The organism is Azospirillum rugosum (genome assembly GCF_017876155.1).
Taxonomy (GTDB): Bacteria; Pseudomonadota; Alphaproteobacteria; order Azospirillales; family Azospirillaceae; genus Azospirillum; species Azospirillum rugosum.
Map to the genome: position 1 here is coordinate 1 of NZ_JAGINP010000020.1, position 55482 is coordinate 55482.

At 67.0% G+C, this 55482-nt stretch carries 51 protein-coding genes and 3 pseudogenes (1 of these 54 only partly in view); 17 read left to right on the forward strand and 37 right to left on the reverse strand.

Annotation, left to right across the window (positions count from 1 at the left end):
* Window positions 1-149: 149 nt before the first annotated feature.
* Window positions 150-970, forward strand: a pseudogene (locus tag J2851_RS24220) (IS5 family transposase).
* Here J2851_RS24220 and J2851_RS24225 read toward each other — a convergent pair.
* From J2851_RS24225 to J2851_RS24250, 6 genes and pseudogenes are all read right to left on the reverse strand, one after another.
* Window positions 925-1833, reverse strand: a complete 909-nt coding sequence (locus J2851_RS24225) for a hypothetical protein (RefSeq protein ID WP_209769485.1) — start codon at window positions 1831-1833, stop codon at window positions 925-927. The pseudogene J2851_RS24220 and the gene J2851_RS24225 sit on opposite strands and share 46 nt — an antisense overlap.
* 30 nt (window positions 1834-1863) lie before the next feature.
* Window positions 1864-2037, reverse strand: a complete 174-nt coding sequence (locus tag J2851_RS24230) for a hypothetical protein (RefSeq protein WP_209769486.1) — start codon at window positions 2035-2037, stop codon at window positions 1864-1866.
* An 11-nt stretch (window positions 2038-2048) separates the two neighbouring features.
* Window positions 2049-3637, reverse strand: a pseudogene (gene tnpC, locus J2851_RS36385) (IS66 family transposase).
* 76 nt (window positions 3638-3713) lie between these two features.
* Complete coding sequence (locus J2851_RS24240) at window positions 3714-4811, reverse strand: nucleotide kinase domain-containing protein (protein WP_209769487.1); 1098 nt, start codon at window positions 4809-4811, stop codon at window positions 3714-3716.
* Window positions 4812-4815: 4 nt separating this feature from the next.
* Window positions 4816-5787: a TylF/MycF/NovP-related O-methyltransferase gene (locus tag J2851_RS24245; protein ID WP_209769488.1), complete on the reverse strand. Its 972-nt coding sequence runs from the start codon at window positions 5785-5787 to the stop codon at window positions 4816-4818.
* A gap of 29 nt (window positions 5788-5816) precedes the next feature.
* Complete coding sequence (locus tag J2851_RS24250) at window positions 5817-7451, reverse strand: thymidylate synthase (protein WP_209769490.1); 1635 nt, start codon at window positions 7449-7451, stop codon at window positions 5817-5819.
* A 124-nt stretch (window positions 7452-7575) separates the two neighbouring features.
* Here J2851_RS24250 and J2851_RS24255 point away from each other — a divergent pair, with 124 nt between their 5' ends.
* Window positions 7576-8010: a hypothetical protein gene (locus tag J2851_RS24255; protein ID WP_209769491.1), complete on the forward strand. Its 435-nt coding sequence runs from the start codon at window positions 7576-7578 to the stop codon at window positions 8008-8010.
* Between the two features lie 8 nt (window positions 8011-8018).
* Complete coding sequence (locus J2851_RS36755) at window positions 8019-8624, forward strand: Nmad2 family putative nucleotide modification protein (protein ID WP_209769492.1); 606 nt, start codon at window positions 8019-8021, stop codon at window positions 8622-8624.
* Here the strand turns inward: J2851_RS36755 and J2851_RS24265 are convergent.
* From J2851_RS24265 to J2851_RS24285, 5 genes and pseudogenes are all read right to left on the reverse strand, one after another.
* Window positions 8622-9041: pseudogene (locus J2851_RS24265) on the reverse strand (transposase); the annotation flags it as partial. The gene J2851_RS36755 and the pseudogene J2851_RS24265 overlap by 3 nt on opposite strands.
* A 258-nt stretch (window positions 9042-9299) precedes the next feature.
* On the reverse strand, window positions 9300-10358 hold the full coding sequence (locus tag J2851_RS24270; protein ID WP_209769493.1) for an IS630 family transposase: 1059 nt from the start codon (window positions 10356-10358) through the stop codon (window positions 9300-9302).
* A 195-nt stretch (window positions 10359-10553) separates the two neighbouring features.
* Window positions 10554-13367 carry an SNF2-related protein gene (locus J2851_RS24275; protein ID WP_209769494.1) on the reverse strand — a complete coding sequence of 938 codons (2814 nt, stop codon included), beginning with the start codon at window positions 13365-13367 and terminating at the stop codon, window positions 10554-10556.
* Between the two features lie 1241 nt (window positions 13368-14608).
* Window positions 14609-15136, reverse strand: coding sequence for a metallophosphoesterase family protein (locus tag J2851_RS24280; protein ID WP_209769495.1), 528 nt, complete (start codon window positions 15134-15136; stop codon window positions 14609-14611).
* 95 nt (window positions 15137-15231) lie between these two features.
* Window positions 15232-15474 (reverse strand): DUF4170 domain-containing protein, encoded by a 243-nt coding sequence (locus tag J2851_RS24285; protein ID WP_209769496.1) that lies wholly within the window; start codon window positions 15472-15474, stop codon window positions 15232-15234.
* Window positions 15475-15662: 188 nt separating this feature from the next.
* Here J2851_RS24285 and J2851_RS24290 point away from each other — a divergent pair, with 188 nt between their 5' ends.
* Complete coding sequence (locus J2851_RS24290) at window positions 15663-16370, forward strand: cytochrome b/b6 domain-containing protein (RefSeq protein WP_209769497.1); 708 nt, start codon at window positions 15663-15665, stop codon at window positions 16368-16370.
* A gap of 126 nt (window positions 16371-16496) precedes the next feature.
* Here the strand turns inward: J2851_RS24290 and J2851_RS24295 are convergent, their stop codons facing one another.
* Entirely contained in the window at window positions 16497-16940 is a 444-nt protein-coding gene (locus J2851_RS24295; RefSeq protein WP_209769498.1) for a c-type cytochrome, read from the reverse strand.
* Window positions 16941-17207: 267 nt separating this feature from the next.
* On the opposite strand from J2851_RS24295, the gene J2851_RS24300 reads away from it, so the two are divergent.
* Complete coding sequence (locus J2851_RS24300) at window positions 17208-18413, forward strand: aspartate transaminase (RefSeq protein WP_209769499.1); 1206 nt, start codon at window positions 17208-17210, stop codon at window positions 18411-18413.
* A gap of 103 nt (window positions 18414-18516) precedes the next feature.
* On the opposite strand, the gene J2851_RS24305 is transcribed toward J2851_RS24300, so the two are convergent.
* Window positions 18517-20556, reverse strand: a complete 2040-nt coding sequence (locus J2851_RS24305; RefSeq protein WP_209769500.1) for an elongation factor G — start codon at window positions 20554-20556, stop codon at window positions 18517-18519.
* A 164-nt stretch (window positions 20557-20720) separates the two neighbouring features.
* The gene (locus J2851_RS24310; protein WP_209769501.1) at window positions 20721-21680 is read right to left on the reverse strand and encodes a ketopantoate reductase family protein; all 960 of its coding nucleotides are present in this window, start codon (window positions 21678-21680) and stop codon (window positions 20721-20723) included.
* Between the two features lie 371 nt (window positions 21681-22051).
* Here J2851_RS24310 and J2851_RS24315 point away from each other — a divergent pair, with 371 nt between their 5' ends.
* The 3 genes from J2851_RS24315 (at window position 22052) to J2851_RS24325 (ending at window position 23889) form a co-directional block, all read left to right on the forward strand.
* Window positions 22052-22588: a cache domain-containing protein gene (locus tag J2851_RS24315; protein WP_209769502.1), complete on the forward strand. Its 537-nt coding sequence runs from the start codon at window positions 22052-22054 to the stop codon at window positions 22586-22588.
* A 202-nt stretch (window positions 22589-22790) separates the two neighbouring features.
* Window positions 22791-23258, forward strand: coding sequence for a Dps family protein (locus J2851_RS24320; protein ID WP_209769503.1), 468 nt, complete (start codon window positions 22791-22793; stop codon window positions 23256-23258).
* Window positions 23259-23400: 142 nt separating this feature from the next.
* The gene (locus J2851_RS24325; RefSeq protein WP_209769505.1) at window positions 23401-23889 is read left to right on the forward strand and encodes a DoxX family protein; all 489 of its coding nucleotides are present in this window, start codon (window positions 23401-23403) and stop codon (window positions 23887-23889) included.
* A 105-nt stretch (window positions 23890-23994) separates the two neighbouring features.
* Here the strand turns inward: J2851_RS24325 and trxB are convergent, their stop codons facing one another.
* The 7 genes from trxB to J2851_RS24360 all read right to left on the reverse strand — a co-directional run bounded on the left by trxB (window position 23995) and on the right by J2851_RS24360 (window position 30276).
* Complete coding sequence (gene trxB / locus J2851_RS24330) at window positions 23995-24999, reverse strand: thioredoxin-disulfide reductase (protein WP_209769506.1); 1005 nt, start codon at window positions 24997-24999, stop codon at window positions 23995-23997.
* A 25-nt stretch (window positions 25000-25024) separates the two neighbouring features.
* Complete coding sequence (locus tag J2851_RS24335; protein ID WP_209769507.1) at window positions 25025-26959, reverse strand: hypothetical protein; 1935 nt, start codon at window positions 26957-26959, stop codon at window positions 25025-25027.
* Window positions 26960-27127: 168 nt separating this feature from the next.
* Entirely contained in the window at window positions 27128-27442 is a 315-nt protein-coding gene (locus tag J2851_RS24340; RefSeq protein WP_209769508.1) for a CcdB family protein, read from the reverse strand.
* Window positions 27442-27726, reverse strand: a complete 285-nt coding sequence (locus tag J2851_RS24345) for a type II toxin-antitoxin system CcdA family antitoxin (protein WP_209769509.1) — start codon at window positions 27724-27726, stop codon at window positions 27442-27444. Before J2851_RS24345 ends, J2851_RS24340 begins: the two co-directional genes overlap by 1 nt.
* Before the next feature lie 142 nt (window positions 27727-27868).
* Window positions 27869-28501 carry a 2OG-Fe(II) oxygenase gene (locus J2851_RS24350; protein WP_209769510.1) on the reverse strand — a complete coding sequence of 211 codons (633 nt, stop codon included), beginning with the start codon at window positions 28499-28501 and terminating at the stop codon, window positions 27869-27871.
* A 24-nt stretch (window positions 28502-28525) separates the two neighbouring features.
* Window positions 28526-29182 carry a 2OG-Fe(II) oxygenase gene (locus J2851_RS24355; protein ID WP_209769511.1) on the reverse strand — a complete coding sequence of 219 codons (657 nt, stop codon included), beginning with the start codon at window positions 29180-29182 and terminating at the stop codon, window positions 28526-28528.
* A 164-nt stretch (window positions 29183-29346) separates the two neighbouring features.
* Window positions 29347-30276, reverse strand: a complete 930-nt coding sequence (locus J2851_RS24360) for a mitochondrial fission ELM1 family protein (protein ID WP_370881318.1) — start codon at window positions 30274-30276, stop codon at window positions 29347-29349.
* A gap of 286 nt (window positions 30277-30562) precedes the next feature.
* On the opposite strand from J2851_RS24360, the gene J2851_RS24365 reads away from it, so the two are divergent.
* Both J2851_RS24365 and J2851_RS24370 read left to right on the forward strand, forming a co-directional pair.
* Complete coding sequence (locus J2851_RS24365; RefSeq protein ID WP_209769515.1) at window positions 30563-31117, forward strand: Lrp/AsnC family transcriptional regulator; 555 nt, start codon at window positions 30563-30565, stop codon at window positions 31115-31117.
* A 251-nt stretch (window positions 31118-31368) separates the two neighbouring features.
* Window positions 31369-32301: a dienelactone hydrolase family protein gene (locus J2851_RS24370; protein WP_209769517.1), complete on the forward strand. Its 933-nt coding sequence runs from the start codon at window positions 31369-31371 to the stop codon at window positions 32299-32301.
* A gap of 12 nt (window positions 32302-32313) precedes the next feature.
* Here J2851_RS24370 and J2851_RS24375 read toward each other — a convergent pair whose 3' ends face one another.
* The 3 genes from J2851_RS24375 to carB form a co-directional block, all read right to left on the reverse strand.
* Window positions 32314-32964 (reverse strand): hypothetical protein, encoded by a 651-nt coding sequence (locus J2851_RS24375; RefSeq protein WP_209769518.1) that lies wholly within the window; start codon window positions 32962-32964, stop codon window positions 32314-32316.
* A gap of 237 nt (window positions 32965-33201) precedes the next feature.
* Window positions 33202-33675, reverse strand: a complete 474-nt coding sequence (gene greA, locus J2851_RS24380; protein WP_209769519.1) for a transcription elongation factor GreA — start codon at window positions 33673-33675, stop codon at window positions 33202-33204.
* Between the two features lie 82 nt (window positions 33676-33757).
* Complete coding sequence (gene carB, locus J2851_RS24385) at window positions 33758-37009, reverse strand: carbamoyl-phosphate synthase large subunit (protein ID WP_209769520.1); 3252 nt, start codon at window positions 37007-37009, stop codon at window positions 33758-33760.
* 328 nt (window positions 37010-37337) lie between these two features.
* On the opposite strand from carB, the gene J2851_RS24390 reads away from it, so the two are divergent.
* The 3 genes from J2851_RS24390 to J2851_RS24400 all read left to right on the forward strand — a co-directional run bounded on the left by J2851_RS24390 (window position 37338) and on the right by J2851_RS24400 (window position 39396).
* The gene (locus J2851_RS24390) at window positions 37338-38192 is read left to right on the forward strand and encodes a PAS domain-containing protein (RefSeq protein ID WP_209769521.1); all 855 of its coding nucleotides are present in this window, start codon (window positions 37338-37340) and stop codon (window positions 38190-38192) included.
* An 11-nt stretch (window positions 38193-38203) separates the two neighbouring features.
* Window positions 38204-38584: a hypothetical protein gene (locus J2851_RS24395; RefSeq protein ID WP_209769522.1), complete on the forward strand. Its 381-nt coding sequence runs from the start codon at window positions 38204-38206 to the stop codon at window positions 38582-38584.
* Window positions 38585-38661: 77 nt separating this feature from the next.
* On the forward strand, window positions 38662-39396 hold the full coding sequence (locus J2851_RS24400) for an MgtC/SapB family protein (RefSeq protein WP_209769523.1): 735 nt from the start codon (window positions 38662-38664) through the stop codon (window positions 39394-39396).
* A 135-nt stretch (window positions 39397-39531) separates the two neighbouring features.
* Here J2851_RS24400 and J2851_RS24405 read toward each other — a convergent pair whose 3' ends face one another.
* The 3 genes from J2851_RS24405 to msrA all read right to left on the reverse strand — a co-directional run bounded on the left by J2851_RS24405 (window position 39532) and on the right by msrA (window position 43229).
* Window positions 39532-41559, reverse strand: coding sequence for a DNA translocase FtsK (locus J2851_RS24405; protein WP_209769524.1), 2028 nt, complete (start codon window positions 41557-41559; stop codon window positions 39532-39534).
* A complete protein-coding gene (locus J2851_RS24410; protein WP_209769526.1) occupies window positions 41556-42389 on the reverse strand; it encodes a PAS domain-containing protein in 834 nt (277 codons plus the stop codon). The genes J2851_RS24405 and J2851_RS24410 overlap by 4 nt, the downstream gene beginning before the upstream one ends.
* 198 nt (window positions 42390-42587) lie before the next feature.
* Window positions 42588-43229 (reverse strand): peptide-methionine (S)-S-oxide reductase MsrA, encoded by a 642-nt coding sequence (msrA, locus tag J2851_RS24415; protein ID WP_209769528.1) that lies wholly within the window; start codon window positions 43227-43229, stop codon window positions 42588-42590.
* 133 nt (window positions 43230-43362) lie between these two features.
* On the opposite strand from msrA, the gene J2851_RS24420 reads away from it, so the two are divergent.
* Window positions 43363-44382 (forward strand): ribonuclease Z, encoded by a 1020-nt coding sequence (locus tag J2851_RS24420; protein ID WP_209769529.1) that lies wholly within the window; start codon window positions 43363-43365, stop codon window positions 44380-44382.
* 60 nt (window positions 44383-44442) lie between these two features.
* The gene (locus tag J2851_RS24425) at window positions 44443-44895 is read left to right on the forward strand and encodes a hypothetical protein (RefSeq protein WP_209769532.1); all 453 of its coding nucleotides are present in this window, start codon (window positions 44443-44445) and stop codon (window positions 44893-44895) included.
* 114 nt (window positions 44896-45009) lie between these two features.
* Here J2851_RS24425 and J2851_RS24430 read toward each other — a convergent pair whose 3' ends face one another.
* The 10 genes from J2851_RS24430 to J2851_RS24475 all read right to left on the reverse strand — a co-directional run bounded on the left by J2851_RS24430 (window position 45010) and on the right by J2851_RS24475 (window position 53160).
* A complete protein-coding gene (locus J2851_RS24430) occupies window positions 45010-45858 on the reverse strand; it encodes a TrmH family RNA methyltransferase (RefSeq protein ID WP_209769534.1) in 849 nt (282 codons plus the stop codon).
* Between the two features lie 67 nt (window positions 45859-45925).
* Window positions 45926-46921 (reverse strand): SDR family oxidoreductase, encoded by a 996-nt coding sequence (locus J2851_RS24435; protein ID WP_209769535.1) that lies wholly within the window; start codon window positions 46919-46921, stop codon window positions 45926-45928.
* Between the two features lie 169 nt (window positions 46922-47090).
* A complete protein-coding gene (locus tag J2851_RS24440) occupies window positions 47091-47669 on the reverse strand; it encodes a YqaA family protein (RefSeq protein ID WP_209769537.1) in 579 nt (192 codons plus the stop codon).
* A 97-nt stretch (window positions 47670-47766) separates the two neighbouring features.
* Window positions 47767-48027, reverse strand: a complete 261-nt coding sequence (locus J2851_RS24445) for a hypothetical protein (protein ID WP_209769539.1) — start codon at window positions 48025-48027, stop codon at window positions 47767-47769.
* A gap of 80 nt (window positions 48028-48107) precedes the next feature.
* Window positions 48108-48389 (reverse strand): hypothetical protein, encoded by a 282-nt coding sequence (locus J2851_RS24450; protein ID WP_209769540.1) that lies wholly within the window; start codon window positions 48387-48389, stop codon window positions 48108-48110.
* A gap of 10 nt (window positions 48390-48399) precedes the next feature.
* Window positions 48400-48651, reverse strand: coding sequence for a MoaD/ThiS family protein (locus tag J2851_RS24455; protein ID WP_209769544.1), 252 nt, complete (start codon window positions 48649-48651; stop codon window positions 48400-48402).
* 23 nt (window positions 48652-48674) lie between these two features.
* Entirely contained in the window at window positions 48675-49979 is a 1305-nt protein-coding gene (locus J2851_RS24460) for an NAD(P)/FAD-dependent oxidoreductase (RefSeq protein WP_209769546.1), read from the reverse strand.
* Between the two features lie 174 nt (window positions 49980-50153).
* Window positions 50154-52001: an aldehyde ferredoxin oxidoreductase family protein gene (locus tag J2851_RS24465; RefSeq protein ID WP_209769548.1), complete on the reverse strand. Its 1848-nt coding sequence runs from the start codon at window positions 51999-52001 to the stop codon at window positions 50154-50156.
* 13 nt (window positions 52002-52014) lie between these two features.
* On the reverse strand, window positions 52015-52491 hold the full coding sequence (locus J2851_RS24470; protein WP_209769550.1) for a 4Fe-4S dicluster domain-containing protein: 477 nt from the start codon (window positions 52489-52491) through the stop codon (window positions 52015-52017).
* A gap of 309 nt (window positions 52492-52800) precedes the next feature.
* Window positions 52801-53160, reverse strand: a complete 360-nt coding sequence (locus J2851_RS24475; RefSeq protein ID WP_209769552.1) for a winged helix-turn-helix domain-containing protein — start codon at window positions 53158-53160, stop codon at window positions 52801-52803.
* A 256-nt stretch (window positions 53161-53416) separates the two neighbouring features.
* Here J2851_RS24475 and adh point away from each other — a divergent pair, with 256 nt between their 5' ends.
* A complete protein-coding gene (adh, locus tag J2851_RS24480) occupies window positions 53417-54937 on the forward strand; it encodes an aldehyde dehydrogenase (RefSeq protein ID WP_209769554.1) in 1521 nt (506 codons plus the stop codon).
* A 204-nt stretch (window positions 54938-55141) separates the two neighbouring features.
* On the forward strand, window positions 55142-55482 hold the 5' portion of the coding sequence (locus J2851_RS24485) for a DUF779 domain-containing protein (RefSeq protein ID WP_209769555.1). The gene runs 43 nt beyond the window's last position; 341 of the gene's 384 nt are visible here — the first part of the coding sequence; the start codon lies at window positions 55142-55144; the stop codon falls past the right edge of the window.

The following is a 55482-nucleotide window of genomic DNA, read 5'->3' on the forward strand; positions in this document are numbered from 1 at the left end:
GCCTGGTCACTCTGGCGAAGACGCCATCAGCAGCGGGCGCGACGCTCCCACTGGGCGCGCCGTACCCAAGCCGATAAAGTCCGGCTGTAGTACTAGGGTGCGTTGGCAAAGGGGTGGCGGGTTGAAGAAGCGTTCCCCATTTGTACTGAATGGGACGCTATGAACTGACCGATGCTCAATGGGAGCGGCTGGAGCCGCTGCTTCCTCCTGAAAAGCCGCGCACAGGCCGCCCGAACCACTCTCACCGGCGGATGATCAACGGCATGCTGTGGATCGCCCGCAGCGGAGCGCCATGGCGGGATTTGCCGGAGCGTTATGGAGCGTTCGGCACAGTGGCGAGCCGGTTCTACCGCTGGCGCCGCGCCGGACTCTGGCAGCGCATCCTGGAAGCCCTGCAGGCCCGCGCCGACCGCCAGGGTCGGGTGGACTGGAGCCTGCATTTCGTGGACAGCACCATCGTTCGCGCTCATCAGCACGCGGCTGGCGCCCGGAAGGCCAGCGGCGAAAAAGGGGGATCGACGGCGAGGCGCTGGGCCGCTCGCGCGGCGGTTTCTCGACCAAGATCCACATCCGCGCCGAGGGCCAAGGTAAGCCGGTAACCTTCACTTTGACCGGTGGCGAAGTCCACGACAGCAAGGCGTTCGCCACGCTGATGGGGACCGGCTGGATCAAGCGGGTGGGCCGCGGGCGACCGCGCCTCAAGCCCGACCGGCTGGCCGCCGACAAGGCTTACAGCAGCGGCGTCATCCGCTCCGCCCTGCGACGACGGAGCATCACGCCGGTGATCCCGACCAAGAGCAATGAACGGCCCGACCCGACGTTCGACCGCGACGCCTATCGGGAACGCAATCGCGTCGAGCGCCTGATCAATCGGTTGAAACAGTTCCGCCGGATCGCCACCCGGTATGAGAAGCGCGCCGCCAACTATCTCGCCATGATCACCATCGCAGCGATCCTTCTATGGCTCTGACCTTTGCCAACACGGCCTAGAGCGGCGAGGTACTCGGCGGAGGCGCCGTCGTAGTGAACGGTCCGGGCGATGGTGTCGCGGACTAGTTTAGCTTTGCGCAGCAGGCAGCGCCGGTTGCCCGGATAGGCCAAGGCGCGGTCGAGGGCGGCGAAGAGCCGGAACCAGAGGGTGCCGTCGCTCACCGCGTGGTCGAAGACATCGGCACTGGGGCGAGCGGCGGCGTAGCGCGTGCGGACATGGTCGACAAGACCGGAGTGTGCAGGAGTGTCCAGCCAGCGGTGGCGCAGCAGGGTGCTGAGGACCGACTCGGCCACCGAGGCAACGCAGCCGGGCGGATACCAGCCATTTCTAGCGCCGACGATGGTGAGCGCCAACGGAAAGGAGCAAGCGGCGACGAGCTGGGAGGCGGTGCAGGAATCGCGAAAGTTCAGCTTGCGGATTCTGTCGCGCATCTCGCCGACGATGGCTTCGAAGTGCTCGCGCTCGCGCCGTTCGGGGAGGCTTCGGGGAGGCGGTCGGCGGCTCCGACCGGTCGGGGCGGAGCGCCCGCTAGCAGGGGCGAGCGGCGGGGCCTCCGTCCGCGCGAACCCGTCCTCGTCGGCTCGGAGCGTTTCCAGCGCGGGGCCGCCGTTGGGAGTGTCGAGCAGCATGCCGAGCACGCCGTCGAGTGCGCCGCCAGCGCTGGAGGGGCGCAGCGCGCGAACGGCGCGAGTCCGCCTTGCCTCGGCGACGTTGCGCAGAAGGTCGCCGGGATCCGCCGCGGAGGCGCAGGCCCCATCCGGGCGCCGCGCCTGGGGACCGACCCGGACCTCATCGGGAAACTCGCTCCGCCTTCCGGGGAGCAGCGCCACGATGGTGCGCATGGCGTAAGCGGCCGGGAAACACCCCTGAAGCTACGCGGGGCGGTTGTTCTTGAGTAATTTCCTTTCGCTGGATTTTGGCTTTGGCGGATCAGGCTCGATGGCTTTGGCCTGTTGGATCGTTTCCTGTGCGGCGACACGGGCCAGCAACCTAACGATCTGGAATAGCTTTTCCTGCACATGCGGAGGCAATTCGCTGGTGGTCATGGCATTCCCCTTCAGGGAAGATTGGGCTCCAGCGGCATGCTCCAGGGCAAGAGGGCATTGTAGTCGGTGAGGTCGCGATCGCGGCCGATGGTCTCCAGGGCGCGGGTCAGCCAGAGACGCGGGTTATGGCCGTTGCTCTTGGCGGTCTCGAGGAGCGTTTAGAAGACCGCCGCGGCCTCGCCGCCGCCGTCTGGGCCAGCGAACAACCAATTCTTCCGGCCCACAACCACGGCGCGCATTGGCGCGCTCGGCAATGTTGTTATCGATCTCCAGCCGGTCATCGGCGAGATAGCGCGTCAATGCCGGCCAGCGGGACAGTGCATAGCGGATTGCCGAGGCCAAGGCAAATTTGCCCGAAACCCGGCCGAGCACCTGCTCCAGGTGCGAGCGCAACGCGGCAATCTCCGGCGCCGCCTCGGCCTGACGCGCCGCGGCGCGCCGGGCCGCCGGTTGGCCACGCACGCGCTCTTCCACCGCGTTCAGCCGGCCGGTGCGCTCCAGTATCTCCTTGGCCGCCGGTCCCTTGGGCTTGGTGGACGTCGAAGAATTTTCGTCGCGTAGCTATCGGCCTGCAGCGCCCCCGTCCAGCTGGTCAGTTGACGCTGCGGATGCTCGCCCTTGCGGTCGGGTGTGTAGCGGTAGAGCACCGCCGTGGGTGTGAGGTCGGCGCAGGCGCGGTCGTCGCGCACATAGACCCACAGCCGTCCCGTGCGCGCCTTCCCGGTGCCCGGAGCGAGCACGGGTACGGGGCGTATCGTCGGCGTGCAGCTTGCTCGCGGCGAACGCGTGGGCGGCGATGCGCTCGGCCAACGGCGCCAGCAGCGCCGCGGTGCGGCCGAGTCAGTCGGTGAGCGTCGAGCGTGGCAGATCCAGGCCCTCGCGGGCAAAGCGCTCGGCCTGGCGGTAGGCCGGTAGGTGGTCGTCGTACTTGGCCAGCACGATATCGGCCAGCAGGCTGGCGCCAGCGTTGCTTTTGGACAATGGCACGGGAGCTGGTGGCGCCTGGCTGATGTCGCCGCAGCACCGGTAGGCCATCACCGGGCGGACGTAGCGGCGCACGCGCATTCGGGCCGGCACGACCTCCGGCACTTCCGAGACGTCCTCGCTGAGGCGCCGCAACGCTCCGCCACAGCCCGGGCAGGCGGCATCGGAGCGCGGGACAAAACCTCGGTTTCCTAGTCCCAAGCCATTGATTTAGCTTGGCCCAAGCGAGGTTTTGATCGGCACTCTAAGGCGGCGCCAACTCTTTGGTCTCGCGCGGTAGATAGGCGGGCAGCGGCTTGCAGATCGGGTGAACGCGCGCAACGGGCGGCGTCGCCAGCTTCGGACCGGCGGTCAGGGCAGCCTGTTCCGCCTGTTGCTGCTCCAGGTCCTCGATCTGCAGTTCGAGCTGGTCGGCTGCCCAGGCCAGCTTCTCCGAACTCTGACCGAAGATGCGCCGACGTAGAGCCGCCAGTTGCCCCTTCAGCGTCTCGATGATGCGGTCGCGTGCCGTCACCGCCCGGTCCCGCACGATCAACTGTGCCGACAGGTCGCCCACCAACGCTTGAAGCGCCGCCACGTCGTCGGGGAGCGGATTGCCGGTGGACGGGGTGAGCATGGCGCCAGTGTACCCGCCGGAAGCACAACGATGCGGATAATGGCCGGTCGGCAACGCACTCGCAACCATCGCAATGTTACTGAAGATCGCTTTGTTGTCGCGCTACTTGGGTTTCGTCGTGATCATCCATGAACAAATCATATTGGATAGGTTTGTTTTTCTGGTAACTGCGCGATTGCTGAACCGACAGAATGTTGTTGGGCAATGACAGGGCCCACTTTGGTGGGAAGAACAAAGGCAGAGATTTTCGAGATGGGCTAAATCTAGCCTTGATCCGGCTGCGGTTGCTAATCAGCTCCGGAGCGGCCTCGCGACAATACTTGTCGAGTTCACAGAAAAGCCCTTGGCAGTCAATCGCATGCAATGGACGACCGAAGAGCCCATTGAATGGTAGCCCCAAGGCTTCAAATTCTATCTCTTGGCGATCCGTCATCCATAGGATAGCGTCCGCCGGAGAGTAATCGCCAAGATCACTGAAGGCTTTCTTCAGTCCACGCAATGCTCCGGGGCCGGCTTGTGTGTAATCGTTCTCACTAAAGTTGATAAGCTCTGAATAATTAATATCTATTGCTGTTTGATAGGCCATGAATGGCCCCATTAGTGGAAAACTTTGCAGAGAATGTACAACCTGTTCTAGGGAATTTGCGCCAGATATTGAGCGGTCGAGGCGCTCATTGATAAACATATATCTGAAAAGTGCCGTGTGATTTTTATGTTTCTCGTCGAATCCGAAAGCTTTGTTTGCACAAAGAATGAAGGCCCCGGTGTACAGTCCGCCATTGTGCATTTTTACATTATCTAGCGCCCGCTCGAATGCACCGGTTGCGAGGTCGGTCAAGCGTGGGGCGCGGCCCAACTCTTTGCGTACGCCTTCCCAAGTCGCAATATTGCTGAAAGTGCGGAAAGCAACTATCTGGAAGAGGCGATCAGCGATGTCGCCAGCATCAGCTGCGTAAGCAACATCGGAAATCATATACTGTGAAACGCGGTCTGCGGCCCTATAGACATTACAGAACTTAAACGTCTGGAGGATGGGGTCATCAGTCCAGGGCGAGGCAGCGCCGCTCAGCCGCCGTTCAAACGCCGCCTGCCGTCGAGAAGCAAAGGTCCAGTAAAGCTCATAAATTCCGTGCCTAGGCGTGGGCTTGGCCGAACGGGTGAATATGCGGGGCATGGGCTTACCTCAACCGAAGAAAGACGCCGGTGTCGTGGAGGTTGAAGTAACGAGAGTCGTCCAGAAGGCGCTTGGCCGCAAGCCTCTCTCCGAGGGTATAGAGGAAACGGTCTCGCCCCGTAAAATGATCAAATACAATAGCGCCGCCGACAACCACACGGTTAGTGATCACGTCTAATATACAATGGGCCGAAGTGTAATTGTCTGTGTCAATAAAGGCAAGAACAATATCCTCTTCGGATAGTATCTGTGCAGTATCCACTAGGTCGCCCGGCACGATTTCAACGTTGCGGCCTTCGAAGAAGCGCCGGACAGTGGCGAGGTCAAGGTAGACGCAGTCAGGGTGGGCGTACATGTCGAGTGGGCTGCGCGGGTCTGGAAAACCGTCGAAGGTGTCGAACCCATAAACTTTCCAATCGCAGCCAAGCGCCTCGATGAAGCGCGATATCAACATTGTTGTACCACCTTTAAACATGCCGAATTCCGCGACGGAACCTTTCAGGTCCATACGCGCAGCGCTCTTCAAGCACTGATAAATGTGAATTAGGCTGTTAGGATAGCCATTGGCGAAAGATGGGGCAAAGGTATTTCCCGTCTCACGCTCGAAAAGCTCGTCGCGAAAACGGAAATGCTGAAATCCACCAATCAGTATTTTTGATTTTGGAGTAATGTGGGGTAATGCGGACGCGATTAACCTTTCTTTGTCCTCATCGGAGGCGATTAGGATAAGGTCAGGCGCGTCCTTCGCTAGCTGTGAAAGCGGACGGGGATCGATATAAGGGCTGTCTGGGTCAGCAGTTCCATTCTCTGCATAAACGCCTAGCAATTGGTGTTGAATTCCCAGATCAATAAAGGCGCCGACGAGGTCAACTGCAGTTGACGTCCGCCCAATGATGGCTGCGCGTGCAGATGGCGGCAGACGCATTACTTCTTCTTTTAACCTACCGATGATTTGAGAGAGAGCAACCTGGTCCATCGGGCATCCTGAGGTGTGACAGTGACGGCTTAGGAATTTTGTACGTTACGGAGAAAGTCGCTGGTGCAACGCGGATCGGCTGCAACGACAAGACCGACGAGTTGCTCAGCTGCAGCGGTAAGTTCGGCAGCACTGCGTTGACGGTCGACCAAACCTGCTCCCGCAGCATCTACCGCCTGCCAAAGATCCTCGAACATCTTTGTGATGGTTCTAATTTGGACGAGGAGATCACCTTGTGGATCACCGCTAAAGTCGGCAATGTCCACCAGAGCATCAAAGTTCTTGTCATGATCACTGAGTGGCTGGGGCGCATCCGGTCCAAGTGGGGACATTTCCACCTCCGACAGCTCTGCCAAAAAGAGGCGGTATTTGGCTGCATAAACATAAAGGTCAATGGCGGTGTCTAGGACGGTTTCACCTTTTAACGTCTTTCCTTCGTCTGCAAACGCCTGCAACCGGTCCACTTTGCGAGCAATGTTGGGCAATACGCTCACACGCTCACCGCGGCGTTTCCACGCGCCGGCATAGATCGCGTTCTTGCGCGTATGCAAGTGTTTGATCGCAGCTTTCAATTCAGTGTCGGAGCTTCCCCCCTTGGCAGCTTGACATGCGCAAAAAAAGGCGGCGATTTTGGGTTGAGTAATGTTTGCCAGGAGCTCTGGCCGATCACGTCCGAAGAACTCATATGCAGCGGTGGCAAAGTCATCTTCAGGAAGGTTGGCGAGTTCGGAAGCTAGTTGTTTAACGGACCACTTTTTAGCACCCCATTTCAAGCGCAATAATCGGAGAGTACTGGATAAAAATGGATCGCTGGCCACCAGGCCTGCGCGGGGCAATGGGATAGGGTTGGCGCGTAGTTGCTCTTCGATTTCGAACCATTCGGCCATGGCCGCCGAAAAATCTGCCCATTGCGTAGCGAAACGCGGCGAAACGATTCCGAAATCATACGGAGTCATTCCGTAAAATCGGTTGACAATATTGCGAGCTCGATTGTAATGGCGAGAATATAGATGATAGGAAGTGGCGAAAAAGGTAGCCTCTCCAACGTCAGAGCCGACCCAGAAAGCCATCATCTCATGAAGTACGCTCCACTCGAAAGCGTTTACACCAGAAAATCCCCACATAGCATCATTGCTTCTGACGGCAATATTCAAATGCAGCTGGCCATCACGAAGTAGCCAGTTTAACCAGTTGTTGCACGGTATGTCGTTGCTGTTTGAGACAAAGTCTCGGTTCGGATCAAACAGAACGCCTACTGCCCTTCGAGTGTTGGAATCGGCAATAAGGAGCCGACGCCATTCATCTAACTGGTCCACCTTACCCGCCCACGTCCGCAATCGTGGGCCGTACGCGCCATGCCATGTCAATCCGTGGTCATCGGAAAAGTCGGGCGCCCTAGGAAGGTAGTGTGTGAGCCAAGGTAGATCGTTGCGTCCGCCGATGACCCAGAATGTCTCAGCAACCTGGGCAAAGATGTCGTTGTGGCGACCGGGTAGAAATATGCAGCGCTCGCGGGGGCGTGCAATCGAGGTGATTCGATTACGCAGTTCTTTCGTTTCATGCCCCCGGACCATCACCGTGACGCCATCGCGCAGCGCCGCGTTGAAGCTCTCAACAGTTGCGAAACTCACATTCCTATGTGTTCCATACATGTGGTTTGCCATAGAGTTTCACCTATTATGGCGTGTTTTCTGACATAAAAATCTCTCATAAGCAAGTGCCCTGTGGACGCCGTCCCCTGGACCGGTTATTATTCATGCTGAATATTCCTTCGGGGGTTGTGGAAAAGTGACCAAGTCCGTAACGAAGGTGTACGTGTTTCCTGTTCCAGGGCGCGAAGCAGATGTCGAAGAGTTAAAGCGGCTTATCAGGGCTGGGGGCTGCAGCATTGTCTGCGCGAACGAGTCCATTGACGCGTTCGAACAGTGCGTGGGCGAGGCAGACGTCGTGGTCATCCTTATTTGCCCCGAGAGTGCCAATGATAAAGTTGCGGAGCAGGTAGCCGAGTTGGCCAACAAACTCGGTAAACGTGTTGTCGGCGTCTGGGCGTCCGACGTACAGGCCGGCAAATTGCCGCTTTCGTTGCACCGGCATGGGGATGCGACCGTTCGATTGAACGCTGTCGAACTCGCCGTGTCGGTGTGCCAAGGCGGCACAGCCTGGGTGACTCCAGATGGCAATCCAAGGCCAAAACCGAAAACGCCTCGCCATAACAAGCGCTAGGAGTGGTCGTGACTCTCTTTTCGTACGTTGTTCGCTGGGATCATGGATTTGCCCCTAATCCCTTTCACGGGGTTTGCACCTTGGCGACCTGCAAACCGGCAATCCGCAAGAAGGCCAAACTTGGTGATTGGGTGCTCGGTACCGGCTCGGCCGAACGAAATTACCGGGGGCGTGCCATCTTCCTGATGCGTGTCACCGAGGAGTCGCAGTTTCACACTTACTGGAGTGATCCTCGGTTTGTGCGCAAACAACCGGTTATGAACGGCAGCCTCAAACAGCGCTTCGGCGATAATATTTATCATCTTGATGGAAGGGGTAGTTGGATTCAGGCCGATTCCCGTCACAGCCTCGATGAGCGTACCAACAATAGAAATCTTCAGCGGGATACGGGCCTCACGGATCGGGTGTTGATTGGATCAGAATTCATTTATTGGGGTGAAAATGCGCCAGAAATACCAATGAAGCTGCAGAAGTTCGTAATCGCGCGTCCTGGCTGGGCAGAGGACTTTAGCCAATCTGATATTGATCGGCTGGTAGATTGGGCCAAGAGTCTGGGGCAAAAAGGGCAAGTCGGCGATCCGCTGGAGTGGCGTTACGAGCGGTGGTGGCGCTAAGTCGGGGGAGACCTCGATGCCGTACAGCTCGCGCAGGTGCCCCTGGATCTCGCGCACGCTCATGCCGCGGGCGTACATCGAGATGATCTTCTCGTCGAAGCCCGGGAAGCGGCGCTGGTACTTGGCGATGAGCTGCGGGTCGAAGGTGCCGAGCCGGTCGCGCGGCACCTCGAGGGCGACCTTGCCGGTGTCGGTGAGCACCGTCTTGCGCCCGTAGCCGTTGCGGCTGTTGGACCGCCCGTCCGGCTCGCCGCTCTCCAGGTGATGGTCGATCTCGGCGTTCAGCGCCGGCTCGGCGAGCGCCTTCTTCAGCTCATCGAGCAGGCCGTCCTTGGCGAAGGCACTCTTCGGATCGGCGCCGGCGAGCAACTGATCAAGCAGCGCGTCCGGAATGCTGGGGTGTTTGCGTCGTGCCATGCGGGGCCTCCTTCGGTCCCGAAGTGATGGCCCGTACATGAAATTTCAGACAGTCCCGGCGCCTTCGGGAAGGCCGGGTCTCAATCCGGTCTATGATGTCGGCCACCAACTCTACCGCCTTCGCTCGCATGTCCGCTCCCATGCCAATGGCACGGTAGCCACCATGCGATCAGCAGATCACGCTCGGAACCGACCTCGGGAAATTCTGGAAATAACGTGTAATACGGACGGCGTCTGAAGGGTTCCATTGATGGGATGTCATGCGAATTGCGGCCACCAATGGAACCAAGTGACGGCCTTTAGGCGGTCGGGATCATCGGCCAGCGCACAGCAGCGGTCGGCGAGGGCTTGATCGACGGCCGCGAGATCCTCGAAGTGGGTGTTGGCAACCGCCTCGTTGGTCAGTGGCCACAAGCGCTCGGCCGGCTGCAACTCGGGTGAGTAGCGGGGCAGAAACTCCAGGGTGACGCCGGCGGGGATCTCCACCTCGCCGGCGCCGTGCCAGCCCGCCCCGTCGAGCACCAGCAGGACGCGCTTGCCCGCTCCCGCTCCGACCTCGCGGGCAAACGCCGCGAGGATCCGGCTGAACAGCGCGGCACCGACACCGTCGGCCAGGAACCACACCACCGCTCCGCTACTCGGGCGCACGAAGCCGTAGACGTACATCCACTCGAAGCGGTGATGCCCGCGTGCGATTGGGCGGCAGCCGCGCGGCGCCCAGACCCGACGCAGCACCGGCTTGAGCCCGACGCGGTGCTCGTCCATCGCCCACACCTCCAGTGGCGTGGCGGGGTCGTCTTGCTGGAGCGCCTGCACGCGACGGCGGAAGCGCGCTTTGAACACCTCCTGGGCCAGCGGATCGGCTGCGGCATGATGGGGGCGCGGCACCTGACGGGTGAAGCCGAGGCGGCGCAGGTACTCGGTGCCGCGCCGGGGCGCGATCAGGCGGCCGAGCATGCCCGTAATCCACTGGGCGACCGAGCGGTCCGTCCACAAGCCGTAATCGGGCGGCGGGTCGCCCAGGCTATCCCTCAGGCGGCGCTGTTGGCTTGCGTCGAGCAGCGGTCTGGCGCCGGGGTTGAATTGGCGCTGGTCGCCCAGCCCCGCAACCCCGGCCTCGTTATAGCGTCCCACGATGACGCTGACCCAGCGCGGCGTGTACCCCGTCACCTCGGCGACGAACTGGGCCGAGCGTCCGCTGGTCAGCAGCCAGATGATCTGAAGGTGCGTCCGTGCCGTAGCATCCTTCGCTTCCTTGTACAGCCGATGCAGTTCATCGGCCTCAAGGTGCCGCTTCAGGTGAACTTTGCTGCCCATCCTCAGACAGGTGGAACAGCGGAGCCTCAATGGAAGCCTTCAGCCGCCGTCGGTATAAGATGCAACCACAGCGATGGGATCTGGTCACACGTCATCCTTTTCATCCTCGCACCTCACATCGGCCCCACAGCCCACCATCGCGCCAACCACAACATCTTGAGTGACGACGCAGCTTCCATAGATTGGAACCTTTGTTTAGGTGGTGGAGCCGTTCTTCGACTTCCCGGCGTTCTTGGCTGCCGACGTCTCACCACCCTTCTGCCGGTAGGTCGCCAAAGCCAGGGCCGCAAGCACGTCAGAGGCGCTGTCCGCACCGTCGATCATCGCCTGGGCTTCAGGGTCGAGGGTGCGTTGCTCACCCAGCACCGCGTTGATCTCACCGACCTTGCGCTGCACGATCCGCCATGTGATCTCGTCCACCTCGATCGGCGCGCCGGCGAGCGCAAGACAGGTCATGACGTTGTAGCCAGCTGCCGTCTGACCGAGCCGATGCCCGCGATCTTCAGCCTGCAACATTTCAGCGGGTACGACGCTGGCCTCCGCGAAGATCGAGGTATCTGCCCTGGTCAACGTAAGCGCTTCACCGGCCGCGGTGATACCCCCGAGGAACACGTCTATCTCACCGGCTTGGAACGCGCGCTCAGCCTCGTCGCGGTCCATCTGCCTGGTGCGGCCGTCCACGGTGGCCACGCGCAGGCCGATGTCGCGCAGCTGGCGGGCCAACTCGTCAACCACGTCGCGGTGGTGAGCCCACAGGAGACAGCATCCTTTTTCCGCAACGACCTCCTCGACCAAGTCCGTGATTTGACCGGAAGCGGCCTTTGCGACGCCCAACGCCTTCCGTGCTTGCGACCAGTTGCCCTGCGCCGCCATGCGGGCTTGGGCGAGCGTTTGGCCGGCCTGTAGCGCCTTCTCGAATGCCTCCTGCGCCGCAGCCATCGCCTCGGCGTAGCCAGCGATGCTCTCCAGATCCAGGTCGACCCGGGTGCGGATGTTCGGCGGCAGCTCGGTCAGAACCTGATCCTTTGTCCGCCTGATCATCACCGCCCCCAGAAGGGCTTTGGCAGCGTCCACCGCCGACGACCCGATGCTGTGAAAATCGCGGCGCAATTCGGCCACCGGCACGATGGCCTCGGCCAGCACCAGCGCCTCCTCGGCTTTGTTTCGCAGCGGCGTGCCGGTGAGGAGCAAGGCGCCACGCGTCGGCTCGCTTGTCAGCTCGCGAACAACGCCGGTGCGGCGCGCGGCCCTGTTCTTGATCCTGTGCGCCTCGTCTACGATCGTGAGATGCGGGTTCCACGCGCTGATCGCCTGCGAAACCGGCCCCATCACGCGGTCAAGCGCGGCGGGAATTCGGCTCAATTCTGCGGGGAGGTGATGAAGCCTCTCGCGGACCGCAATCAGTGGTTGCAGGCTCTCCGGATCGGCCGGATCGAGCGTGATTTTGCGTGTTTCCTCATCGATTAGATGGCTTGCGCCGAACTCCTGAAGCATCGTGCTGACCTGATCGCCCCATTGCTCGGGGATGGCGATGACCTCTTTCCTCGGGGTGATCGTGTCGTAGGTGACAAGAATCCAACCGACTTGGTCATCGCCGGCCGGGAGGGCAGGGACGTCGGTCGAGGAGTGGATGACGACGACCTCCGGGTTCGTGCCTGGGGCGGCCCACTCGGTGATTTGCCTCCGCCAGACGCCCACAGCATTTTTCGGACAAACAACCAGATTCTTGCGGTAGCCGGCAGCCGTGGCGGCGGCGATGGCTTCGCCGGTCTTCCCCAGGCCCATTTCGTCGCCGCAGACGGCCCTCATCCGCCTCTCGAGGAAAAACCGGATAGCGTCGCGTTGGTATTCGCGCAGCAGATAGCCGTTGGCTGCCGGAGTGGTCCAGCCCGGAATCGCGGACCAGTTGACCTCGGGTATGCGGGATCCGGGCCGGTCGGTCTCCGTGATGGCTACGCCCATTTCCGCCAGGGCGATGGCCTGGTCGCGCCAAAGAGGGGCGGGAAGGGTGATTTCCACCGGAAAGCGATCGGTGTGGTTTGCCGCGGGTGACAGGCGCAGGTGCCGGCGGTCACCGCGGTCTCGGACGATTCGCACCGACAGCCCCATGTCGTCATACTGGGCGGTCACCGGCTCCTTGGACAGGCCGACCGGTTCACCCTCGCCGACACGGACGCCACGAGCCTCCAGCTTTTCCCGGATTTCCTGGAACTCGTTGGCGGAGATCGCGGCCGCGAAGAGCTGAGCCCCGCCGGCGTTCTGGAACCAGGACAAGCCCCCAAGCGGGCCGGCGTTGGCCACCAGGAAATCGGCCAAGCGCCGCCGGTCGCCGGCGCATGCATGCTCGATCTCTTCGAGGTCGATGCGTGGGGCCCAGGCCGCTGGCGGACGGTCGGTGCGGCTGCGCATGGGATGCATGTGGATGGTTATCCCGCTCCAGTCACGCACATGGAGCGGGACGATGACGGCGCCGCCGGCGCTGGCGCGAGCGCGCTCGATGATGCGCTCGGCAGCGCGCGCTGGGACGGACCAGTGAGTGCGCGACCAGATTCCAAAGTTTCGGGCGTCGAAGTATGGATCGTAGCTCCCGAATTTGCCGGACTTGCGCCAAAGCAGCCCGGTTCGGTTGCTGCCCAGGTCGCCAACCGCCATCACGCCGTCGGCAAGGACGCCCTGCTCGCGCATGCGCCAACCGATCCCGGGGAGCACGACCGGAGGCGACGGGTCGAACGGGGTGTAGGCGATGGGCTTCGGGCGGGTGGATGTGGCGGGGCGTCCCCGCTTGCGCTCAAGCTGATCAGGCGTCAGTGCCAGACCGACGCTGCGAGCGGCGGCCAGTGCCAGCCATTGCGAGCGGGGCAGGTCGCCGCGTCGCTGCTCCATGACCTCTGCGAGCGCTGGCGGGACAAGGACCTGGACGACCTCCCACCCCTGCGCGCTTCGGTTGGCATGCATCTGGCGTTGGAGCGTCTGCTTGTCCGCCTTTTCCGCCTTGGGTTTTCTTGCCATCCCGGCAGCCTCCCCGCATCCTCCCGAAAATCACACTGCGATTAAGATATGCGTATGGTGTGAGGGATTGGAAAGTAGCCTTTTGTTTCGTGACATCACGCCGCCCCTTTCAGACGCAGGCGTGCCCCGGTGGGGGCAGGATGACTTCGAGGATCGCCGGGCTTGTGGTTGGCGTCACCAGAGGCGCAATGGCCCAAGGGGCTCCGCCACCAGTGATTCGGTAGCAATCGACGCCGGCGTAATGGTCATCGCGACGAAGTTGGACGGTTCGGCCACGGCAGTCTCGGTGGGCTTCATCAGCCCCTGCCACCGGCACAACTGGCTCTCATGCACGCCCAGCCGGGGGCCGCCTCCGTCACCACCGCGTCGGGGCGGATCGCCTCCTCGACCATCCTCACCGTTTCCGTCAGCGTGTAGTTTCGCCGCCGTTCCGTCCCCGTCAGAACCTCGACGCGCTGGTAAGCTATGACGTCTGCTCCTCGTTTGCGTCCATGCGATGACGCGCCGTGCGAACCTCAGACGTCGACGCCTGTCTACTAGGGCAGTGCTAACGTCTGCGCGAGCCTCGACCCGGAGCACTCCCGGCCCACGGATTTTCTTGATCGAACACGGTGGCCACACCGCGCGATGGGAAACGGCTTCTTCCGATTGCCCAGCCGATGAGAGATGTCTGGAAGGCCAATCCCGGTCCATCACTCGTGATTGGACGCTGGCGCGCAGCGGTGCCGTGACGCCGGTGCCGTGTCCACCGTCGCGGTCGCGCTGAGAATGGGGCAGCGCCGGATGCTGGACGATTGGGGACGGTGCGCGCACCGGTCGACGGCGCGTGACTACGGTGTACCGGGACGGCGCTCCTGATTCGGCCTGTGCTGTGCCGGGATTCGTTTTCCAGTCCCGCACACCGTCGCGGGGACGGAGCTGGGCGTCTCGGTTGGGACGAATTGGGACGAATTGGGGCACGGTGTCGGGTTTTACATGCACCGGGGTGCCTTCACAAGCCATTGTTGGCATTGCGCTTTCGGCCTCCGGTTGTGTTATACAACCATAGGTTAAGATTCCCAAGCTTACGACGAGGGTTCGATTCCCTTCACCCGCTCCAATCCTTCCAAGCGCTTAGCGCCTTCCAAATCATTCCGCACATGGACGATGGGCCCCGGGCCACGGTTCCTCCTGGAAGGTGCCGTTGTTGGCCGGGTCGATGTGCGCCGAGGCGCCCCTGGTTAGGGCCGCGGCCGACGCGGTTACAGGGGGAGATCCTGGTCCTTCTTCTTCCGCTGCCGCGAGGCGACGATCTCCGGCAGGGTGACCGGGCGGAAGTTCCAGACGTCGACGCCGACGTCGAACTGGCGGGGCATGCCCTTCAGCTGGCCGTGGCTGTGGCCATGCAGGTTCAGGGCGCCCTTGTACATCGCGTTCCAGGTGCGGAAGGCGTAGTGGCACATCACCAGGCGCGTCTCGTCGAGCACCATCTCGGTGTAGGCCTGCACGCTGGCCCAGCCGGGCAGCCGCAGGGTGGCGGGGCCGTCGTTGTTGCCGGTGATCAGATGCTTGGTGCCGTTCAGACGGTCCAGCAGGGACGCCATGGCGTCGGGCCCCATGCGCAGGGCGAAGTCGCCGAGGTGCCAGATCTCGTCGTCCGGGCCGACCGTGGCGTTCCAGTTCGCCACCATGGCCTCGTCCATCTCCGCCACCGACGCAAAGGGACGGCGGAAGCGGCTGAGCGCGCCGGTATGGCCAAAATGCGTGTCGCTGGTGAAGAAGATCGCCATCGTTCGGCTCAACGCGCCGGAGGCGTGGGGGTTCCAGCACGCCGGAACCGGCGAGGGGACATCCCCTGCGCTGGTTCCGGCGGCCGTGTCCGGGATCAGTCGTGCTTGTGGCCGTCGGCCGCCGGATCCATCAGGCGGTGCAGGTGCACGATGAAGTAACGGGTGTGGGCGTCATCGATGGTGGCGCCGGTGGCGCCGCGCCACGCCTTGTAGGCCTCGTCGTAATTCGGGAAAATGCCGACGATGTGGACCTTGGTCGGGTCGACGAACTGGTCGGAGTCGGGGCGGACGAGTTCGCCGCCGAACACGAGGTGGAGGAGCTGCTGCTTGTCGGGCATGACGCTGCGATCCTTTTGGGCTGGATTTTCGCTACGTCATATCCGCCACACGCCCTGTCCTTCAAGTGCAATGACAGAGCTGTGACGCCTTGTCCGCACCGCACAGCTGCTTTTCGTCCGAAATGCAGGCCAAACGCCTTCAAATCGGGCATAAACAAGGCAAGAACACAACAAGCGAGGGCTCATTCATGGCTGGTGGTAATACCACAAATCGGGGGAGCGCTGAGCGCGACGTGGCCGTCTGGGACTTGCCCACCCGCTTGTTTCATTGGGGGCTGGTCCTTCTGGTGACGGTTGCGATCGTTTCGGCGAAGCTCGACCGCATGACGATCCACATGCTGGCGGGGGAGACGATCCTGGCGCTCCTCCTGTTCCGGCTGGCCTGGGGGGTGGTCGGCAGTCAGACGGCGCGGTTCAGCGATTTCGTGAAGGGACCGCGCGCGGTGCTGGACTACGCCGTCGGGCTGGTCCGCCCGGGCAGGCCCGGCCCGGTCCCCCATCCGGTGCTGGGGCACAACCCGATGGGCGGGCTGATGGTGCTGCTGCTCCTGGCCGCGCTGACGACCCAGGCGGTCAGCGGCCTCTTCACCTCCGACGACATCCTGGTGGACGGGCCCCTGGTGCCGATCGCGGCGTCGGCCACGGTAAAGGCCTACAGCACGGTGCACCGGCTGCTGTCCGACGGGATCCTAATCCTCATCGGCGTGCATGTGCTGGCCGTCCTGGCCTATCTGCTGGTGAAGAAGGAGAACCTGATCCGGCCGATGGTCACCGGGCGCAAGGCGATCCCGGCGGGCATCGAGGTCGAATCGCCCAAGCGCACCCCGGCGGCCGTGGCGCTGGCCGTGCTGGCCGCGGCAGCGGGGGTGGTGGTGGCCGTCGTGCAGGCGGGGTGATCCGCCCTTCGAAGCAAGGGGAACCACCAAGACACCAAGGCACCAAGAAACCACGGCGTGCCGGGTGCGGGATTCTTGGTGTCTTGGTGCCTTGGTGGTGAAAACCAGACGGCTGTGGGTTGGCCGTCAGTCGGCGCGGTACCGTTCGTGGCAGGCCTTGCAGGCGCCACCCAGCGCGGCGAACTGCTTGGCCGTGGCGGCCTTGTCGCCGGTCGCGGCGGTCGCTTCCAGGGCCTTGGCGGCGGTCTCGAAATTCTTGGCCTTCTCCGAGAAGTCGCCGAAGTTCGCCCAGATCTCGCTCTTGGCCTTGGTGTCGCCCTTGTCGCTGCCGGCCGGGAACAGGGTCGGAAGCTGGCCGGCGAAGGCGCCGACGCGCTGCGCCACGGCGCCGACCGGGGCCACCTTGTCGCCCGACAGCAGGTCCTTGATCTCGGCCATGGCCTTCTTGGTGGACTCGAAGCCGTCCTTGCGGGCCTTGATCGAGTCCTGGGCCATCGCCGGGGCCATCGCCGAACCGCTGGCGAGCAGCAGGGCCGCCGCCACGGCGGCCAGGGTGATGCGGGTGAACATGGGATCCTCCAGATGTCGGATTGTTGATGTCTCCAGCCCGACATACTCATGGGGTTGATCGCGCTGTCAAGAGACGACCTGCCGTTGCCGGAGGTGAGGTGTGGCGCCCGCGCTTCGCCCGCGGTGTCCGTTTCAGGAAAGCGCGCGAACGGCCCAGGGAGCGGCTTGCAAGCCGGTGGAGGGGGAAGTAAGGTCCCGCGTCGCGTCAAAACGGCCCAGTTCCACCACCCCATTTCCACCACCATTGTTCCAGGGGGTTCACCCGCCATGTCGATCATCGCGTCCCGTCTGTCGCGCATCAAGCCGTCGCCGACCATCGCCGTGACCAACAAAGCCCGCGAGCTGAAAGCGGCCGGTCGCGACGTCATCGGCCTTGGCGCCGGCGAGCCGGACTTCGATACCCCCGACAACATCAAGGCCGCCGCCATCAAGGCGATCGAGAGCGGCGACACCAAGTACACCGCCGTGGACGGCACGCCCGCGCTGAAGAAGGCCATCTGCGCCAAGTTCGAGCGCGAGAACGGCCTGAAGTACACGGCCGACCAGATCTCCGTCGGCGTCGGCGGCAAGCAGGTGCTGTACAACGCCCTGATGGCCTCGCTGAACCCCGGCGACGAGGTGATCATCCCCGCCCCCTACTGGGTGTCCTACCCGGACATGGTGGAACTGGCCGAGGGCACGCCGGTGTTCGTCTCCTGCCCGGCCGAGCAGGGCTTCAAGCTGCAGGCGGCCGACCTGGAGAAGGCGATCACGCCGAAGACCAAGTGGCTGATCCTGAACTCGCCCTCCAACCCGTCGGGCGCCGCCTACACCCACGACGAGATGAAGGCCCTGACCGACGTGCTGGTGAAGCACCCGCACGTCTGGATCATGACCGACGACATGTACGAGCACCTGCTGTACGACGGCCTGGCCTTCGTTACCCCGGCGCAGGTGGAGCCGAAGCTGTATGACCGCACCCTGACGGTCAACGGCGTGTCGAAGTCCTATTCGATGACCGGCTGGCGCATCGGCTACGCCGGCGGCCCGAAGGATCTCATCAAGGCGATGGGCGTGATCCAGAGCCAGTCGACCTCCAACCCGACCTCGATCTCCCAGGCCGCCGCCGTCGAGGCGCTGAACGGCCCGCAGGACTTCATCAAGGAGCGCGCCGAGGTGTTCCGTCAGCGCCGCGACCTCGTCGTGTCGATGCTGAACCAGGCCACCGGCATCCAGTGCCCGAAGCCGGAAGGCGCTTTCTACGTCTACCCGTCCTGCGCCGGCACCATCGGCAAGAAGACCCCGGACGGCAAGGTGATCGAGACCGACGAGGACTTCGTCACCTACCTGCTGGAGTCGGAAGGCGTCGCGGTCGTCCAGGGTTCGGCCTTCGGCCTCGCCCCGCACTTCCGCATCTCCTACGCCACCAGCACGGAAGCGCTGGAGGAAGCCTGCCGCCGCATCCAGCGGGCCTGCGCCAACCTGCGCGATTGATCGCGCGGACATGAATGCGAAAGGGCCGGAGGCAATGCCTCCGGCCCTTTTCGTTTGGGCATCCGGCGGATCGGGGGCGGGGCCCGGATAAACCTCCGCCGCCCTACTGCGCGGCCAGCGCCTCCTTCCTGATCTCCACCGCCTTATCGGCGGCCTTGCCCGTCAGTTCCTGCAAGCGCTCGAAGCTCCAGGTGAAGGTGCCGACGCCGAGCGAGAGGGAGCGCAGTTCGACGATCAGGTCGTGGATCTCCGCCTGGGGCAGGTAGGCCTTCACCTCGTCCCAGCCCTGCCAGCCGGGGCGTGCGTCGTAGCCCAGGATCTGGCCGCGCCGGCCGCTGATCAGCCGCTGCACCTTGGACGTGAAGTCGCTGGGCACGGCGATGGACACGGTGAGGATGGGTTCCAGCAGCACCGGCTCGCAGCCGGGCAGGGCCTCCGTCATCGCCTGGCGCGCCACCGTCTTGAAGGCCATTTCGGAGCTGTCCACTGCGTGGAACTGCCCGCCGGTCAGCCGCACCGCGAAATCCACCACCGGGAAGCCCAGCGGACCGCGGACGGAGTAGTCGCGCACGCCGGCCTCCACCGCCGGGATGAACTGGCGCGGCACGACGCCGCCGACGATGGCGTCCTCGAACTGGAAGCCGGACCCGCGCGGCAGCGGCTTGACCTCCACATGGATGTCGGCGAACTGGCCGTGGCCGCCGGTCTGCCGCTTGTAGCGGGCGTGGTGGCTGGCCCCCTTGCGGATCGTCTCCTTGTAGGGCACCTGCGGGGGCACGCCCTTGACCGAGACGTTGAACTTGTTGCGCAGCCGGTCCATGGCGATCTGCAGGTGGATGTCGCCCTGGCCCCACAGCACCAGCTCGCCCGTGTCGGTGGACTGCTCCAGCCGCAGGGCGGGGTCCTCCTCGACCAGCTTCTGGATGGCGGCGGTCAGCTTCACCTCGTCGTTGCGGTTCTGGGCGTGCAGGGCGAGCCCGAAGACCGGCGGCGGCGCCTCCGGCCACAGCTCCGGCTTGCCCTGGTTGCCCTTGTCGGTCAGCAGGTCGCCGGTCGCCGCCTTCTCCAGCCGGCCCAGCGCGACCACGTCGCCGACGCCGGCGGCGGACAGCTTGTCGTGGGCGTGGCCGTTCACGCGGAAGATGCCGGACACGCGCTCCCCGCCCAGCGTCATGCCGTCGGTGACGGTGCCGCGCCAGACGCGCACGACGCTGAGCTTGCCGGCGTGCGAGCCGTTCAGCGTTTTGACCACCTGCGCGGCGACCGCGGCGTCGGCCGGCACGTTGCGCCGTTCCGCGGTCACCGCGACCTCAGGCCCCTCGTGGCGCAGGGCCTTCAGCAGGCGGCGGATGCCGTTGTCGTTCTCGGCGGAGCCGAAGAAGACCGGGACGATCAGGTCGTCGGCCAGCTCCTTGGCGAGGCGGTCGTAGACCTCCTGCGTCTCGGGCGCCACGTCCTCCAGCAGCTTTTCCAGAAGCGCGTCGTCATAGTCGGCGACGGCCTCCAGCATCTCCTGCCGGGCCTCGTGCTCGCGGTCCTTCAGGCTGTCGGGAATCTGGACGAGGTCGGAGGGCTTGTGCGGGTTGAAATGCCAGGCGCGCTCGCTGACCAGGTCGACGAAGCCGGTGATCTTGCCGCCCTCGCGGATCGGCACCTCGCGCAGCACCAGCTTGCGCCCCGACACCGCCTGGTAGGCCTGCACCACGTCGCGCACGCGGAGATCCCCCAGCGCGTCGACCTTGTTGATGAACAGCAGGTGCGGGATCGCGTTCTCGTCCAGGAACTTGAACAGCGGGGCGAGGAGGACGGCCTTTTCCGGGGCGGCTTCCGCCACGATCACGGCGAGGTCGGCGGCCATCAGGGCGTTCTGCGTCTCGCAGACCAGCTCCACCGAGCCCGGACAGTCGAGGATGTTCCAGCGCTCGCCCAGATACTCGAAGGACGCGACGTTGACCTCGACGCTCATCTGCCGGGCCTTCGCCTCGGCGCAGCTGTCGCCGACCGTGTTGCCGTCCCGCACGCTGCCTTTGCGCGTGGTGGCGCCGGCCGCGAACAGCAGGCTTTCCAGAAGCGATGTCTTGCCGCTGAGGTACGGACCGACCAGCGCGGCGCAGCGGGCCGTCTGGATCTGTGTATGGGGCATGCACACCTCCCGTAACGGTGTTCCGTATGGCGTGTTTGCTTGAAGCCTTTTCGGTGAACCCCTTTTCCCGATGCCCTTTCCGTAAGATGGTCCACCCGTGGCCGGGGCCTGTCGATGGAAAAAAGGGGCGGCATGTCGTCACGCCGCCCCCTCCGCGAAGCTCGTCAGGGCGGTCCGTCGGCGTAGGGCGCCAAGGCCGCCGCGATCACCCTGTGGACGGGCGTGGGCACTCCCACCTCCGCCGCCAGGCGCACCACCGCGCCGGACAGCCAGGGCAGCTCCAGCCGTCCCCCGCGCTCCAGGTCGTTGAGCATGGAGGATTTCATTTCCGGCACCAGGCCGGACAGCAGCGCCTCGATCCGCGTCACGATGTCGGTTCCCAGGTCCACGTCGTGGGCGCGGGCCAGCCGGGCGACCTCCGCCACCGCGTCCAGGAACAGCGCCCGCGTGTCGGGGACGCGGCGGATCACCCCGGCCGGCTGGCGGGTCAGGGCGGTGACGCCGCTGAAGGGCGCCAGAAAGGCGAACTTCTCCCAGATCGCCCGCAGGATCGAATCCGAGAGCTTGGCCTCGAACCCGGCGCGCGCCGCGATCTCGTGGAAGGCGGCGACGCGGGGGGTGACGCGGCCGTTCAGCTCCCCGTAGGTGATGCGGGCGAGCGCGCCGGTGTGGCGAATGACGCCCGGTTCCGCGATGGTCGCGGCGATGTGGGCCACGCCGCCGCCGACATGCTCCTCGCCCAGCACGCGGCACAGGGTGTCGATCCCGGTGACGCCGTTCTGCAACGAGATGACCAGGGTGCCCGGCTTCAGAAGGGGCCGGCAGGCTTCCGCCGCGGATTCGGTGTCCCACAGCTTGACCGCGAACAGGACGATGTCCACGGGGCCGATCTCCGCCGGGTCGTCGGTGGCCCGGATGGCGGTGAGGTGCAGCGGGCTGGCGTGGCTGTCGATGCGGAGACCGTTGGTGCGGATGGCTTGCAGATGGCGGCCGCGGGCGACGAAGTGAACCTCCACGTCGTTGCCCCGGGTTCCCGGTGTGGCCTCCGGCAGCGCCCCCAGGGCCGCCATGCGGGCACCGAAATAACCGCCGACCGCGCCCGCACCCATGACTGCGATGCGCATGCGTTCTTTTCCTCCCAAGTGCGGTCCGGGCCGGCCGGCTCCGTTTCCATGGGCTGGCCTTTTTCGTCCCGGGACGTCGGGAGACAGTGTGGCGCGGTCCGGCCGTTGCGGCAATAGGCCGCATAATATTCGTACGCTTACGCGCCAACTCTTTTGGACACGTCTATGTGTTTCTGACCGCTCGACTTTTACCGGTCGGTCAGGCCGACGTCTTCATTGCGCTGCGGGAACGGCTCGGGTCAGGGACAAAATGCGACAGTCCGCCCCATGCAACTCTCCGGCTATAACGCGCCCGGGAAAGCATCCCTTGCGCGCCGCGGAATTCGCGCGGAAGGGGACCGGGAAACGACCGCATCTTCGGGGACCATGCCATGCGCACGCTCATCCGCGTCCTGATCGTCGGCCTGCTCGTCGCGGGTGGGATCGCCGCAGCGGTTGGGTGCCTGCCGTCGTCCGGTTTCGCCCAGGAGGCGAAGCCGAACGGAGACCAGGAGGCGAAGCCGACCGGAGAGCAGGAGGCGAAGCCGACGCGGGAGGACGCCAAGGCGATCACGCTGAAGGCCGCGGCCCTGATCGCCGCCCGGGGGCTGAACGAGGCCGCCAAGGCCTTCAACGCCGACGGCGAGTTCAAGCAGGGCGAGATCTACGTCAACGTCATCGATTTCGACGGCGTGTGGAAGGTCTACCCGCCGCGGCCCGTCCGGGTCGGGCTGAACGTCAGCGGCGTGGCAGATCCGGACGGCAAGCTCATCGTCCAGGAGATCCTGGCCATCGCGCGGCGGGACGGCGAGGGCTGGGTCGAATACCGCTGGCTCAACCCCGCCACCAACCGGATCGAGCCGAAGGTCACCTACGTGAAGCGCGTGCCGGACCAGGATCTCGTCGCCTACGTCGGCGTCTACCAGTAAGCCGTACTGCCCCGGCCTTGATCTCTGGAATGTGGGCCTAAATTGTCCGATCGGGCCGGCGCCGCACGCCGGCCCGACCTGTCGGGATTGCGCCGGGCAGATATTAGAACGATTCTAATTTCAGGCTTTACCCAGTGCGCGGCCACGCCTATCATCCCAGGCAAGCCGAAACGGAAAAACGATCGGACGGAGGGTTCGGAACATGCAGATCGACATCGGAATCGCGGAAGGCGACCGCAAGGCCATCGCCGAGGGGCTGAACCGCGTTCTCGCGGACACCTTTGCGCTGTACCTGAAGACGCACTCCTTCCACTGGAACGTCACCGGGCCGATGTTCAACACGCTCCACACCATGTTCATGACGCAGTACACGGAGCTGTGGACCGCGCTGGACGAGGTGGCGGAGCGCATCCGCGCGCTGGGCTACCCGGCGCCGGGCAGCTTCTCGCAGTTCTCCAAGCTCGCCTCCATCGGCGAGGAGCAGGGCGTGCCGAAGGCGCAGGAGATGATCCGGCAGCTGGTCGAGGGCCACGAGGCCGTCGCCCGCACCGCCCGGCAGGTCTTCCCGACCGCCGAGCAGGCCAACGACCAGCCGACCGCCGACCTGCTGACCCAGCGCCTGCAGATCCACGAGAAGACCGCCTGGATGCTGCGCAGCATGCTCGAATAGGCCGGTTTTCGTGTTCTTAAGTGAGGGAATGGGGGCATCGTCCGTGGACGGTGCCCCCATTTTCATTTCGGCCACCCGCTGAAATCGGCGACGTCCGTACACAGTTCGTAGGCGAAAGTTCATCGACGCGGAGGCAGGCGTTATGGCTTCTTCCTACGATTACGACAGGACGCGGGGTGTTGGGCCCGGGGCGGAGCGGCTCGGCTGGGTCGACCGGACGGCGCTCGGCAGCCAGGATTTGCTGCTGCTGGTCGCCCGGATCCTGATCGGGGCGATCTTCGTGGAGAGCGGCTTCGGCAAGCTGACGAATCTCGGCGGTTTCGCCGGCAATTTGGGATCCCAGGGGCTTCCCGCCCCGATGCTTCTGGCCGCCATCGGCGGCTGCGTGGAGTTCTTCGGCGGGCTGGCGGTGGTGCTGGGCGCCTGGACCCGCCTGGCCGCCGCGGCGGTGATCGTCTTCACCATCATGGCGACGCTGATCGCCCACCGCTACTGGGCGGTTCCGCCCGAGGCCGCGGGGATGCAGAAGATCCAGTTCATGAAGAACGTCGCCATCATCGGCGGCTTCTTCGGCCTGATCGCCGCCGGGGCGGGGCGGTACAGCGTGGATGGCTGGCGAATGAGGCGGTAGGGGGATTCACCACAGAGACACAGAGGACACAGAGACTCCCACCCGGAGGCCTCGATCCTCTGTGTCTTTGTGTCTCTGTGGTAAAAACCCTTCCAGATCAGAAGTTTACCACGTCGACACCGGGCTCGGGTCGCCGTGGGCGCCGGCCGCGGGTTCGTGGTGGGCAAGCCAGCGTTCGGCCTCCAGCGCGGCCATGCAGCCCATGCCGGCGGCGGTGACCGCCTGGCGGAAGACCTTGTCCTTCACGTCGCCGGCGGCGAAGACGCCGGGGATGTCCGTGGCGGTCGAGTCGGGCGCGGTGAGGATGTAGCCCGCCTCGTCCATCTTGACCTTGCCCTTGAAGACGGCCGTGGCCGGCTCGTGGCCGATGGCGACGAAGACGCCGGCCACGGGGATCACGCGCTCCTCGCCGGTCTTCACGTTCTTGATGCGCACGCCGGTGACGCCGCGCGGGTTGCCCATGGACCCGTCGCCCTCGCCGACGATCTCCTCCACCACGCTGTCCCAGACCACCTCGACCTTCGGGTTGCGGAACAGGCGGTCCTGCATGATCCGCTCCGCCCGGAAGCTGTCGCGGCGGTGGATGACCGTGACCTTGGAGGCGTGGTTGGTCAGGTACAGCGCCTCCTCCACGGCCGAGTTGCCGCCGCCGATCACGGCGATCTCCTTGCCGCGGAAGAAGAAGCCGTCGCAGGTGGCGCAGGCCGACACGCCGAAGCCGCGGTAGATCTCCTCGCTGGAGATGCCGAGCCAGCGGGCCTGGGCGCCGGTGGCGATGATGACGCTGTCGGCGGTGTAGGTGTCGCCCGAGTCGCCCTTGGCGACGAAGGGGCGCTGGGTGAAGTCCACGTCGACGATCAGGTCGAAGACCATCTTGGTCCCGACATGCTCCGCCTGCTTCTGCATCTGCTCCATCAGCCAGGGGCCCTGGATGGGATCGGCGAAGCCGGGATAGTTCTCGACGTCCGTCGTGATCATGAGCTGCCCGCCCGGCTGCATCCCCTGGACCATGAGCGGCTGCAGGTTCGCGCGCGCCGCGTAGATGGCCGCCGTGTAGCCGGCCGGGCCGGCGCCGATGATGAGGACTTTGGTGTGATGGGTGGTGGGCATCGCTCTGTCCGTCAGAATCTCTTGATTAGAAGCCGAACATATGGTCGAGGCTGAACGCTCCGTCATCGGCGCTGCCGGCGAGGCAGCCATGATAGCCGAACAGGCGGCAGGTCGTGTCGCGGATCAGCACATAGGCGTGGTCGCCCGCGGCCAAGCGCTCGGCCTCGGTGAAGGTGTCGCGGGTGCGGAAATGGTGCGACCCGCCGCAGGGGATGGCGATCCGCCGCCGCACGATCTCGACGCCGTCGCGCCGGGTCAGCACCAGCTGCGTGTCCGACGTGGGGTGCCAGGGGGTGGAGGCCGGGTAGATCAGGTGGCAGAAGGTGTCCCAGGGCGCCGTCCCCACCCGCAGGAACAGGCGGGTCGACAGGCCCGGGGGGTGGCCGTGGTAGCTCTGCGGCTCGTCCCGGTAGGTCAGCGCCGTGTTGAAGATGTGGCTGCCGAAGCTGGTTTCCGCGATGTGGCCGCTGCGCAGGTCCTCGTAGCGGACCAGCGCGTGCAGCCAGCCGTCGGCCTCCTGACCGGCCTCGAAGTCGTAGAGCAGCTCCACATGGCCCCAGCCCTCCGGGAAGCTGGCACCGGAGGCCAAATATTCTGAAATGAGCCCGGTGACGTCCAGCGCCACGCTGTCGGAGCGCTTCAGGGCGCCGAAGCGGTGGCGGGCGACCTCCTGCCCCCGGGCGTCGTAGACGACCGCCTGCACGGGCAGGGTCTGCTGCCCGGTGCTCATCGGGGTGGGCAGCAGGATGGTGCGCCAGCGGTCCGGCGGCAGCAGCGGGGCCGGCAGGATGTGGCCCTTGCCCAGAAGGCCGCCGGTGAGAGTCGGCAGCTTCGGGTCGGGCTTCAGGTCGGTGCGCTCCACGTTGGCGTGGGCGATGCGGCGGCGGCCATTGGTGGAGACCACCTCGTAGCGCGGGCGTACGAAATGCTTGCCGGCCTGCACCTCGAACTGCTGCGGCCAGCGCGCGCCGGGGAACAGGTCGCGCGTGTCGATGGCGACGGTGGCGAAGGGGCCGACCGTCCGGTCGAGCCGGCAGACCTCATTGGTGCCCATCAGGTTCAGCCCGACGGCGCCGGCCGGGATGGGGGTGGGATGGCTGTTCTGCACCCACAGCAGGACGCGCTCGTCCTCCTTCGGGGCGGGCAGGCCGGCGTAGAACTCGGCCGGCCAGGCGTTGGCGTCGTGGGTGCAGGACAGCTCGGCCGGGCTGTCGCCATAGGTGTCCAGCGCGTACTTCACCACGTCGTGGCCGGCCGCGCCGATGATGTGCAGGAACAGGGAGCCGCAGAAGTCGCCCAGGCCGAAGCGGGCGCGCACGGTGCGGCTGTCGATCACCACCGTGCCGTTGGCCGGCGGCATCGGCTCCATCCACTCGGCCAGCGTGGCGCCGTCCGCGTCCAGCAGGCGTGCCCACAGCCGCGCGGCCTTGGCGCCGTAGTTGGACCAGTAGTTGGCGGAGACGACGCGCGTGTGCTGGCCCCTCTCGTCGCGCAGCCAGGCGAAGTTGGTCGCCCAGTTGAACTTCGACAGGTAATGGGCGGAATCGGTCAGCATGTCCTCGGGGATGCGCATGTCGTCCAGCGAGACGACCCGCATGCCGGCCGGGATCAGGTGGGCGATGTGCCCCTCCAGCCGCTGGCTGTCGAAGGCCACGATGAACAGGGTCGCCGCACCGCTCGAAGGCAGGTCGGTCACCGGCTGGGCGGCGTGTCCGAACACTTCCGTCCCCACGGCGTCGACGTCCTGGACGAACACGCCGCGGACCGGGATGCCGGACAGGTCGTAGAACTCCGCCAGCCCGCGCGCCAGCCCCAGCGGGTCGTAGACGGCCACCGGTCCGCCGGCCGCCAGCCGGGCCACGAGCGCCGCCGCCTTGGGCGCGGCCAGGGGATGGCCGACCGCCTTGAAGAAGCTGGAACCGCCGGTGACGTTCGAAAAGGTCTCGATCCGAAGAGGCATGGGACGCACGCGATGAGAGAACAGAACGGACGGGTTATAGCCGTTCGATTATGGGTGCAACAGCGAATTGTCCGAGCAACCCCGTGGGAAAAGCGGGATTCCGGGGGCGAAGCGTCGATTTTTCTCACTGTTTCTTCGGAGGAAAGGCCCTGCTGTCCTGCCCCGCTGTCACCGGCCCTGGGCGATCAGCGCGTCAAGCGCCGCGATGACCTGGATGTGCTCGCGATCCAGGCTGGCGACCGGCGGGCCGAGCACCCTCGCCGGAACGGTTGCGGTCTGCAGCGGGTTCATGATCACCCCGGTTCCTTCAACGACGAACTCCGGATTCAGCAGCTTGTCGCGGTATCGAACCTCGCTGGCCAGCACCAGGGGGACGACGACGCGATCCGTCGTGTCCTCCCAACGGTTGCTTTGCACGACCAGAAGGTAGGGGATCGCGCCCCGGGTGCGGCCCGGATTGCGGTGTACGTCGAACTGCGCCATCAGCGGCCGTCGCCGTCCGGCATGTAATCCTGGTTCCACTCGTCGGCAAACCGCCCGCACCGTTCGTCGAACTCCCTCCAGGCCGCGGCCACTTTTGCGCGGTGTTCCCGATCCTCGTCCCGCTTCCGCCGTTCCGCCTGCAGCCAGTCGGCCAGCAGCGCCTCGATGGTGCCGGACAGATTGTCGGTGTGGGACTGGGCGGCGTGCAGCAGATCCTCGTTGAGGGTGATGTTGATGCGCTTCTTGGACGCGGTGACGTCGTAGCCGGCGCTGGTTCTCCGCATATGGCTCATGCACCACCTCGCTGTTGCGTGTGTATGGTGATGTGTATGAGCCGGGATGGCAACGGTGTTCTTTCAGCGGAACAGGCAACGAAAAAGACCGACCTGCGCGGGACGGCCCTTCACCTTCACGGGTTCGCCCGGCTCAGTAGCTCTTCTGCTCGATGCCCAGCGTGTTCTTGGCCCAGGCGCCGACGCGGTGGCGCCATTGCTCGTGCCAGATGTAGACGCTGTTCTTCACCCAGTTCATCTGCACGGCGCGGCGCTGGCCCTCGAAGGGGTAGTGGCCGTGCCAGGAGGTGTCGGACCGGCGGAAGCACATCAGCGTGCCTTCGTCCGGCGGGACCTCCGCGGCGTAGTCCTCCAGGTCCTGCGAGCGCAGGACGCGCAGCCGGCCGCCCGAGGCCTCCCACGGCGGGTTCATGTAGAGCAGCACGGTGACGATCTTGCTGGCCGAGTCCGGGTGGATCTTGCCGTCGGTCGGCCGGCACATGCCGCGGGCGGTGAACATGGTCGGGTACTTCGACAGGTCGATGCCGAACTTCTCCGAGAAGGCCTTGCAGACCTCCGTGCCCTTCAGCTCCTCGATCAGCGCGTCGAAGGTCGGCCCCTGCGGGAAGACGCCGAGCGGGATGGATCCCGGCTTGTCGACCTTGGGATAGTCGCGGTGCAGCGCCTCCAGATGCTCCTTCTTCACGAAGCCCGGAACGCAGAGGAAGTCGAACGGATCGTGCTGCAGCGGGGTGGCCCGGAACTTGTCCAGATCGAGCATGGACATGGCAGGGTTCTCCAGAACGGGCAATCAGGTGATGGGCGCGTCGGGGAAGGCCAGTTCGTGGCGGGCGCGCCATTCCGGGCCGACGTAGTTCACGATGATCGACTTGCGCACGCCGTTGATCGGGCGCTTGGCGAAGCCGTGCCACGTGTTGGTGCCCGGGATGAAGATCAACCCTTCGTTGAAGGCGTAGGGCGCGCGGGCGACGATGGTCTTCGTCTCGTCCAACACGTCGGTGCCCCAATCCTCGCAGTCCGGTCCCTTCGAGAGATAAATCAGCATCGTGTATTTCTTGACGCCGATGTCGGTGTGCGGTTCCAGCCAGAAGCCGTCGGTGTCCTGGCAGTATTCGATGCGCAGCGACGTGCCGGACAGGTCCACGCCGCAGGTGCGCTGGATGGCGTCGGTGACGTCGCGGCTCTGGAACGCTTCGGCGACCGCGGCGCAGACCGGGTGCCTGGCCTGGTTCTCCGCGCCGAAGTAGGTGCGCGACGCGTTGTTCGTCTCGCGCTTGCCATAGGTCTCCTGAACCGTCGGCGGCGCCCAGGGCAGGGCCGCGATGCCGTCGGCCGCGTCCTCCGGCAGGGCCTGGGACAACAGCCAATGGTTGTACGGCTCGGGGGACAGCCGGCTGTTGTCCAGGCAGCGGAGGAAGCTCTGGCGCACGGCGCTCGACGAAGTCATGGGAAGATGTCCATGGTGATCAAACGGTCAACTGCCCACGGTTATGGCACGATCACCGGGCGAAAGGAACGGCGACGCGGCGCGCCGGGCGGGCGGAATCTGGTGATACCACCGCCCTGCGGTGACGTGTCGCGGCCCCCTTGGACACCCGCCCGGCATCGCCATCAACGCCCCATCCTGGCGCGGTGCGCCGCCAGCTGCTGCCGGAGTTCCTCGGCCACGATGCGGGTCTCGTCCATCGGCGTGTAGGTCCAGCGGTCCAGCTCCCCGGTGAAGGGACGGGTTATGGCGTCCTGGTAGAGGCCGTCGTGGAAGGCGCGGAACTTGGGCGAGCCGCCGTCCAGCTCGATCACGTAGACCGGCTTGCCGGTGGAGCAGGCCTCCGACGTCATGGAGACGCTGTCGCAGGTCACCACCACCACGTCCGCCAGCCCCAGATAGGCGAAGTAGGGGTTCTCGCCGGTGCCGTCCCACACCTCCGCCGGCAGGTCGCGCAGGCGGGCGCGCAGGATGGCCTCGTTGTCGGCGCCGGTGCGGCGCGACGGGGTCACCATCAGGCCGGCGCCGTGCTGCCGGGCGAGATCCGCCAGCTTTTCCGCGACGTCGCCCATGATGGTCGGGGTCAGGGCGTAGACGCCGTTGTTGCCGCCGATCAGCACGGCCACGCGCGGGTGCGGCAGGTGGGCGAGGCGGGGGGCGTGGCGCTCCGCCGCGTCGGCGAGGATCCGCGGCGTGACCCGGTGCAGGGCGCCGCGGGTGACCATGACGTTCGGGCCGCGCAGCCGGTCGTGGCGCGGCACCACCACCATGTCGAAATGGCGCGGGCTGATCATCGGGTCCTGGATCTGCACGGTGAAGGTGCGGCCGGCGGACGCCTTGCGGACCGCCAGCGAGGGGGCGATGGCCCGCCGCCCGGTGCCGATCAGCAGGTCCGGCCAGGGCGGCTCGATCGGGTCGCCGTTGGGGCCGGCGGCGAAGCGGTTGCCCACCCGCAGATAGGGGCTGAGCTGGCGCCAGGGGCTGCGCAGCTGGACGCGCTTGACCACCGGCGTGAGGCCCAGGGCCTCCGCAAGGCCGAGGCACTGGTTCTCCATGCCGGGCTTGCCGTCGGTGACGACCCAGCAGGTCAGGGACTCGGACAGGCGGGGCGCCGCGGCGCGCGGGGCAGGCGCTTCGGAAGCGGAGGTCGACGGCCCGGGAATCGTAGAATGCATGGTCTCACGGATTGTTTCGGGGTGCGGCTGGTCGTCGCGCACCGGTCAGAGGCGCGCGGAATGGTGAATTTTCCGCTTACGCCGCTTCGGGTTTCTTGCTTGGCGTGGGTGCCTACACCGTGTAATATCCTTTCTTCAAATCACCCCCGGAGCTACCGAGTAAACCATGCGGCGGGTCAAACTCGACCGAATTGACCGGCGCATTTTGCGTGACCTGCAAAATGACGGCCGGATGACGAACGTAGAGCTCGCGCGGCGTGCCGGCATTTCCGCCCCACCCTGCCTGCGGCGCGTCCGCGCCCTGGAGGAGGCGGGCTTCATCCGCGGCTACCACGCCGACATCAATCCCGACGCGCTCGGGTTCGGTGTCACCGTGTTCGCCCAGGTTGGGTTGTCGAGCCAGGCTGAAGCGGACCTAAAGAAGTTCGAGGAACTCGTCAACTCCTGGCCCATGGTGCGCGAATGCAACATGCTCGCCGGCGAGTACGACTTCCTGCTGAAGATCGTGGCGGAAGACTGGGACGACTACCAGCGTTTCCTGACGACGAAGCTGACGGCGGCGCCCAATGTGGCGCACGTGAAGTCGGCCCTGTCGATCCGCACGTCCAAGCACACGCCCGGCGTTCCGATCGACGTCGACTCCCCCGACATCCCCGAGTCGCTGGAGGATGACGAGGACGAGGACGACGACGAGACCACGGCTCGGATGGCGCGCCGGTAACGGCGGCGCCCTGGCTCCAGTGGATGCGGAAGGGACGGCCTGCGATGCGGCCGTCCCTTTTTTGTCGCCTCCCATGCGCCATCCCATGTTGGCCGGGCGGCGACTTCCGCTCTATTTTTGTCACCGCCGCCGCGGCGTCCGATGATGCGCCGCGCATGGCATGTGGTCGCCCAGCACAGAGGGGCGGCCTGTTTTCCACACGCGATGGTGCTAAACTCGGCGGCATCGCTGTCCGGAACCGGGAGACGTCGATGCCCTTTCCCTTCTGCCGTACCGGCCTGACTGGCACTGGTCTGACTGGCAAGGGCCTGACCGGCGCCGCCCTGTTCAGCGCGGGGCTGCTCGCCGCGCTGACGCTGGGCGCCCCGCAAGGCGCGCGGGCCGCGACCGCCGGCCTGCACGCGGAAGAGATCGTGCGCTTTCCCTCCCAGGACGGCGACCTGACGGGGGCGGTGCCCACCGCGCTGACCGGCCGCTTCCTGCGCCCGACCGGCGCCGGCCCGTACCCGACGGTGGTCCTGCTGCACGGCTGCGCCGGCCTGTACAACAAGAACGGCCGGGTGTCCGCCCGGCACTTGGACTGGGCGCTGACCCTGCGCGACCAGGGCTACGCGGTGCTGATGGTCGACAGCTTCGGCCCGCGCGGCATCGACCAGGTCTGCACCCACACGGAGCGCGCCGTCCGCGCGACGGTGGAGCGCAAGCGCGACGCCTGGGCGGCGCTGGCCTACCTGAAGAACCGCAAGGACGTGGACGACGACCGGATCGCCGTCATGGGCTGGTCGCAGGGGGCCGGCACCGTGCTGGCCGCCTACGGGCCGGGCGGGAAGGGGGCCGGCTACCGCGCCGCCATCGCCCTGTATCCGGGCTGCCGCACGCCGCTGAAGGACGCCAACTGGCAGCCGGAAGGGCCGCTCCTCATGCTGCTGGGCGGCAAGGACGAGTGGACCCCGCCGGAGCCCTGCCTGGAGCTGGCCAAGCGCGACCCCGTGAAGGAGCGGACGGAGGTCGTCGTCTACCCGGACGCCCACCACGGCTTCGACCTGCCGTCCTCGCCGCTGCACAAGCGGACCAACCTGCCCACCGCCCCGGCGGGGGAGGCGACGGTCGGCACCAACGAGACCGCGCGCCAGGACGCCATCGCGCGGGTCAGCGCCTTCCTTCAGGAACGGCTGCGCGGCTGAGATCGGCAGCCGTCACCGAAGCGAGTCGACGACGGACGCGCAGGTGCGGGCCAGGCGCTCCAGCGCCGGCCGGTCCGGCTTGCTGGTGGACGCCCATTGCCGGAGCGTGGCGTTGCCGGGTTTCCACAGGTCTGTCGGCCCGGCGGCCATGACCCGCTCGATCATCGCGGCGGGCATTCCACCCTCCCGCAGCACGGCGCGGGTCTGCGCCGTCACCTCGGCGAGCAGCGGGCGCGCGTTCGCCGAGTAACGCGGCAGCGCGGTTGGACTGAGCGGAGCCGGACCGGAGGCGATCTTGCGGTCGACCAGGAAGGGGGCGTGGAATCCGACGTCGCCGTCCAGGTTCCGCACGGCGCCGCCCATCACCGCGACGGCGGCGGCCGAATAGGCCTTCGCCCCGCGCGGCACGGCCACCGGCAGCCCGGACCACGCGATCACGCGGGCCAGCCGCGTTCCGGCCCAGGCGTCGCCGCCCGGCGAATTGACGACGATCCGACGGATGTCCGTCCGCTCCACCAGGACCCTTGCGGCGTGGCACTGGTCGGACGAGGTGATCGCCCCCCGGATGACCAGGTCATGCCGCCCGTCGGAGGCGCGCTCCACCGTCACCTGGGCAGCGCGCGACGGGGCGCCGCCAAGGAGCGCAAGAGAAAAAACGATCACAAACAGTCGGAAACGGGTCTCCATGGCGCAATGGTGATGCGGCAATGGAGAATATTCATTCTGATTCTTCGCCCAAGGCGTGCGGCGAATCGTCAGGCGCGGAGAATGGCGACGGACAGAAAAAAGCCGCCCGGCGCGAGACGCGCGGGGCGGCCATTTCTTCGGCAGGCGGCGGGCTGTGGGGCGGCGTCACGGACCCGGGTCATCGCCCGGGTGCGCCCTCACGGACGGTTGCCCTTACTTGTAGTCGAGGGTGATGATCTCGTAGACCTTGGAGCCGCCGGGGGTGGAGACCTCCACGCTGTCGCCGACCGACTTGTTGATCAGCGCGCGCGCCAGCGGCGCCTGGATCGACAGCAGGCCGTTCTTGATGTCGCTCTCGTCCTGGCCGACGATCTGGTAGGTGATCTCTTCGTCGGTGTCTTCGTCGGCAAGCGTCACGGTGGCGCCGAACTTCACCGTGCTCCCAACCAGCTTGGTGGGGTCGATCACCTCGGCGCGGCTGATCTTGTCCTCCAGCTCCGCGACGCGGCCCTCGATGAAGCTCTGCCGTTCGCGCGCGGCGGTGTATTCGGCGTTTTCCGACAGATCCCCGTGTTCACGAGCCTCGGCGATCGCCTTGATGACGTTCGGACGCTCCACGGCCTTGAGGTGCTTCAGTTCTTCTTGCAGGCGGTTGTATCCCGCCGCGGTCATTGGAACCTTTTCCATCGTTCAATCCATCACCATGCCGACGCGGACCCTGGGAAAACGTACGGCGCGGGGAGGAGGTCCGCCGCGCCGTACACCGTCCCTAATAGGAACCGCTAAGGTACGACTGCAACGGCGCAACTTCAAGACTGCCGTTCCGGAGTGCGGCAATTGCTTCCACAGCCGCACGGGCGCCCGCCATGGTGGTGTAATAGGGCAGGTTGTAGGTGAGCGCGGTGCGGCGCAGGCTGAAGCTGTCGGACAGCGCCTGCGCGCCCTCCGTGGTGTTGATGACCAGGTGCACTTCGCCGTTGATCATCGCGTCCACGATGTGCGGCTGGCCCTCGACCACCTTGTTGATGGTTTCGGCCGGCACGCCGGCGTCGCGCAGGGCGGCCGCGGTGCCCGTGGTCGCCAGCAGGCGGAAGCCCATGCCGTGCAGCTTCTGCCCGATCTGCACCGCCGACGGCTTGTCCCGCTCCTTCACCGAGATGAAGACCGTGCCCTGGACCGGCAGGGTGACGCCGGCGCCCAGCTGCGACTTGGCGAAGGCCAGCGCGAAGTTGTGGTCCAGGCCCATGACCTCGCCCGTCGACTTCATCTCCGGGCCCAGCACGATGTCCACGCCGGGGAAGCGCGCAAAGGGGAAGACGGCTTCCTTCACGGCGGTGTGCGGCGGGGTCGGGCCGTTCAGCTTGAAATCGGCCAGCTTTTCGCCGGCCATGACGCGGGCAGCGATCTTGGCGATCGGGGTGCCGGTGGCCTTGGCGACGAAGGGCACCGTGCGGCTGGCGCGCGGGTTCACCTCCAGGATGTAGACCGTGCCGTCCTTCACCGCGAACTGCACGTTCATCAGGCCGACGACGTTCAGCGCGCGGGCCAGCGCCTCGCCCTGGCGGCCGATCTCGGCGATGGTCTCGGCGGGCAGCGAGTAGGGCGGCAGGGCGCAGGCCGAGTCGCCGGAATGGATGCCGGCCTCCTCGATGTGCTCCATGATGCCGGCGATGTAGACCTGGCCGGCGGCGTCGGCCACCACGTCCACGTCCACCTCGATGGCGTCCTGGAGGTAGCTGTCGATCAGCACCGGGTTCTTGCCCGACACCTTCACGGCGGTGCCCATGTAGCGCTGGAGCCCGGCCATGTCGTGGACGATCTCCATGGCGCGGCCGCCCAGCACGTAGGACGGGCGGATGACGACCGGGAAGCCGATCGTCTCCGCGACCTTCTCCGCCTCTTCCAGCGAGCGGGCGAGGCCGTTGGCCGGCTGCTTCAGCTGGAGGTGGTGCAGCAGCTTCTGGAAGCGCTCGCGGTCCTCCGCCAGGTCGATGGCGTCGGGCGAGGTGCCCAGGATCGGGATGCCGGCCTTCTCCAGCGCGTCGGCCAGCTTCAGCGGGGTCTGGCCGCCGAACTGCACGATGCAACCCAGCACCTTACCCTTGCGCTGCTCGACGCGGACCAGCTCGATCACGTCCTCGGCGGTCAGCGGCTCGAAATACAGGCGGTCGGCGGTGTCGTAGTCGGTGGAGACCGTCTCCGGGTTGCAGTTGACCATGATGGTCTCGATGCCGGCCTCGCGCAGGGCGTAGACGGCGTGGACGCAGCAATAGTCGAACTCGATGCCCTGGCCGATGCGGTTCGGGCCGCCGCCGAGGATGACGACCTTGCGCTTCTCGGTCGGATCCGATTCGCACTCCGCCTCGCCCGTGCCGTCCGTCTCGTAGGTCGAGTACATGTAGGGCGTGCGCGAGGCGAACTCGGCGGCGCAGGTGTCGATGCGCTTGAAGACCGGGGTGACCTTGGCGGCGCGGCGGGCCTCCGCGACCTCGGCCTCGCTCTTGCCGGTCAGCTCGGCCAGACGGGCGTCGGAGAAGCCCATCTGCTTCAGCGTCAGCCAGCCGTCCTTGTCCGCCGGCAGGCCGTTCGCGGCCACGGCCGCCTCACGGTCGACGATGGCCTTGATCTGCTCCAGGAACCACGGGTCGTACTTGGAGACCTGCTGCACCTCGGCGACGGTGAAGCCGTGGCGGAAGGCCTGGGCGATGACCAGCAGGCGGTCCGGCGTCGGCTTGGCCAGCGCGCCGCGGATGGCGGAGGCGTCGGGGTTGTCGACCCCGCCGATCTTCAGCTCGTTGAAGCCGGTCAGGCCGGTCTCCATGGAGCGGAGCGCCTTCTGCACCGACTCCTGGAAGGTGCGGCCGATGGACATGGCCTCGCCCACCGACTTCATGGAGGTGGTCAGCAGCGGCTCCGTGCCGGCGAACTTCTCGAAGGTGAAGCGCGGCATCTTCGTGACGACGTAGTCGATCGTCGGCTCGAAGCTGGCCGGCGTGGTGCCGGTGATGTCGTTGGTCAGCTCGTCCAGCGTGTAGCCGACGGCCAGCTTCGCGGCGATCTTGGCGATCGGGAAGCCGGTGGCCTTGGAGGCCAGCGCCGAGGAGCGCGACACGCGCGGGTTCATCTCGATGACGATCAGGCGGCCGTTCGCCGGGTTCACCGCGAACTGCACGTTGGACCCGCCGGTCTCCACCCCGATCTCGCGCAGCACGGCGATCGAGGCGTTGCGCATGATCTGGTATTCCTTGTCCGTCAGCGTCAGCGCCGGCGCGACGGTGATCGAATCGCCGGTGTGGACGCCCATCGGGTCGATGTTCTCGATGGCGCAGATGATGATGCAGTTGTCCGCCTTGTCGCGGACGACCTCCATCTCATACTCCTTCCAGCCCAGCACCGACTCCTCGATCAGCACCTCGCCGACCGGGCTGGCGCGCAGGCCGCCGCGCACGATGTCCTCGAACTCCGCACGGTTGTAGGCGATGCCGCCGCCGGTGCCGGCCAGCGTGAAGCTGGGGCGGATGATGGCGGGCAGGCCGACGAAGTCCAGCGCGTCCATCGCCTCGTTCAGCGTGCGGACCATGCGCGAGCGCGGGGATTCCAGCCCCAGCTTGTCCATGGCGTCGCGGAACAGGATGCGGTCCTCGGCCTTGGCGATGACGTCGCGCTTGGCGCCGATCATCTCCACGCCCAGCCGCTCCAGCGTGCCGTCGTCGGACAGCGCCATGGCGGTGTTCAGCGCGGTCTGGCCGCCCATGGTCGGCAGCAGGGCGTCGGGCCGCTCCTTCTCCAGGATCTTCGCCACCACGGCCGGGGTGATCGGCTCGATGTAGGTGGCGTCGGCCAGGCCCGGGTCGGTCATGATGGTGGCCGGGTTGGAGTTGACCAGGATCACCCGGTACCCCTCCTCGCGCAGCGCCTTGCACGCCTGCACGCCGGAGTAATCGAACTCGCAAGCCTGGCCGATGACGATCGGCCCCGCGCCGATGATGCAGATGGATTTGATATCAGTGCGCTTGGGCATGGGTCCGCTTCTCGACGTTCGTGCAGCAAAAGCCCCCTCGCGCCTTTGGCCCCTGGATGGAGCGCGGGAGTGAGAGGGTACGGGTCTTCATGTCGTTGCGAGGCCCCTTTATAGGGACTAAGGCGCGCGGGGGGAAGGGGCGGGATGATGCGTAAGCCACATGTCTGAAACATCGCGCCGTGGGGGCGAGGCGGCGCTTGAACGCGGGCGGAAACGGCGTCATCAATCCGGGTGTCCCCAAATCGATCCCGCGGGCCGACCCCGCGGGAGAACCCCGCGCCTTTGATACAATCAGTCATCCCGTTGCCTCCGGAGCCCGCGTCCCACGATGACCCACGCCTTCGCCAAGGACAGCCGCGCCTGCGCCGCCTGCGTCTCGTGGGGGGGTGAACGCGCCCTGTCGGACGACCACACGCTGGTCCATGTCGACCGCTACAGCGCGGAAGGGGAGTGCCGCACGGCCTCCAGCCAGGACTACCGGAAGGTCACCCGCTCCTACCACACCTGCGGGACCTGGGCGCCGCTGCCCATGCTGAAGAAGCACGGCGGCCGGCCGGAACGGCAGCCCGTCTTCGCCACCCCGATGCAGCCGCCCCCCTCCGGTTTGGCCGCCGCGCCCCCAGCCGCGCCCGCCTCCGCCTCCGCCTCCGCTGCCGCCGCCGTCCTGACCAAGCCGGTTCCGGCGCCCGTCGTGCCGGCGGCTCCGGCGCCCGAGCCGGAACCGGTGGTCTGCCGGTCGGACGTGCTGGACATCGACCAGACCCCGCAGGCCGCGCGCGTGCTCTATGTCTACTGGCGCCGCGTCCGGCAGCAGCGGACGATGCCGCTCGCCCGCGAGATGGACACGGCGCAGCTGCGCGAATGCGTGCCGCGCCTGTGCCTGATGGAGCCGGTGGACGGCGGCGCCGATTTCCTCTACCGCGCCTGCGGTCGGGCGGTGCAGCGCAAGATGGGCCGGCGCCCGGTGCCGCTGCGGGTCAGCGCCTGCCACCCGGCCGACGCGGCGGAGCGCTTCAACGCCGACCTGCGCGCCTGCCTGGAGAGCGGGCAGCCGCGCAGCCTGCTGGTGCGCGACGACCCGATGCTGCCGGGGGTGCGCTTCGTGGAACTCCTGCTGCCGCTGGCCGGGGACGACGGCCGCCCGGCCTGCGTGCTGGCCTACCGGCACGTGCCGGGGGCCTGACGGGAGGCGGGATGCCCTGGCGGCCGCCATCAAACCCTGGCCCGCAGCCCCGCAACCCAAGGCCGGCCTCCGCCCAGGCCGACATCGTCGGCGTCTGGCCGTCCGCCGTCTGGATCCTCGTCGGCACGGCCTTCTACCTCGGCAACCCCCAGGCCTTCGCCGGCTGGAAGGGGGCGCTGTATTTCGTGGCGGGCACCGCCGCGGTGGCGCTGGGCGGCGGCATCGTCAGCCTCGGCCTGCGCCGGGGCGTCGCCAACATGCTGCGGGAGGTCTTCCCCCGGCGCGACCGCTTCACCGACCTGGTGTCCTGGCTGCTGCGCGTCATGCTGGGCGCGGCGGAAGGCCTTCTGGTCGCCCTGTTCGCCCGCTGGACGCTTGAGGTGCTGGGGTAGCGCCGGGTTGCCAAAGGACTGATAACCAGTTTCGGGCCATACTGGTCCCGACGCGCGCTCCGTCCGGGGAGGAGGCCATGGAAACTCTGTCCGCCTACTGGTCCCAGGCCGAGCTGGTCGCCAACGGCATCATCATCCTGCACCTGATCGGCGCGCTCGGCCTCGGCATTCTGATGGGGTACGAGCGCTCCTACCACGGGCGGGCGGCGGGCATGCGGACCTATGGGCTGGTCTGCCTCGCCTCCGCGGCGCTGACCGTCGTCGTGGGATATCCGGCGCTGTGGTACGGCGGCACCGGCCCCAGCGCCGGGGTGGCGGCCGCCGGCGATCCGACGCGCGTCATCCAGGGCATCGTGACGGGCATCGGCTTCCTGGGCGCCGGGGTCATCATGCGGGAGGGCTTCTCGATCCGCGGCCTGTCCACGGCGGCCTCCATCTGGACGGCGGCGGCGGTCGGGGTGACGATCGGGCTTGGCTTCTACGGGGCGGCCGTGGGGGCCGCGGTGCTGACCATCCTGGTGATGAGCGGATTCCGCCGGCTGGAATCGGCGCTTCCGCACCAGACGGTGATGCAGATGACCATCGTCTTCCTGCGCGAAAAGGCGCCGTCGGCCGAGGCGATCCGCGCCAAGGCGCGGGAGCACGGCTACGACATCACCGATTGGGCCTTCCACCTGCAAACCGATGGCGGCCGTTTCGAATACCAGATCACGCTCCAGGCCAACGGGTCGCCCGACCCCATGCAGCTGATCAACCAGCTGGCCGTCGCCGACGCCGTGGTGGAATTCCGCCTGTCGCCCTCACGGATCTGAGACGGTAGAGCCGTAGCGCCGTAGGTTGGGTGGAGCCGCAGGCGCAACCCAACAGCGTCGCCGTGCGACCTGTGTTGGGTTGCGCTGGCGCTCCACCCAACCTACGACTGCTCGAAATGCGCCTTCATCACCGGATCACACCCCCGCGCGCTTGGCCGACAGGCCGGCGGCGGAGAGCAGCACCTCGCGCTTGCCCTGGTGGTTGGCGGGGCCGACCACCCGTTCCGTCTCCATGCGCTCGACCAGCCGGGCGGCGCGGTTGTAGCCGATCTGGAGCTGGCGCTGGATGAAGCTGACGGAGACCTTGCCCTCGCGGACCACCATGTTGACGGCCTGCATGTAGAGGTCGTCGCCGCTGTTCCCGCCGCCGCCCTCGTCGTCGTCCTCCGCGATGGCTTCCTCCTCCTCCTCCGTGATGGCGGTCACGTAGTTGGGGGCGCCCTGCGACTTGATGAACTGCACGATCTCCTCGACCTCCGAATCGGAGACGAAGGGGCCGTGCACGCGGGTGATGCGGCCGCCGCCGGCCATGTAGAGCATGTCGCCCTGACCCAGCAGCTGCTCCGCCCCGGCCTCGCCCAGGATGGTGCGGCTGTCGATCTTCGACGTCACCTGGAAGCTGATGCGGGTTGGGAAGTTGGCCTTGATGGTGCCGGTGATGACGTCCACGGAGGGACGCTGCGTCGCCATGATCAGGTGGATGCCGGCGGCGCGGGCCATCTGGGCCAGCCGCTGGATGGCCGCCTCGATCTCTTTGCCGGCCACCAGCATCAGGTCGGCCATCTCGTCCACGATGACCACGATGTAGGGCAGGGGTGCGGGCTCCTGCGGGGTCAGGTCGAAGACGTTCTCGGCCTCGCCGGGGGCGGTGCGGCGGGGCATCGGCTCGCCGTTGGCGATCATCTCGGCGATGCGGGCGTTGTAGCCCTCGATGTTGCGCACGCCGAGCTTGGACATCGCCTCGTAGCGGCTCTCCATCTCGCGCACGGCCCAGCGCAGGGCGACCACGGCCTTCTTCGGGTCGGTCACCACGGGGGTCAGCAGGTGCGGGATGCCGTCGTAGACCGACAGCTCCAGCATCTTCGGGTCCACCATGATGAAGCGGCAGCGCTCCGGCGGCAGCCGGTAGAGCAGCGACAGGATCATGGTGTTGATCGCCACCGACTTGCCCGAGCCGGTGGTGCCGGCGACCAGCAGGTGCGGCATGCGGGCGAGGTCGGCGACCACCGGCTCCCCGCTGATGTCCTTGCCCAGCGCGATGGCCAGCTGGGCCTGCGACTCGGCGAAGGCCGGATGGTCGAACATCTCGCGCAGATAGACCATCTCGCGCACCGGGTTCGGCAGCTCTACGCCGATGACGCTGCGGCCGGGCACGATGGCGATGCGGGCGGTGACCACGCTCATGGAGCGGGCGATGTCGTCGGTCAGGTTGATGACCGTGGCCGACTTGGTGCCCGGCGCCGGTTCGAACTCGTAGAGCGTCACGACGGGGCCGGGGCGCACGTCCATGATCTCGCCGCGGACGCGGAAGTTCTTCAGCACCGTTTCCAGCATGCGCGCGTTGCGGGCCAGCACGGTCTCGTCATGCTGCTGCGGCGGGCGCGGCGGCGGGCTTTGCAGAAGGGTGGCGGCGGGCAGGCTGTAGGGATGCCCGGCGTCTTCCTCCGGATGGAGGTCCGGCGCGTCGTCCGCCTCACCGGCGCCGTCCAGCGCCGAGTCGTCCAACGCCGAGTCGTCCAGCGCCACATCGTCCATGGCGGGTTCATCCCCGGCGTCGGCCCCGGCGTCGGCGTCCGCCTCCGCGTCCAGGTCCGCCTCGGCGTCCAGCTCCGCCGCGTGGTCCGGCAGCGGGGCTGCGGCCACGACCGGGGCGGGGTCGTCCATGGGGTCGCGCGCCTCGTAGGCCCACTCCACCCCCGACAGGAAGGCGAAGCCGGCGACGACCGCCAGCGACTCGTCGGCGAGGTTCGTCGAATAGACCGTGCCGGCGCGCGGCGTGCCGGGCAGCACCTCCACGTCCCAGGCCACGCGGCCGTCGGCCCGCGCGTTGGGAATGAGGTTGAAGGGGCGGCCGTTCAGCGCGCACCACAGGTTGAATTCGTCGGCGGTGACGACTCCGGACTGGGTGGCGGGCGCGGTCAGGTGGGGCGTGCGCGGCGTCATGCCGGGGCTCCCGGTTTCAGGTCGGTGGAATTCGGTCGGGCGGGGTCTTCGTCGTCGGACGCGTCATGGCCGTCGTCCGTGCCGTCCTGGTCGCCGTTTTCGGCGCCGTCCAGGTCGGTATCGACCGGCGCGGCATCGTCCTCCGCGGCGGCAGGCCAGCCGGCATCGTCCATTTCGGCGGTGTCGGGCTCGACATCCTCGTCCGTCACGACAAGCTCCGGTTCGGCGTCGTCGCCATCCGCGGCGACGGCCTCACCGGCCGTGTCGTTTTCGGGCGTGTCATCGCCGGGCGCGTCGTCTTCGCCCGCCGGCTCCTCAACGATCGGCTCCTCGACAATCCGATCATCGGCGATCGGATGGTCGCCAATCCGATCGTCGCCAATCCGATCATCGGGAGTCAGCTCGTAGGCGGCGACCAGTATCTTGTCGATCAAGTCGCCGTCGCTGGACATCGGCAGGGCGAGCCGTTCCCAGCTGCGCGTCGTGCCGCCGAAATCGGCGGTGTAGACGCGGGCGACCGGCATCCGCTCCCGCAGCACCGACGCGTATTCGGGGCGCAGGATGGCGCGCTGCTCCTCCGGCAGTTCGTCCAGCGTGGCGCCCAGGCGCGAATGCCCGAACGCCGCGGCCAAAGCCTTGCCGTAGTAGGAGTACACGAAGTCGTCTTCGCCGATGACTTCGAAGATCACAATATTGTCTTTCCACGGCCGCAGGTCGGCCGGGGCAATCGTGCTGGAGATCGGCGGTTTGTCGCCGACACGTTTGGTGAGCCAAAAGTCAAGCAGGCCGCTCAGGTGCGGCGTCGCCAGCTCGGTTCTTTCCTTGATCATCGATTGGGCGCGGAATTCTCGGGCGGCGCCCCGCGGGGCTGCCCCCTGGAGCTTTCATGGACCGCCGGAACCATACCCGGAAGGAGAGGGCGGGCGCAACCGCGAGGGCTGCGCCCAATCACGCCGCCCCGCCCCTGTCGCGCGGATGTCGCAGTCGGCGTCCACCGCCGGCGACACCGCGCCGTCCGATCTCACGGGTTATGCCGCGCAGGTCACCCCGGTGCCGCCCAGGCCGCAGTAGCCGCCGGGGTTCTTGGACAGGTACTGCTGGTGATAATCCTCGGCGTAGTAGAAGGGCGGGGCCTCGCGCAGTTCGGTGGTCACGGGGCCGAAGCCGGCCTGCTTCAGCCGCGCCTGGTAGGCTTCGCGGCTCGCCTCGGCGGCTTGGCGTTGCGCCTCGCTGTGGGTGTAGATGGCGGAGCGGTACTGGGTGCCGACATCGTTGCCCTGGCGCATGCCCTGGGTCGGGTCGTGCGCCTCCCAGAAGACGCGCAGCAGATCCTCGTAGCGGACCTTGGCGGGGTCGTAGACGACGCGCACCACCTCCGTGTGGCCGGTGCGGCCGGAGCAGACCTCTTCATAGGTCGGGTTGGGCGTGTGGCCGCCCTGGTAGCCGACGATGGTCGTCCACACGCCGGGCGTCTGCCAGAACTTCCGCTCCGCGCCCCAGAAGCAGCCGAGGCCGAAGTCGGCGACCTCCATGGTCTCCGGGAAGGGCGGGGTGAGCGGGTTGCCGTTGACGTGATGGCGGGTCGTGACCGGCATCGGCGTGTCGCGGCCGGGCAAGGCCTCTTCCGCGCTCGGCACCTCGACGGACTTGCGCAGGAACATTCCGAGCATCTGGGCGTCTCCCTTGGCGTAGGATGGAAGGCGTATGTCGGGTCCCAACCGGCGAACGGCAAGGGAGCGGGCCGGTCACGCTTCCGCGAGGCCACCGGAACCGGCGCGCCGCGCAGCCGGTTGCAACGACACCGTGCCAGGAGGCGACCCGCTGAACCCGTTGCTGCACCCCCAGCTCGTCAACCCGCCCTTCGGCGATCCCGGCGTCCTGGTGGAGGTCCGGTTCGAGCGGCGCTGTCTGCTGCTCGACCTCGGCGACCTGTCGCCGGTGCCGCCGCGCCTGCTGCTGCGGACGACGCACGGCTTCGTTTCGCACACCCACATGGACCATTTCGCCGGCTTCGACCGGCTGCTGCGCGTCTGCCTGGGGCGGGAGAAGGCGCTGCACCTGTTCGGCCCGCCCGGCTTCGTCGACCGCGTGGCGGGCAAGTTCGCCGCCTACACATGGAACCTCGCGCCGGGCTACGCGGCGGACTTCGTGGTGAAGGCGACCGCGGTGGAGGAGGACGGCACGGCGCTGACCGCGGAGTTCCACAGCCGCCGCAGCTTCGCCCGCGAAGCGGAGCGGATCGTCCGCCTCGACGGCGGGCTGCTGGTGGCGGAGGACGCGCTGGCCGTGCGCACGGTCACGCTGGACCACGGCATCCCCAGCCTCGCCTTCCGGATCGAGGAGCCGGCGCACGTCAACGTCTTCCGCGACGGGCTGGACCGGCTCGGCCTCGCCGTCGGGCCGTGGCTGCGCGACCTGAAGCGGGCCGTCTTCCGGGCGGACAACGACGACGCGCCCATCGCCGCCCCCGGCCGGGACGGCGGAACGGTGGTCCTGCCGCTCGGCCGGCTGAAGGCGGAGGCGCTGTCGGTCACCGCCGGGCAGGCCATCGCCTATGTGGTGGACGCCGCCTTCACGCCGGACAACGCCGCGCGCATCACCGATCTGGCGCGGGACGTGGATCTGCTGTTCATCGAGTCCCCATTCCGCGCCGCCGACGCCGAAACCGCCGCCGCGCGCCGCCACCTGACCACGGAGCAGGCCGGCCGGCTGGGTGCGGCGGCCGGTGCGCGGCGGGTGGTGCCCTTCCACTTCTCCCCGCGCTACCTCGGCCAGGAGGAGGAGATGCGGCGGGAGGTGGAAAGCGCCTTCCGCGCCGAGTGACGGGAGCTTTCCCGCACTTTCCGCGTTTAGTTCAAGGTTGACGAGCGGGAGGGATGTGACATGGCGATCGACAATGAGACCTTACAACGCCTGACCGAGGAAGGCCGTCGCCACGGCAACCGGCTGAGCGTCGAGCAGCTCGGCCGCGAGATCCCGGTCGAAACCATGACCCCGGAGGAGGTCGCCGTGGTGGTGGAGCGGCTGGAAACCGCGGGGATCGACGTGGACCTCGACGACGAGCGGCTGAAGCGGCCGCGCGGCGCCCGGAGCTACGACGCGGCCAGGGGGGAAGGCGTGGTGGACCTGGCGAGCCCGGCGGCGCCGGCCGTCTCCGTCCCCGGCGTCAAGCCGTCGGTGCACGGCTGGGAGGACGAGGGTCTGGGCCACGCCCACGGCGGCGGCGCCCACGGCTCGCGCAAGGCGCCGACCTGGAACCGCGGCGGCGTGGACATGCTGCCCATCGTGATCATCGTCGTGGTCGCGCTGGTGATGATCGCCGTCGTGGGTGGCTGAGGCGCGGGTCGGGATGGCGGGATTTCACCACAGAGACACAGAGACACGGAGATCCGGGCGAGATCATGCCCTCAGTGCCTCTGTGTCTCTGTGGTGAATCCTCTTTTCCCGCCGCTAAGCCTTCACCGGTTTCGCCAGCGCGTGGATGAGGATGGCCGCGGTCGCCGCCACGTTCAGCGATTGGACGTGGCCGGTGCCGGGGATGGTCAGGATCTCCTCGCAGGCGGCCTGCGTGGCCGGCGGCATGCCGTCCTCCTCGTTGCCCATCACGACGGCGACCGGCGTGTTGGACCGGGCGAGCGTGGCAACGTCGGTCACCGCGCGCCCCTGGCCGAGCGCCGTCCCGACGGTGCGGTAGGCGCCGCGCAGGCGCTTCAGCGCGGCCGGCAGGTTGGCCGCGCGGTACAGGTCCACCCACTCGAACCCGCCCTCGGCGACGCGGTAGGCGGCCTCCGACGGCAGCGCCTGGCCCGGATGGTCGGACACGACCACGCGCGGCAGCCCGAAGAAGGCCGCGGTGCGCAGGATGGCGCCGAGGTTGTGCGGGTTGCCGACCCCGTCGAGGATCAGCAGCGGCTGCCCGTCCGCCGCCCAGCGCCGCGCCTCCTCCGCGTCAAAGGCGGGGACCGAGCGCGGCGCGATCAGCGCGACCACCCCGCCGTGCAGCACCGTGCCGGCGACCTTCGCCAACTCCTCGGCATCGACCATGCGGTAGGGCTTGCGCGCCGCCGCCAGCGCCTTGCAGAAGCCGCCGACCGCGGGCGCCAGCCGCTCGTCGAAGAACAGCCGCTCGACCCGCCCCGCGTCGTGCGCGAACAGGGCCGAGACGGCGGACAGGCCGGCGACGCGGAACAGCTTCTTCGGAGCCTCCTCCCGCGGCATGGAGTCGCGTTGCGGGGGTGGAGCCCGGCGGGCGCGGGAAGGGGCGGGCGCACGGCCGCGCGGCGTCGCCGGCTTCGGCATGATGAACTCTGCGGTTTTGGGTGGACGGGCCGGCATTCTGGCCAACCCGTCCCGCAAAACCAAGACTCTAATGACGGCGGTCCGGATGCCCGTGCTGCCGCCGCGCGTAGCCGGCGTAGGCCGCCGCGGCTGCGGCCGCGACGCTGGCGACGACCAGGGGCGACACCCAGCCGGGAGGCGCCGTCTTGTAGCCGCCGGTGACGCCGCGGCCCTGCTCCATGGGCTCGAACAGGTTGCCGTCGGTCGTCGGGGCCGGGGGCGTGCGGCCGAAATGGCGGTGCGCGCCGTGTCCGGCGATCTTCTCCATCAGGCGCGGCGCCACCGCGTGGCCCAGCCGGGTCAGCGGAGTCAGCGCGCCGACCATGGCCTGCGCGCGCGGTTTCAGCGCCAGGGCCACGATGGTTTCCGCCACATCCTCCGGATCGTCGTGGAAGGAGCTTTCCGGCTGAAGCTCGTGCCCCGTGTAGTTGGCGCCGTGCGTCATGCCCGGCGTGTCGGTGAAGGACGGGTAGACGCCGCAGACATGGATGCCCGGCTCGTCCACCAGCTCCGCCCGCAGGCTTTCCAGCAGTCCCTCCAGCCCGAACTTGCTGGCCGCGTAGGCGGCGGCGTAGGGAGCGGGCGCCCAGGCCCCGACCGACACCGTGTTGATCAGGACGCCCCGGCCCTGGCGGCGGAAGACCGGCAGGACGGCATAGGCGCCGTGCAGCGGGCCGAACAGGTTCGTCTCGATGACGCGATGGTGGGCCTCGATGGGCGTTTCCTCGAAGCGGCCGAGCGCACCGACGCCGGCGTTGCTGACCCACACGTCGATGGTGCCGAAGGCCTGCACCGCCCGGTCGGCCAGCCGTTTGACCGCGTCCGCGTCGGTGACGTCGGTCGGTTCCACCGCCACCTCGGCGCCGAGCCCGCGGCATTCCTCGGCCACCTCGTCCAGCAGCCCCTCGCGCCGGGCCGCCAGCACCAGCCGCGCCCCCTGCCGCGCGAAGGCCTGCGCCGTGGCGCGCCCAATCCCGCTCGACGCGCCGGTGATCACCACCGCGGCCCCTTGCAACGTCCGCATCGTCCCTCTCCCGTTGTCGCTTCGCTTGCCAGCGTCAACAGGGCGGGGAGAAGGCTGTCGCGGTTGGATCGGTAGGTTGGGTGGAGCCGAAGGCGCAACCCAACATCCATGCATTGCAGGCTGTGTTGGGTTTCGCTTGCGCTCCACCCAACCTACGCAACGTCCGGGGTCAGATGAGCTTGATGACCAGGAAGCCGCCGACCAGGGCGACGGCGAAGGCGCTGGTGACCAGGGTCAGGCGCTTTTCGATGAAGTTCCGGACCGGCTCCCCGAACCAGTAGAGCAATGCTGCCACCAGGAAGAAGCGCATGGAGCGCGAGATGATCGACGCGCCGATGAACACCCACATGTTCAGATGCGCGACTCCCGCCGTGATGGTCAGCAGCTTGTAGGGGATGGGCGTCATGCCCTTGATGATCAGGATCTCCGCGCCGTAATCGACGAACTTCTGGCGCAGCACCTCGAACTGGTCGTTCAGGTGGTAGAAGTCGATGACGGCGCGGCCGATCGCCTCGTACAGGAAATAGCCGATCATGTAGCCGGCGATGCCGCCGACCACCGAGGCCAGGGTGCAGATCGTCGCGATGCGCCACGCCGCCTGGCGGTTGGCGAGCACCATCGGCACCATCAGCAGGTCCGGCGGGATCGGAAAGAACGAGCTTTCCGCGAAGGAGACGCCCGCCAGCCAGGTGGTGGCGTTCTTCGAGGCCGCCTTGGCCATGGTCCAGTCGTAGAGGCGCTTCAGCATGCCGGTCGCGAGCCCGTGGTTGGTGCCTGACGAGAGCCCTTATTTAACGGCACGGGCGGAGTACGGCTACGACCAATTCGAGACGGCCCCGGAAAGGCTACGGCCTTTTCCCGTCGGGGGTAGGCTGGTCCGGCGTCTCCGCGCCATCCGGTTCGCCGTGGGCCGGCTCGCCGCGGGCGGTTGGAGCGCAGTCCTCATCCAGCGGGCCGCCGGGCCAGCCGCCGGGCATGCCGCGGAAGCGCGTGTCGGGGTTGGACCCGCCGCCGCCCATGTCCTCGTCGCAGACGGGTTCGATGTCGGTGCGGTGGACCGGGGTCGGGGTTTCGGTCGTTTCCTGCGGCTGCGGATTGTCCGCCATGGCTCTGGCCTTCCGGTTGCGGGATGGACTCCGGCAACAGAAGCGCGGCGGTGGGGTTCCCGGCTCCGGCCCCCGCCCGGTCAGCCGCCCCCGCGCTGGAAGGCCCGGTCGAAGCGGGCGAGGAAGGCGCACCGCTCCGCCTCGTCCCAGCCGCGGAAGGCGAAACCGACGCGCAGCCGCGGGATCTCCACCGGGCCGAAGCGGCGCGGCGGCAGCGGTTCGACTAGCAGGTCGACGCCGTCACCCTCGCTCTCGCCGATCTGGATGCGGTCGGCGTCGGCCCGCCAGGGCAGGCCGTCCACCGCGCCGGGCAGCAGGCGCAGCAGGTCGTCCCTGGTCAGCGCCATGTCCTTGACGATCATCCGTCGTCGCTCAACCCCCGGCGACCGGGGGCCACATGGCGACGGCGTCGCCGGGCTTCAGTGGGTGCCGGTCGAGCTGGCTCGGCGCCACGTAGACGCCGTTGACCAGCACGAGGTGGCATTTCTCCCGCGCCATGTTCAGCCGCCCGATGACGTGCGCCGGGGTGGCGTCGTCCGGCAGGTCGAGCCGCGTCTGGTTCTGCTTCGCCCCCGGCGGCAGGTGCTGGGCCAGCGTGGCGTAGAGCTTGACGACGATTTCCATCCCATCTCCCCTCCCCCTGATGATCATGTCAGATGGGTGCGGGCGATGTAGGCTTCCATCAGCCGGTGCGGGTCGGCCTTCAGCCGCTCCTTCCAGGGGCCGAGCTTGGTCCCCGTTTGGATCAGCCCGCGCATCACCCCGACATGCTGGGTCACGCCGATGGCCGTGCCGCCGACCAGCACGTCGTCGGCGAACTGCAGGTTCAGGTACTTGTAGTTGGCGTCGTCCACGATCTCCACCGAATCGCCCCCGTCCACCCCGGCCCATAGGCCGAAGGAGCTGGAGATCAGCCCGACCGTGTCCAGCACGTTCATCTGGAGGCTGCCGTTGTACTGGATGTTGTGGCCGGCCATGTTCATGGCGGCGATGCGCCCATGCTCCGACGCGGTCGGCTGGATGGCGTGGACGTCGTGCGCCTTGGTCGAGAAGTCGTAGCCCTGGGCCACGTCGCCCGCCGCAAAGACGTCGTTCACGCTGGTGCGCATGTAGCGGTCGACCATGATGCCGCGGTCGACCTTCACGCCGCTGTTCGCCAGGAAATCCACGTTCGGCGCCACGCCGGCCGACACGACGACGAGGTGGGCCGACAGCATCTCGCCGCTGTCCAGCTCCACGTCCAGCGTGTCGCGCGCCTCCGTCGGCTCCCGCCGCTTCAGGAAGCCGAAGATGCCGCGGCTCTTCTCCGCCGCGACGTTCTGCAACGCCTTGATCTTCGTGTTGGTCAGGACGCGGATGCCCTTGGCCTCACACCAGCGGCGGATCATGGTGCCGGCGATGGGGTTCATCATGCGCGGGACCATGCGGTCGCCCATCTCCACCACCGTCAGCTGCACGCCGCGGGCGGCCAGCGCCTCCAGCACGATGCAGCCGATGAAGCCGGCGCCCATCAGCACCACGTGCGTGCCGGGCTCGGCCAGCGCGATGATGTTGCGGGTGTCCTCCAGCGTCCAGCAGTGGTGGACGCCCTTCAGGTTCAGCCCGGGAATCGGCGGCCGGACGGGCCGCGCGCCGGTGGCGACCAGCAGCCGGTCGTACTTCATGTGGCTGCCGTCGGCGAAGTCGATGCGCTTGTGGTCGGGCATCAGCGCGGTGGCGCGCGCGTTCACGCGCACGTCGATGCCGCGGGCGGCGTAATGGTCCTCGCCCTTGCGCAGGTGGGTCCCCGCCTCCCCGATCTTGCCGGTGAGCACGTAGGGGATGGCCATGCGGGAATAGGGCGGCTCGTTCTCGCCGCTGACGAGCGTGATGGTGCCGGTGGGATCGGCCTTCCGCAGGGTTTCCGCCGCGACAACGCCCGACGGCCCCGCCCCGAGAACGACGTAATGCATGGGATGTGTCCCTTCAGGGGATAGCCTCACTCCCTCTCCCCCCTGGGGAGAGGGGCGGGGTGAGGGGGCGGCCGCAGGCCGACAACGCACGCTCATTGCAGTGCTGTGACGCCCTCCGGGCGCCCCCTCACCCTAACCCTCTCCCCAGGGGGGAGAGGGGATACTAGGCGGAGGTCAGAGCGCCAGCCGGGCCAGCGTCTCGTTGGTCGGCACGCCGTCCGGCGTCCAGCCGCGGATGTCGTAGTATTCCGGCAGCATCTTGCCGAGGTCGTTGACGCGGCCCTTGGCCGGGCCGGAGTTCGCCTCTTCCGTCAGCAGGCGCTTGGGCAGCGTGTCGTCGGCCGCGGTGAAGCCGGCGGCGAGGTTGAACTGGCGCTCCAGGTTCCAGATGCGCTCGCCCGTCTCGACCATGCGGTCCACGCTCCAGCCGCCCTCGATGGCCGCGTCCACCTGCGGGGCCACGTCCTGGAGGGTCCAGGCGAAGGAGGTGAAGATGCAGATGCCGGCGCTGTCGAAGGCGGCCGTCGCGTCCTGGAAGGCCTTCACCAGGCCGGCCTTGCCGTCGGTCGCCAGCGGGTCGGTCTTCTCCGGGATGCCCAGCACCTCCGACGCCACGGTGTAGCTGCGCAGGTGGCAGGCGCCGCGGTTGGAGGTGGCGTAGGTCAGGCCCATGCCCTGGATGCCGCGGCTGTCGTAGGCCGGGAATTCCTGGCCCTTGACGCCCATGTGGAACTCCGGATGGCCGTACTTCTCGCACAGCCGCTTGGATCCCAGGCCGATCTCCGCCCCGAAGCCCTCGCCCTTGCCGGTCAGCTCGGCGAGCTGGGTCAGCGCCTCGGCCGAGCCGAAGCGCAGCTCGATGCCGCCGGTCTGCTCCTTGGTCAGGGCGCCGGTCTCGTACAGCTCCATCGCCGCCGAGACGGTGGCGCCGAAGCTGATCGGGTCCATGCCCTGCTCGTTGCAGATGAAGTTGGCGAAGGTCAGCGCCTCCAGGTCGTCCACGCCGGTGTTGGAGCCCAGCGCCCAGGCCGCCTCATACTCCAGCCCGCCCGACGCGCCCCAGTACTGCGGCCGGTTGACGACCGTGTAGTGGGTCTTGTCGATCATGCTGACGCGGCCGCAGGCGATGGTGCAGCCGAAGCAGGCCTGGTTGGCGACCAGGTTCGACTTGCCGTCGGTCGGCCGCTTCTCCGCCATGGCTTCGGCGGAGATCTTGTGCGCGCCCTCGAACTGAATGTCGCGGTGGTTGCGCGTCGGCATCGCGCCGGTCTCGTTGATGACGTTCATCAGGACCTGCGTGCCGTAGGTCGGCAGGCCCTGGCCCGTCACCGCGTTGCCGGCCAGCACGCCCTTGGCGGTCTCGGACGCCTTCAGGAAGCCCGGGAAGTCGCGGATCTTCACGCCTTCCGTCCCGCGGACGGCGACGGCCTTCAGGTTCTTCGACCCCATCACCGTGCCGACGCCGGACCGGCCGGCGGCGCGGTGCAGGTCGTTGACGATGCAGGCGTACTTGACTCCCTTCTCACCGGCCACGCCGATGGTGGAGACGCGGACCAGCGGGTCCTGCAGCTGCGCCTTGATTTCGTGCTCGGTGTCCCAGACCGACTTGCCCCAGAGGTGGTCGGCGGGCAGCAGGCGGGCGTTGCCGTCCTCCACGAACAGGAAGACGGGCGACGGCGCCCGGCCCTCGAAGATGATCATGTCCCAGCCGGCGAACTTCAGCTCCGCGCCGAAGAAGCCGCCGGAGTTGGAGCAGGCGATGGCGCCGGTCAGCGCGCCCTTGGTGATGACCGTGTAGCGCCCGCCGGTCGAGGCCATGGTGCCGGTCAGCGGCCCGGTGGCGAAGATCAGCTTGTTGTCGGGCGACAGCGGATCGACCTTCGGGTCGATCTCCTCCACGAGGTATTTCGTGCCGAGGCCGCGGGAACCCAGGTACTTCTGGGCCCAGTCCATGTTCAGCGGCTCGGATTTCACGGTGCCGGCGGTCAGGTTGACGCGCAGGATCTTACGTGCCCATCCCATCGTCGGGTCCCCCTCAGTTCGCGCGAGCGCCGGTGTCGGTCTTGGCGGCCCAGGCGCGCATCTTGTCCAGCCCGGTCCAGTTCGAATCGACGAAGGTGATGGCCTGCGTCGGGCACGCCTTGGCGCAGGCGGGATCGCCTTCGCACAGGTCGCACTTCATGACCTTGCCGGAGGAGGCGTTGTAGTTGATGGTCCCGAACGGGCAGGCGATCGTGCAGACCTTGCAGCCGACGCAGAGGTCGGCGTGGACCTCCTTGGCGCCGGTGGCCAGGTTCACCTTGATCGCGTCCACGGGGCAGGCCTGCATGCACCACGCTTCAGCGCACTGGGTGCAGGTGTAGGGGACGAAGCGGGCCTCCGCATCGAAGGTGAAGACCTTGATGCGTGACTTGGACGGGTTGAAGACTCCTTCGTTCTCGTATGAACAAGCCATCTCACATTGCCGGCACCCGGTGCATTTTCCGGGGTCGATGTTGAGCGAGCGCTGCATCGTCGCACTCCCTAAGCGCGGTGTTTTCTGGAACCGAGATTTGTCGGACGGCCGTCTCCGCTCCGCCTTCGCAAGCAAAGGCGGCCGGGCGTTCGCCCTTTTCATTTGTTTGTGTTTCGAGACTATGCGCGCACGCGGGGCGGAGCAAGGTCGCCAGTGTCGCGGATCGTCGTACTTTAGGCGGAGGCAACCGCCGTTGCCCCCTCCCTAACCCTCCCCCTCTTCGAGGTGGAGGGGACTGCCGCCGTTCTTCCCCAAGGTCCCCTCTCCCGCGAAGCGGGGGAGGGTTAGGGAGGGGGCAGAGGGCCTCTACGACTCCTCCTCCTCCGTCTCCGGCTTCAGCGCCTCGTCCAGCCAGGACAGGTGCGGGGCGGCGGCGCGGCGGGCTTCCTCCTCCATCAGGCGGTAGCGGCGGACGACCTCCTGCCCGAAGGCGGTCAGGCCGGTGCCGCCGCCCTCGCGCCCGCCGACGTTGGTGCGCACCACCGGTTCGCGGAAGGCGGTGTTCATCGTCTCCACCAGGAACCAAGCGCGGCGGAAGGACATGCCGAGCGCGCGGGCCGCCGCGGAGATGGAGCCGGTGCGGTCGATCTGCTCCAGAAGCGTGACCTTGCCGGGGCCGATGGCCCCCGACGGGTGCAGGAAGCGCAGCCGGATGTCCGTCGTCATGTCCTCGTGTCTCGCCGGATCGAAGGGGGTGCTGTGGACCAAGGTACCATCTCAAACCGTAGGGTCATTCCGAAATCGCGCCGGACCTCCTGCGGATCCGGCCCGCGGCGCCCGGTCGCAGCCTGCAACGAAAGTCGAATTTACCCCTGGGGCCGAAAGCCGCGATAACGGCGGGGCGCTGTGACGGGAAACGCATATCGAGCGATATGACAAAATCCGCACAACGAGTCTCAATTCGCCTCGGGAGGGAAGCGCCGTGATCCATCAGGCCCTGGAAACGCTCAGCAAGCAGGTCGCCATCCGGCCGCGCTACGACAACTTCATCGGCGGCCAGTGGGTGGCCCCGACGAAGGGCCAGTACTTCACCAACCTGACCCCGATCACCGGCAAGACCCTCTGCGAAGTCGCCCGCTCCACCGCCGAGGACATCGAGAAGGCGCTGGACGCCGCCCACGCCGCCAAGGACGCCTGGGGCCGCACCTCCCCCGCCGAGCGCGCCCGCATCCTGAACAAGATCGCCGACCGCATGGAAGAGCGGCTGGATGTGCTGGCCCTGGCCGAGACGCTGGACAACGGCAAGCCGATCCGCGAGACGACCCACGCCGACCTGCCGCTCGCCATCGACCATTTCCGCTACTTCGCCGGCTGCATCCGCGCCCAGGAAGGCACGATCGCGGAGATCGACCACACCACCTACGCCTATCATTTCCACGAGCCGCTGGGCGTCGTCGGCCAGATCATCCCCTGGAACTTCCCGCTGCTGATGGCGGTGTGGAAGCTCGCCCCGGCGCTGGCCGCCGGCAACTGCGTCGTGCTGAAGCCCGCCGAGCAGACCCCGATGGCCATCATGGTCCTGATGGAGATCATCGGCGACCTGCTGCCGGCCGGCGTGGTCAACGTCGTCAACGGCTTCGGCGTCGAGGCCGGCAAGCCGCTGGCGCAGAGCCCGCGCATCGCCAAGATCGCCTTCACCGGCGAGACGACGACCGGCCGCCTGATCATGCAGTACGCGGCGGAGAACATCATCCCGGTCACGCTGGAGCTGGGCGGCAAGTCGCCGAACATCTTCTTCAGCGACGTCATGGCCGACGACGACGAGTTCCTGGACAAGGCGCTGGAAGGCTTCGCCATGTTCGCCCTGAACCAGGGCGAGGTCTGCACCTGTCCGAGCCGCGTGCTGGTGCAGGAGAGCATCTACGAGAAGTTCATCGAGAAGGCCGTCGCCCGCGTCGGCGCGGTCAAGCAGGGCAGCCCGCTCGACCCGGCCACGATGATCGGCGCCCAGGCCTCCATCGACCAGCTGGAGAAGATCCTCTCCTACATCGACATCGGCAAGGCCGAGGGCGCTGAGGTCCTGATCGGCGGCGAGCGCGCCCACCTCGGCGGCGAGCTGGAGAGCGGCTATTACGTCAAGCCGACGGTCTTCAAGGGCCACAACAAGATGCGCATCTTCCAGGAGGAGATCTTCGGGCCGGTCGTGTCCGTGACCACCTTCAAGACCGAGGAAGAGGCGCTGGCCATCGCCAACGACACGATGTTCGGCCTGGGTGCGGGCGTGTGGAGCCGCGACGGCAACCGCGCCTTCCGCATGGGCCGCGCCATCCAGGCCGGCCGCGTGTGGACCAACTGCTACCACCTCTACCCGGCCCACGCGGCCTTCGGCGGCTACAAGCAGTCGGGCATCGGCCGCGAGACGCACAAGATGATGCTCGACCACTATCAGCAGACCAAGAACCTGCTGGTCAGCTACAGCCCGAAGGCCCTGGGCTTCTTCTAAGGTCCCTCAATATCCCCTCTCCCGCCCCCGGCGGGAGAGGGAGGGGCCCATGCGCAGCATGGGAGGGTGAGGGCTAGGTGATCCCAAGAAACTGGACATCGCTTCCAGGACGTTTGGGAAAACCTAGCCCTCACCCTCCCGCCTGTGGCGGGTCCCTCCCTCTCCCAGCGGGGCTGGGAGAGGGGGTTATGGAGCATCCCGCCCATGGTCGAACGCGTCGTCGCCACACCGGCCGCGCTGGAGCTGATCGAGAAGCTGCGCGGGCTGTACGGTCCCCTGTTCTTCCACCAGTCCGGCGGCTGCTGCGACGGCAGCGCGCCGATGTGCTTCCTGGAGGGGGAGTTCCGGCCCGGCGGGCAGGACGTCCGGCTGGGGGAGATCGGCGGCTGTCCCTTCTACATGGGGGCCGCCCAGTTCGCCTATTGGGAGCACACCCAGCTGATCATCGACGTGGTCCCGGGGCGCGGCGCCAGCTTCTCGCTGGAGGCGCCGGAGGGCGTGCGCTTCCTCACCCGCTCCCGCCTGTTCACCGATGATGAGACGGA

What these genes read in the sequence shown, in the direction of transcription:
- J2851_RS24225 (WP_209769485.1), bottom strand. Translation starts at nt 1,833, where the DNA reads ATGCGCACCATCGTGGCGCTGCTCCCCGGAAGGCGGAGCGAGTTTCCC.
- J2851_RS24230 (WP_209769486.1), bottom strand. Translation starts at nt 2,037, where the DNA reads ATGACCACCAGCGAATTGCCTCCGCATGTGCAGGAAAAGCTATTCCAG.
- J2851_RS24240 (WP_209769487.1), bottom strand. Translation starts at nt 4,811, where the DNA reads ATGCCCCGCATATTCACCCGTTCGGCCAAGCCCACGCCTAGGCACGGA.
- J2851_RS24245 (WP_209769488.1), bottom strand. Translation starts at nt 5,787, where the DNA reads ATGGACCAGGTTGCTCTCTCTCAAATCATCGGTAGGTTAAAAGAAGAA.
- J2851_RS24250 (WP_209769490.1), bottom strand. Translation starts at nt 7,451, where the DNA reads ATGGCAAACCACATGTATGGAACACATAGGAATGTGAGTTTCGCAACT.
- J2851_RS24270 (WP_209769493.1), bottom strand. Translation starts at nt 10,358, where the DNA reads ATGGGCAGCAAAGTTCACCTGAAGCGGCACCTTGAGGCCGATGAACTG.
- J2851_RS24275 (WP_209769494.1), bottom strand. Translation starts at nt 13,367, where the DNA reads ATGGCAAGAAAACCCAAGGCGGAAAAGGCGGACAAGCAGACGCTCCAA.
- J2851_RS24280 (WP_209769495.1), bottom strand. Translation starts at nt 15,136, where the DNA reads ATGGCGATCTTCTTCACCAGCGACACGCATTTTGGCCATACCGGCGCG.
- J2851_RS24285 (WP_209769496.1), bottom strand. Translation starts at nt 15,474, where the DNA reads ATGCCCGACAAGCAGCAGCTCCTCCACCTCGTGTTCGGCGGCGAACTC.
- J2851_RS24290 (WP_209769497.1), top strand. Translation starts at nt 15,663, where the DNA reads ATGGCTGGTGGTAATACCACAAATCGGGGGAGCGCTGAGCGCGACGTG.
- J2851_RS24295 (WP_209769498.1), bottom strand. Translation starts at nt 16,940, where the DNA reads ATGTTCACCCGCATCACCCTGGCCGCCGTGGCGGCGGCCCTGCTGCTC.
- J2851_RS24300 (WP_209769499.1), top strand. Translation starts at nt 17,208, where the DNA reads ATGTCGATCATCGCGTCCCGTCTGTCGCGCATCAAGCCGTCGCCGACC.
- J2851_RS24305 (WP_209769500.1), bottom strand. Translation starts at nt 20,556, where the DNA reads ATGCCCCATACACAGATCCAGACGGCCCGCTGCGCCGCGCTGGTCGGT.
- J2851_RS24310 (WP_209769501.1), bottom strand. Translation starts at nt 21,680, where the DNA reads ATGCGCATCGCAGTCATGGGTGCGGGCGCGGTCGGCGGTTATTTCGGT.
- J2851_RS24315 (WP_209769502.1), top strand. Translation starts at nt 22,052, where the DNA reads ATGCGCACGCTCATCCGCGTCCTGATCGTCGGCCTGCTCGTCGCGGGT.
- J2851_RS24320 (WP_209769503.1), top strand. Translation starts at nt 22,791, where the DNA reads ATGCAGATCGACATCGGAATCGCGGAAGGCGACCGCAAGGCCATCGCC.
- J2851_RS24325 (WP_209769505.1), top strand. Translation starts at nt 23,401, where the DNA reads ATGGCTTCTTCCTACGATTACGACAGGACGCGGGGTGTTGGGCCCGGG.
- trxB (WP_209769506.1), bottom strand. Translation starts at nt 24,999, where the DNA reads ATGCCCACCACCCATCACACCAAAGTCCTCATCATCGGCGCCGGCCCG.
- J2851_RS24335 (WP_209769507.1), bottom strand. Translation starts at nt 26,959, where the DNA reads ATGCCTCTTCGGATCGAGACCTTTTCGAACGTCACCGGCGGTTCCAGC.
- J2851_RS24340 (WP_209769508.1), bottom strand. Translation starts at nt 27,442, where the DNA reads ATGGCGCAGTTCGACGTACACCGCAATCCGGGCCGCACCCGGGGCGCG.
- J2851_RS24345 (WP_209769509.1), bottom strand. Translation starts at nt 27,726, where the DNA reads ATGCGGAGAACCAGCGCCGGCTACGACGTCACCGCGTCCAAGAAGCGC.
- J2851_RS24350 (WP_209769510.1), bottom strand. Translation starts at nt 28,501, where the DNA reads ATGTCCATGCTCGATCTGGACAAGTTCCGGGCCACCCCGCTGCAGCAC.
- J2851_RS24355 (WP_209769511.1), bottom strand. Translation starts at nt 29,182, where the DNA reads ATGACTTCGTCGAGCGCCGTGCGCCAGAGCTTCCTCCGCTGCCTGGAC.
- J2851_RS24360 (WP_370881318.1), bottom strand. Translation starts at nt 30,276, where the DNA reads ATGGAGAACCAGTGCCTCGGCCTTGCGGAGGCCCTGGGCCTCACGCCG.
- J2851_RS24365 (WP_209769515.1), top strand. Translation starts at nt 30,563, where the DNA reads ATGCGGCGGGTCAAACTCGACCGAATTGACCGGCGCATTTTGCGTGAC.
- J2851_RS24370 (WP_209769517.1), top strand. Translation starts at nt 31,369, where the DNA reads ATGCCCTTTCCCTTCTGCCGTACCGGCCTGACTGGCACTGGTCTGACT.
- greA (WP_209769519.1), bottom strand. Translation starts at nt 33,675, where the DNA reads ATGGAAAAGGTTCCAATGACCGCGGCGGGATACAACCGCCTGCAAGAA.
- carB (WP_209769520.1), bottom strand. Translation starts at nt 37,009, where the DNA reads ATGCCCAAGCGCACTGATATCAAATCCATCTGCATCATCGGCGCGGGG.
- J2851_RS24390 (WP_209769521.1), top strand. Translation starts at nt 37,338, where the DNA reads ATGACCCACGCCTTCGCCAAGGACAGCCGCGCCTGCGCCGCCTGCGTC.
- J2851_RS24395 (WP_209769522.1), top strand. Translation starts at nt 38,204, where the DNA reads ATGCCCTGGCGGCCGCCATCAAACCCTGGCCCGCAGCCCCGCAACCCA.
- J2851_RS24400 (WP_209769523.1), top strand. Translation starts at nt 38,662, where the DNA reads ATGGAAACTCTGTCCGCCTACTGGTCCCAGGCCGAGCTGGTCGCCAAC.
- J2851_RS24405 (WP_209769524.1), bottom strand. Translation starts at nt 41,559, where the DNA reads ATGACGCCGCGCACGCCCCACCTGACCGCGCCCGCCACCCAGTCCGGA.
- J2851_RS24410 (WP_209769526.1), bottom strand. Translation starts at nt 42,389, where the DNA reads ATGATCAAGGAAAGAACCGAGCTGGCGACGCCGCACCTGAGCGGCCTG.
- msrA (WP_209769528.1), bottom strand. Translation starts at nt 43,229, where the DNA reads ATGCTCGGAATGTTCCTGCGCAAGTCCGTCGAGGTGCCGAGCGCGGAA.
- J2851_RS24425 (WP_209769532.1), top strand. Translation starts at nt 44,443, where the DNA reads ATGGCGATCGACAATGAGACCTTACAACGCCTGACCGAGGAAGGCCGT.
- J2851_RS24430 (WP_209769534.1), bottom strand. Translation starts at nt 45,858, where the DNA reads ATGCCGAAGCCGGCGACGCCGCGCGGCCGTGCGCCCGCCCCTTCCCGC.
- J2851_RS24435 (WP_209769535.1), bottom strand. Translation starts at nt 46,921, where the DNA reads ATGCGGACGTTGCAAGGGGCCGCGGTGGTGATCACCGGCGCGTCGAGC.
- J2851_RS24440 (WP_209769537.1), bottom strand. Translation starts at nt 47,669, where the DNA reads ATGCTGAAGCGCCTCTACGACTGGACCATGGCCAAGGCGGCCTCGAAG.
- J2851_RS24445 (WP_209769539.1), bottom strand. Translation starts at nt 48,027, where the DNA reads ATGGCGGACAATCCGCAGCCGCAGGAAACGACCGAAACCCCGACCCCG.
- J2851_RS24450 (WP_209769540.1), bottom strand. Translation starts at nt 48,389, where the DNA reads ATGATCGTCAAGGACATGGCGCTGACCAGGGACGACCTGCTGCGCCTG.
- J2851_RS24455 (WP_209769544.1), bottom strand. Translation starts at nt 48,651, where the DNA reads ATGGAAATCGTCGTCAAGCTCTACGCCACGCTGGCCCAGCACCTGCCG.
- J2851_RS24460 (WP_209769546.1), bottom strand. Translation starts at nt 49,979, where the DNA reads ATGCATTACGTCGTTCTCGGGGCGGGGCCGTCGGGCGTTGTCGCGGCG.
- J2851_RS24465 (WP_209769548.1), bottom strand. Translation starts at nt 52,001, where the DNA reads ATGGGATGGGCACGTAAGATCCTGCGCGTCAACCTGACCGCCGGCACC.
- J2851_RS24470 (WP_209769550.1), bottom strand. Translation starts at nt 52,491, where the DNA reads ATGCAGCGCTCGCTCAACATCGACCCCGGAAAATGCACCGGGTGCCGG.
- J2851_RS24475 (WP_209769552.1), bottom strand. Translation starts at nt 53,160, where the DNA reads ATGACGACGGACATCCGGCTGCGCTTCCTGCACCCGTCGGGGGCCATC.